Origin of the sequence: Flavobacterium sp. XGLA_31, from assembly GCF_051547105.1 — a bacterium.
Lineage (GTDB): Bacteria > Bacteroidota > Bacteroidia > Flavobacteriales > Flavobacteriaceae > Flavobacterium.
The window spans coordinates 57,672-115,342 of the sequence record NZ_JBPTTM010000009.1 but is presented as its reverse complement, the minus strand read 5'-3'; the positions used below and the strand labels follow the sequence as shown (position 1 = coordinate 115,342).

The window sequence follows — 57,671 nt, the reverse complement described above, 5'->3', positions numbered from 1 at the left end:
TGTACCGAACCCAACAACTTAACTGCCGGTGGAATTACACAAACTTCTGCCAACTTAGGATGGGGAAATCCGGGAGGAGCCGCTTCATTTGAGATAGAAATCGTAAATAACGGAGCTACTCCCTCCGGAATTGGAACTCCTGTCACAGGAACCTCTTATCCGGCAACAGCAACTACTCTCGGGGTAAATTTTACACCTACTACTACCTACCAATTCTATGTAAGAGCTGTGTGTAGTCAGGGAAACAGTATTTGGGTAGGTCCCCAAACTTTTACTACTACGAGTCCCGGTATTGGTTGTAACGCACCAATCACTATTGTTAGCTTGCCTTATACAACTACGGATAACACTTCTAACTATTCAGACAATCCTGCTATTGAAGGAACTCCCGGGGCAACCGGTTGTGGATCAACTAATGCATATCTGAACGGTAATGATGTGGTTTATGCCTACACAGCAACAACATCAGGAACAATTAATGTAAATATGGTTCCAACTGCGACTTACTCTGGAATTTTTGCTTACAGTAACTGTTCTGATATTGGCGTTAGTTGTTTGAACGGTGTCGCTAATGCAGGTACTGCTCCGAGAACTTTTGATTTACCGGTGGTTGCCGGAAACACCTATTACTTTGTTATTTCAACTTGGGCTACGCCACAAACTACTGGCTATACCTTAACTATTCAAGCGGTTAACTGTCCGCCTCCATCTACATTAAGCGCCAGCAATATAGGGCAAACTACTGCAGAGTTATCATGGGTAAATCCCGGAGCTACCTCTTGGCAGGTAGCCGTCCAGCCTGCCGGATCTCCAATTCCTACCGGTGCCGGTGTAACAGCAAATACCAATACTAATTTTGTTGTTAGTGGTTTAACCGCAGCTACTGCATATCAGTACTACGTAAGGTCTGACTGTGGAGACGGAACATTCAGTGTATGGTCAGGACCTTATTTATTCAATACTACCATTTGCGACGTTTCTCAACAATGTAATTACACTTTTAGACTTGTAGATTCTTTTGGAGACGGCTGGAATGGCGGAACCATGCAGGTAAGACAAAATGGGATTGTAGTTGCCACACTCACCGGTCCTACTGCAGCTCAAGGTACAACTCCTGTAAATGTAACCGTAACCATGTGTGACAATGTCCCTTTTGATTTATTTTGGAATACTGCCGGAACATTCCCAGGAGAAATGGGAGTTACGATAATCAATTCTTTTAATCAAACTTTATTTGTAAAAGCCCCGGGAACAGGAACAGCCGGCACAGTACTTTATAATAATACGGTACATTGTTTAGTTCCGGAGTGCTTGCCGCCAACCGCTTTAACAGCCACTTTTATTTCTGAAACAGAAGCTACATTGGGATGGACTACAACCGGGCCTGAAACTGCTTGGCAAGTCATCGTATTACCTGCAGGTTCACCTGTACCAAATGCCTCTACAACCGGTTGGGTAGATGCTCCCACAAACCCATTTGTGTATACGGGATTAACGGCTGCCACGGCTTATTCTTTTTATGTAAGACCGGTATGTTCAGACACTAATATTGGAGGATGGAGCAGTGTTAAAAACTTCAATACCACTATTTGTCCACTGTCTCAACAATGTAATTATTCATTCACTATGATCGATTCATTTGGTGATGGCTGGAACGGTGGTACAATGCAAGTCAGACAAAACGGAATTGTAGTAGCCACACTCACCGGACCAACGGATGCTGATAACCAAAATCCGATAACAGTAACCGTACCGATGTGTGATGGTATCCCTTATGACCTCTTTTGGAATGCCGCAGGAGCTTTCCCAGGAGAAATGGGTGTATCAGTAATTAATTCATTTGGTCAAACTTTATTTGTAAAAAATCCAGGATCCGGAACGTCAGGAACAGTTCTGTATACAAATACTGTTAATTGTTCCGTACCGGAATGTTTGGCCCCTACTGCTTTAACAGCAACTTTTATTTCAAATACGGATGCAACATTAGGATGGAGCTCTTCCGGCCCGGAGACTTCGTGGCAAGTACTAGTCTTACCGGCAGGCTCTCCGGCACCAAATGCTTCAACCACAGGTTGGACAGATGCCCCAACAAATCCTTTTGTATATACCGGTTTGACTGCGGGAACATCGTATGATTTTTATGTAAGACCTGTCTGTTCAGTGACCAATATTGGTTCATGGAGCGCTGTTAAAAATTTCACCACATCGCTTTGTCCTTTAGCCGACCAATGTAATTATACATTCAATATGAGTGATTCCTTTGGAGATGGTTGGAATGGCGGAACCATGCAGGTGAGACAAAACGGAATTGTGATAGCTACTCTTACCGGGCCTACAGCAGCGCAAGGAACCTCAACAGTATCGGTAACGGTTCCTTTATGTCACGGAATACCTTTTGAATTATTTTGGAGTACCGCCGGTACCTTCCAAAATGAAATAGGAATTACCATTCAGGAAGCTTTAGCTCCTCAGGAAGTTATCTTTACAAAACCTTTCGGAACCGGAACTCCGGGAACTGTATTGTTTTCGGGAACAGCAGAATGTATTCCGCCAACCTGTCCAAAACCAAATTCTTTAGTTATTGCCCCTATTACACAAACGGGAGCTACAGTAACTTGGACAGAAGCAGGAACAGCCAGTCAATGGGAAGTTTTGATCTTACCAAGTGGTTCACCGGCACCAAATGCATCAACCAGCGGAGGTATATTAGTGACCACAAACTCTTACACTTTTGCCAATTTAATTCCGGCAACGGGATATGATGTTTATGTCAGAGCAATTTGTTCAGCCACCGATATCAGCTTTTGGTCTAACGTCAAATCTTTTACTACTTTAATTGCCAATGACGAGTGTGATTTTGCAACTGTTGTACCGGTCAACCCTACTATTGAATGTATTCAAACTGCTCCGGGCAGTCTATTAGGAGCTACTGCTTCACTTCAATCTAATACTTGCGGAGGAACCGATGATGACGATGTTTGGTTCCAGTTTACAGCGACCAGTGCACAACATGCTATTTCTTTACTTAACGTAAATGGCAGTACTACCGATTTATTTCATGCAGTATATACCGGAACAAATTGCGGTAGTTTAACACAATTATATTGTAGTGATCCTAATTCAAGTATCGCTACTAATTTAACGGTAGGTCAAACCTATTATATAAGAGTATATTCTTGGACAGCAACTCCGGGGCAAACAACTACATTTGATGTTTGTGTTGCAACGATACCGCCTCCAATAATTACAAACAATACCTTATATACCACACAACAATTAGTAGAAGATGTATTCTTAAATTCATCTTGTGCATCCGTTTCGAATGTTACCTCATCTACAGGAACCAATTTTGGTTCAACTAACGGTATCGCTTATTTCAACCAAAATGGCTCTGGATTTCCTTTCTCGGACGGTATTGTGTTAACCAGTGGAAATGCGCTCAACGCTCCGGGACCGAACAGTACTACTTTAAGTGATGGGGCTAACACATGGCCAGGCGACGCCCAATTAGAAGCTATTATATTAGCGGCAACCGGAAACCCGATGAACTCAGAAAACGCTACAAAACTGGAATTTGATTTTATTCCGTTAGTAGACACCATCAATTTCAATTTTGTTTTTGCTTCGGAAGAATACGGTACGTTCCAATGTGATTATTCCGATGCTTTTGCTTTTTTACTTACAGACATCGCTACTGGTACCACCACAAACTTAGCAGTTGTTCCGAATACCACCACTCCGGTTTCCGTGGTTACCATCAGAGATAATCAATTTAATAACGGCTGTGGTTCTGTAAATCCGGAATATTTTGGTGATTTCTATGGTGCCGGCGGATTAGACCCGTTAGGTTCTCCTACCAATTTCAATGGTTCTACCGTTCCTTTAACGGCTACTTCTACTGTAATCCCAGGAAACCAATACCACATTAAATTGGTAATCGCTGACCGATTGGATAATTTATATGACTCAGCTGTATTCCTGGAAGGCGGAAGTTTAAACATTGGGAACATCGACCTTGGAACCGATTTCCTTCAGGCCACTAATAACGCTTTATGTTTTGGCGAAAGTTATACCATACAAAGCGGATTAAATCCGGCTTTGTATAACTTTACTTGGACCTTCAATGGTAATCCTATCCCTAATGAAACCGGTCCAAACTTAACGATTACTGAACCCGGTGATTACGGTATTTCTGCCCAATACATCAACACAACTTGTGCTGCTTCCGATACTATTACTATCGAATATTATAGTCAATTAGTAACCGGAACCCCTAACGATTTGATAGCTTGTAGCAATACTGGTACGGCTGAATTTGATTTAAGCCAAAATAACGCATCGGCTTTGGGAACTTTGGACCCGGCCAGTTATAATGTGAGCTATTATATGTCACAGGCTGATGCAATGTCTGAAACTAACGTTTTACCAACCCTATATACCAACACCAGTAACCCACAAACTATCTATGTGAGAGTTGAAAATAACTTATCCGGATGTTATGAAGTCCGTTCATTCCAATTGATCGTTAATTCGTTGACAACAACATTATTCACAATCGACACCACTATTTGTGAAAATGAAACAGCTCCTGTATTACCAACAACATCCGATAACGGAGTTGCGGGAACTTGGTCGCCAAGCGTGGTGAGTAATACACTAACCGCTGATTATGTCTTTACTCCGAATTCAGGTACTTGTGGTACAGCAGTAACCATCACAGTTACCGTTACACCACTTATCCCATCTACATTTGCAACACCAGCCACAATTTGCAGCGGTGCTTCTGTTCCTGCCTTACCAGCCAATTCGATAGAAGGAACTGCAGGAACCTGGAATCCGTCTACTGTTGATAACACTCAAACCGCTACGTATACCTTTACACCAAATGCCGGTCAGTGTGCCACTACAGGCAGCTTAACAATAAATGTTAATCAGCCAATAACACCTACATTCGATTCGGTAGCGGCTATTTGTAACGGAGCGGCTCTTACTGCTTTGCCGACAACTTCATTAAACGGTTATACCGGAACTTGGTCACCGGCATTGGATAACACTGTCACTACAACATATACTTTTACACCGAATGCAAATCAATGTGCTTCAAATACCACATTGACCATAACTGTAAATCCAAAGAACCCGGCAACATTTGATGCCATTGCGCCACTGTGTATCGGTGAAAATGCGCCTATGCTTCCGAATACTTCCCTTGAAGGCTACACAGGAACCTGGTCGCCGGCAACGGTCAACACTAATACTACGGGAACTTACCTGTTTACACCTGATGTCGGACAATGTGCTGCAAACGGCAGTTTAACCATAACGGTATTAGACGGATTTGACTTTGCGCTTGATGGGGCATGTATTGCTAATCAATTTACTGTAACTGTATCGGCTGTTAATAATTCTTTTGATTTAAACACTGCTAATTATGCCTGGTTCAACAGTAACCTGCAAAGTATCGGCACTAATGCTAATACCTTTGACGTTACTGCTTATCTTGCCTCTACCCCGGAACAAGAAACGCTACCAGTTACATTTACCGCAACAGTAACTACTGCTGACGGTTGTGCCTTGTCACATGATATTATTATAAAAAGGGTTTTCTGTGAAATTCAAAAAGGGATTTCGGCTAATAATGATGGTGACAACGACTTCTTTGACTTGACTGGGTATAACGTAAAAGAATTAACCATTTACAACCGTTTCGGTATGAAAGTATACTCTAGGGCTAATTATTCAAATCAATGGATTGGTCAGTCCGATGCCGGAGATGAATTGCCTGACGGAACCTATTATTATGTGATTGATCTCAATGATAATCAATCCGCAAAAACAGGTTGGATTTATATCAATAGAAAACAATAAAAAAGAAAGCCCCGAATAAATCGGGGCTTTTTAGTTTTAATTTTGTGGTCCCTGAAGAAATGAGACCAAAATTAATTCAGTTAAGATTTTAACTTGATCTCTTTTATTTGTCTTACTTCTTTACCGAACATTTATCAGTATAACGATATAATTTAGTATTGAGCCAAAAAAGAAATCCCAAAACTAAAACCGCTGATAAACCGTAGCCTAAATTATATTCCAACCCTTTAGCATTCTGCAATACCTCTTTAATCACACCATAAGCAGCAGTTATTAAAAGTATGTAAAAGAACATACTCAATAATTGTAAAAAGTAAAAGAAAATCTTTTTCATATTAATCAATTCCATATTGATCAAATAAATATACTAAGGAAGCCATGGTCGCAGCTCCCAGTTCTAATTCTCTTTTATTTACGGCATCAAACTTATCATTAGCGGCATGATGATAATCAAAATAGCGTTGGGAATCCGGAAGCAAACCCGCTTTAACTATTTTTTTCGAAGTCAGATGTGCAATATCTGATCCGGTGTGGTCTTTAACAAAATTGTGAATCAGATACGGTTCAAATAAATTTTTCCAGCTCAAAACTTTAGTAAAGTTAAGCTCATCACATTCAAATGAAAAACCTCTGGGTGAAAAACCACCGGCATCACTCTCCAAAGCAAAAATGTGATTTTCGTTATTCAGTTTAGACAATTCCTCATATTTCTTTCCTCCTTTACCTCCAAATTCTTCATTCATAAAAAGGACAGCTCTGATAGTATTTCTAGGTTTGTAATTTAATTTTTTGAACAGTTCCAAAACTTCCATGCTTTGCACCACACCTGCTCCGTCATCCTGAGATCCGTCAGCTAAATCCCAAGAATCCAAATGCCCTCCTACAACCATAATTTTTTCCGGATGTACTGAACCCGTAATTTCTCCAATTACATTATAGGAAAGCACATCTTCATATTGCTGACAAGACATTTTCATAAAAAACTGCAGTTTGGGATTTGATTTTAGCTTCTGACTCAATAATTCAGCTCCATTAGTACTGATTGCAGCTGTCGGAATCCATTGCTCTTTTGGCAAATCACCATAGCTTTGAGCGCCTGTATGCGGGAAATCATCCAATCTGAAATTCATAGAACGTACAATAGTTCCCGAAGCTCCTAATGCCGCAGCCTCTTTGGCACCATAATAACGCTGGTCAACACAGTTCCCATAAGACTTAAAGGCATCAACATTTTCAGGTTCAAACGGACGATTGTAAAATACAATTTTGCCTTTTACTTTTGCGGCTCCCAATGCTTTGAGTTCATCAATCCCGTGTACTTCTATCACTTCGGCAGTCAATCCGTTTTTGGCCGTGGCCACAGAACCACCAAGAGCACAAATAGGAACGTTGATTTTTGTTTTATTGTCTAAAATATATGCCATTTCTTTTTCACCTCTTACCCATTTTGGTACCATAACTTCCTGAAGATATACACGGTCCAGTCCTAATGTTTCCAGCTTAGCTTTGGCATAAGCAATTCCTTTTTCCGCTCCTGCTGAACCAGACATACGCTGTCCTACTTTATTGGACAAATCATCCAGCCACGAATAACATTGAGATTGCGTCAACGAAAATTTATACATATCTTTTAGCATTTGCTCATCCTTATTTTGAGCATGGGATAATGAAGCGAGTAATAATAAGAAACCGAAAACATTTTTTTTCATGGAGAAATTTTTTCTCAAAAATAATTCAAAAAACATTTGGTCAAAGGAAAATATTTCATTTACTTTGTTTTTCAAAGTACTTTAATATGGAAGCAAAAGATTATCTTAAAGACATTTCAGAAATCAAAACCCTTATGGATCGTTCTTCGCGATTCATTTCACTAAGTGGACTTTCAGGAGTTTTGGCAGGAATATATGCATTAATGGGTGCTTGGCTGGCATACAAAACAATCTACTTTGACAATGATAGCATTTCCAATTACAACGATTTAACGATTTCTAGCGACGCTGTAGTGCAATTGTTTATGATTGCATTTACGGTTGTCGTTTTATCCATAGTAACCGGAATAATTTTGAGCATCAAAAAAGCTAAAAAGGGCAATGAAAAAATCTGGAATTCGTCTTCCAAACGCTTGGTGATTAACTTTGCTATTCCTTTGATAACCGGCGGTATTTTTATTCTTTTTTTAATTGAAAAAGAAATCTTAAATCTGGTTGCCCCTTTGACCCTACTCTTTTACGGGCTGGCCTGCGTAAATGCCAGCAAATATACCCTTGGGGATGTTCGCTATTTGGGTATTACCATGATTATTTTAGGATTACTATGTACATGGTTTCTCAGTTACGGGCTTTTATTTTGGGCTTTGGGTTTTGGAGGCTGTCATATCGTTTATGGAGCCATGATGTACTTTAAATACGACAGAAATTAATTTTGAAAAACATCATCCAAAATATCAATAAAGCTTTTGACCACCGAATCCGTCTTGGAATCATGTCGGTATTGATGGTCAATGAGAGTGCAGACTTTAATCTGCTGAAAGAACTGTTAGGGGTTACTGACGGGAACCTGGCTAGTCACACTAAAGCCTTGGAAGCCGAGAATTACATCACCATTGAAAAGCAGTTTATCGGAAAGAAACCCAATACCAGATACATCGCAACAGCCTCTGGGAAAAAAGCATTTCAGGAACACATTGATGCTTTGGAAAAATTAATACAGAAAAGTTAGTCCTTTTTTTTATTTATAAACTTTGAAATTCAAAGTACTTTTAATTTAATATTTATGCGAGATTTAATTCTGGAAAAAATGTATGATTGGAGTAAAAAACCATATCAACGGTATTTTAAAAAAAATAAGGCTTGGGAGATTACCAGTAAGGAACTCATCCGATATCCTCAACAAACATTAGGCTTTGAAATAGGTTGCTTCTTATTGACCTATAACTTCGAATTGGAACCCAAACTGGAAGACCATGATGTCATACATGTTTTAACCCAAACAGGAGTCACCGTACCGGAAGAAATAGGCATGCAATTTTATTTATTGGGAAATGGCAAAAGAAGCGTGTATCAGTTTTTTGTGATTACAATCGGCAGTATTCTTTATGTCAATAAACTTAACTACTTCTTCAATCAATTTAAGAGAGGAAAGACAGCGTACTGCTTTTATCATCTTAACTTCTCAAAAATGCTCAACATCCCGACTCAAACTATTCGTGAAACTTTTAAAATTAATTAACTATGGAAACCGACTTTTATAACGCTAATCCTCAAACCGGAACCTCAACATACATTGCCATGGGTTCCTTTTGTATCGGAACGATGCTCTTGTTCTTAAGACTGACAATGCCCAACGAAGAAAGTCTTTTGTTTATAGGGTTCTTTTATGTGCTCTTCGCTATTCTAATCAACTCTTTGGTTCTGCTGAATCTGTGCTATCAATTCATCATAACACCCAATGAAAGGAAAACCATTGCCATCAGAATCCTGATTCTATTGGCTAACATTCCGATTGCGCTGCTGTATTTCTATATCGTAGTCAACGAAAACTGATACTAACTTAAAATCAAAAAAAATGGAAAATCAAGAAACCACAAACACCGAAAAAAACAACTTTTTTCAATCAACTACAGCCAAAATGATCATGGTAGGCTTTTTAACTTTAGTACTGCTCATCCCGTTGTTTTTTGTTCAGGATTTAATTCAGGAAAGGTCACAACGCAAAAACGAAGTGGTAGATGAAGTCACTAATTTATGGGGAAAAGACATCCTGTTCTATGGTCCCACACTACGAATCCCATACAATACCTATGAAAATTACAATATTACTGATGCCAAAACAGGAGCGGTGTCTATTCAGCGAAGAGCCATCACTAATTTCGCTTATTTTTTTCCGGATGAATTGTCCAACAAGTCGAATGTCAAAAAAAACGAATCGCTGAAACGCGGCATTTTCAATCATGTGGTATTTACAGCTGATATGACTTTTAAAGGAAGTTTCGGGAATCCCGATTTTTCAAAACTGGGTATTCCTGTCGAAAACATTCAATGGGATAAAGCCGCCATTGTGGTTAAGACCACAAACCTAAAAAGCATCAAAAGTGAATTGAAAATAGAACTGAATAAGCATCACTTTACTTTCGAACCTCAAAACAGCGATAAAAGTGAGTACAGCATCTTAGCAACCAATCAATTTGATTACAGACAATTGGTTTCCGGAACTAAAATCAATTTTAATTTTGCAATTACTTACAATGGCAGCAACAGCATCAAGTTTATTCCCATCGGGAAAATAACTACCGTCAGTGTGAATTCCGACTGGGAATCGCCCAGCTTTGAAGGTACTTTTGCCGCCAGCGACACTACCAAAACGGTTAACAACCAAGGGTTTCATGCCGATTGGAAAATATTGGACATCAACCGCACTTTTGCCCAACAATACGTTAGTACACTTCCCAATTTGGACGATTACCTCTTTGGTGTAAAATTAATCCAAACCGTTGATGAATACCAACAAAACGAACGCGCGTCCAAATATGGTTTTCTGGTAATTGGTTTGACCTTTCTTATCTTTTTCCTGATTCAATCCATCAGCAAAATCAACATTCACATTTTTCAGTATTCTATGATTGGCTTGGCCCTGATTATGTTTTATACATTATTGATTTCAATTACAGAACACAGTACTTTCAGCCTTGCGTACACTATAGCCGGAACATCGGTAGTGGCAATGATAACGCTCTACTCCATTTCTGTATTGAAAAATAAAAAATTTCCTTTGTTTATAGGAAGTGCATTGTCGGCATTATATACCTTCATTTACATCATCATCCAAATGGAAGATTATGCACTACTGGTGGGCAGCATCGGATTGTTTGTTATCTTGGGTGTTGTCATGTATTTTTCCCGAAAAATTGATTGGAGCAAATAGTCTTGAAACAAAAAAGTCTGCCGAAAAGAGCAGACTTTTTTATTTGAAATGGTTTGGATCAACCTTCCATTCTTTGTCTTTGTCATACCAAAGTTTTCCATGAGCAACCGTTAAAGGACAATCAAAATTATTGGTATACAAACTTCCGGTTCCTAAACCTTGAGGCATACTATTGTTGAGCAAAAAAGTAAATTGAGCAATCGCATTCAAACCGATGTTGCTTTCCAAAGCCGATGTAATCCACCAACCGATATTTAACTTTTCAGCTATAGAAATCCATTCCAAAGTTCCTCGAATGCCACCGATAAAACTAGGCTTCAAAACGATGTATTGCGGTTGGATTTTTTGCAGTAATTGTCGTTTGTCATCAAAAGAGAACACCCCAATCAACTCCTCGTCCAAAGCTATAGGAATTGTTGTGTTTTTACACAAAACTGACATCATGTCAGTATTGTTTTTTTGAATGGGTTGCTCTATACTATGAACTTCAAAACCAGCTATTTGATTTATTTTATATAAAGCCGAATCATAACTAAAAACACCGTTAGCATCAACTCGAATTTCCATTGTTTCTTTATCAAAGTTTTGACGAATAAAGCGTAATAAATCCAATTCTTTGTCAAATTCTATGGCTCCGATTTTTAATTTTATACAGTTAAATCCCTGCTCAATTTTATCTTCGATTTGACGTTTCATGAACGCCTCATCCCCCATCCAAACCAATCCGTTGATAGGAATACTGTGTTGGTTTTCGGTAAAATCAGAGGGAAATAAAACGAAAGGATTTTCACTTTCCAAAGACAAAAAAGCCATTTCAATTCCAAATTGAATTGACGGAAACTCGATTAATTCGTTCCAAAGTTGGTCTTTTCCTAAGCCTATATGCTCACATGCCCATTGTAATTTTTCTTCATAATCAGAACGGTCATCGGCACTCAAACCACGTAAAATCCCACACTCTCCTACCCCTGTTTTGCCGTCTTTTTCAAGAACAATAAACCATGTCTCTTTGGTTTTCAAAACGCCTCTGGAAGTTCCTGATGGTTGCTTAAAATTGAGGATGTATTGGTGATAGGTTGCTTTCACGGTTTTAGTCTAAAATATTCAACACCCGTTTGAATTTTGGATTGCTCATATTATTCTTTTCAAAAGTTTGAAAATCCGCTTTCACTTGTTGTGTCCAGCTAACATCCGCTGAGATATTCTGACTCTTGTATTGTTTATAAATCTCTTTGGCCTTTGTAAAGTCATCCATAAAGAGGTAAGCGTGAGCCAAATTCAATTGGATTGTCAAATCATTCGGGTCTTTTTGCTCCGCCGATTTCAGAATTTCAAGGGCTTTTCCAAACTGTTTTGTAAGCAAATAGTACTTCCCTAAAAGCACATAATCCGCAGTAGTTACCGAAACATTTTTGCTCAAGGTACTCTGAAGCAAATCAATCGCTTCCTGCTTTTTGCCTTTGTCAAACAACTGCATCGCCTCGGCTCTGGCAGAAACTGTAATCACCTTGTTTTCACCTATTTTCATCAAGGCTTTTTCCGAAAAACTACTGATTGCTTTCGCTTTCTCTTCGGGAAGCAGATTTTTAAAATCCTTATAACTGTAGGTTTGGGTAACCATATCCAGAAAAAAACCACAAAACTGATCTTTTTTAACCACTGAAGACATCACCGAAAGATTTTTGCAAAGCGCAATCACTTCCTTTTTAGCATCATTATTCCAACCGGAACTGAGTTTGTTGTCAACCCACGGCACTACCTCCAGAACAATTTTTTCATTCATTACCCAATTGGTGCTTTCAAAGACAAACCATAAATTTTTAGTTTTTCCGGTTAAACAGCTCGAGCGGTCTGACAAAAGCTTTGCCTCTTTATTGATTGGATTATCCTGAACAATACAGGCATTTTTCAACTCACCCGACTTCTCATACTCCTTTGCATCCTTTTTATTGGTAAAAACTGCGTATTTGCATTTGTCAGTACCTGAAATAGTGGAAAGTAAAAATACGGCTCCGGCAGAACCTTGACTGATTCCGGTAGGATCAGGAATCGCTTTTAACACTGAAACAAGACTAGACGACAATTTTTGATTATCATCCAAAAGCGAAATCCGGTAGACTACTTCTGTAGTGCCCTCAGGAAAATCAGCCGTTTTAATGCATTTTCTGTCGCCTGACCCCACACCCGCAGTTTCATTAGTAGTTCGTACATTATCCCAATATCCTTGCTTGCTTTGTCCCGAAACCACCGAGACAAACAACAGAAAAACAGTTAATTTAATTAATTTCATAATGATTTTCAGCTCCTTTTCACATGAAAGAGCCTTTTTAATGAATAAAAAAATAGTTTGATTACAACACAATGCTCTCTCCGATTTCCAGCAACATTAAATCTTTTCCGGCATCAAAGAATTTTTTCTTCGCTTCATCATGATTGACAACAATAAAACCGAAAGTATCATAATGACAGCCTAAAACTTTATCGCACTGTACAAAATCAGCCGCCACGATAGCGTCTTCCACATCCATAGTAAAATTGTCTCCTATAGGAAAAATGGCTAAATCCAGTTTGGTTCGCATCGGAATAAGCTTCATATCCATTGTTAAAGCGGTATCGCCCGAAATGTAAATATTCTTATGTTCCCCCTCTATAACAAAACCTCCCGGGTTTCCTCCATAGGTTCCATCCGGAAAAGAACTGGAATGGGATGCCGCAACATATTTCACTTTACCAAAATCAAAACTCCAGCTTCCTCCATGGTTCATCGGATGCGACTGCAGCCCTTTATTGCCATAATAAGTAGCTATTTCCCAATTGGAAACAATAACCGCATTGGTGTTTTTAGCGATGCTCTCTGCATCTAATGAATGATCCTGGTGCGCATGGGTCAGCAATATATAATCCGCCTTTAAATCGCTTAAATTAATGTGTGCTGCCTTCGGATTGCCCGTAATAAACGGATCTACTAAAATATGTTTCCCATTGACCTCAATCCCAATACAGGAGTGTCCGTAAAATGTAATTTTCATTTGCTCAATTTTTTAAATTAAAACGCTGTTCAAGCCGTTACTATCTTCCTCCTAAAAAAAGATTCACTATAATATCCGAAAAAAAATAAAACATACTCAAGGCCAATAAGATGGCTAACAAAAAAGTACTCAAAGCCAGCTTTTTCAACTCAGGATCCAACAATTTCGGATTGGTGTTTGCCGCCACTCTTTTCAAGTGAAGAATCAGCGGAATATAAGCTATCAGAAACAAGTACAAATCAAAATTAAATCTTTCGGGATTTGCGGGATCGATGGTGAAATCAAAAATCACAGCAAACAACAGCACTAAAACCATGGCCGAAACCACTAAAAAGAAATGGTATTTTTTGGCCCAGACACCGCCTTTTTTTACTACCAGTGTATTCTTTCCCGATTTTCGATCGCTCTCTTCATCGCGCATGTTGTTCAGATTCAACACCCCGACACTCAAAAAACCAATGGCAGTCGCCGGCAAAAGCAACAACCAGTCTATTTCTTTGGAAAACATAAAAAACACCCCAAAAGTACTCACCCATCCGAAAAAGAGAAACACAAACAAATCACCGTAACCACGATAACCGTAAGCACCTTTGCCCACTGTATAACGAATGGCTGAAGCAATAGCCAGAATTCCCAAAACAAAGAATACAAAAGAATAGAGCAGATAGCTTTCTTTAAAAGCAAAATAAATCAGTAACCCTGCAAAACCAAGGGTAATCAATGACATGACCATCATAGCCCGTTTCATCGCTTGGGGCGTAATTACCCCGCTCTGTATGGCGCGTTTTGGTCCAATCCGATCTTCGTTATCAGTCCCTTTGACTCCATCGCCATAATCGTTGGCAAAATTGGAGAGAATCTGCAGGCCTAAAGTAGTCAACAAGGCAAAAACGACAATTTTCCAGTTAAACATGCCTTGCGACATGGCATAAAAACTCCCAACAATAATCCCCGATACCGAAAGCGGTAAGGTTCTAACGCGCGCAGCTTCAATCCAGTGTTTCATTTTTATTATTTTAAATTTTATAATTAACTGATTTACATCCAATTGCTATCAGAGGTTTCGATCAAGTAGAGCCAGAGGTTGACATAATCGTTTATCGTAGCGTAATTGCCCAAATAAAAACTAAGGTCGCCGGCAGCCGTATGCAAAGTTAGTGAACCAATATTTAAATTTTTATGCCAAAACAATTGTGAGGTGGTAATGGCCTGTATCTTATGAATCTCAATGATTTGGTTTTCAATATCCCAAGCCCCGCTTTGCTTGATGATGTATTTCTCGTTGAGAAAAAGTCGGTAATTTCTAAAGCCAAAGTAAAGCAATGCCATCACCAAAACACTGTAAAAAACAGCGATACCATAGAAATCAAAAACACTGCTGTCACTATATCTTCCCACCAGACAGTAGCCGAGTATCGGCAAAAAAACAAGCAAAAACAAAGAGAAAACCAGCTTTCTGAAATTGGGCGTAATCATCAGGCCTTTGGTGGGCAATTCGTTAAAAAGCAATTTCAGGATTTGATTTTTTTCGGTTTCATCACAACCCGGAATTTCTAAAGCAGTCTTTCGCTGGTCTTTTTCCCCATTCATTGCCTGACGAATGATTACCTGAAAAATATTCAATTTTTTCTGAAAATAATTCCTGGAAACGCTGATTATCTGAACCCGTTCGGGTCTTACGATTGAATTTTTGATATTGATCAACCCGAAATTCAGCACCAAAGTTCCTTTTTGCTTGGTAATTTTAAATCCGAAATAGCGGATAATGGTTCGGCCCAAATTGAACAACAAGATGCCAAACATAAGAAAACCAATAAAAATCATCACCGCATTGAAGGTAACTCCATTTTTGATATACGTCCCTACACGGCCATTTTCCAATTCATCATCACCAAAAATGTGGCTGATATTTTCGTAAACCGTAAAAAAGAAAGCCACAATTAACCCCAAACTTCTAACATAATTAGAGGTAATCCCGATTTTAAATAAACTCCAAAAACTGATTTTGATAAAAGGCTCATTACCATCAACCGTTTCAGAAGACTCCTGCTCTTCGTGATCCGCTTTAGCCGTAACCTTCCCGTGAATTAATTTCTCCTTTAAGGCCAAAGCCAACTCATGGGACACCGCTTTGATTTCGACTTCTTTACTTTCGCTTCCGGCGGTTTCAATATCGAGCGAAAACACTTTGATTAACTGCTGTACAAAATCCTGATTGATGTTGACCTGCTGTATTTTATTGAGTTGTATTACCGTTTTGGTCTTGTTAATCACACCCGAATTGATGATAAATTCGTCCTTTTCCTCATCAATGTAAAACGTAAAATTGATATATTTCAAATACGAAATCAAGCCGGTTATTCCAATCAACATTAAAAAACCTACGACAAAATAAAACGCATTCATGTTGTCTGATTTTAAAATCACCACGATAAACAATATCCAAAACGCTTTAACAATGCCTTTCAAAGTAGAAAGAAACATCACTAAAATCCCTATGGGAGCTTGTCTTTGCGGTGACGTAAAATCGGTTTTCATTACAACTGTTTTTGAATTTTACCCATCAATAACTGCTTGATGTCTTCGGCTTTTTCTTTCTCTATACCAGGGATTTGAATATCACTTCCCTTACCTCCTGCTGTAAAAACCTCCACTTTGGCCAGTTTAAAAAAACGAGCTACAAAACCCTCGTGTAACGCCACATGCTGCACTCTGTTATAAGGAATAATTACCGTATTAGTCGCTATAATACCGGTGCGGTATATCACGTCGTGGTTTCTAAAAACATAGCCTCGCTTTGTAAACGACAACCGGGCAAAGAACACTACCAAAACCAGCAAGGCAACCAAGGCTGTTCCCAAAACAGTTGCAATAGCACGGAGTTCGGAATCGTAAACAATCCCCAACACCATTGCTGTAGTCAACAATCCAAAAAACACAGCAATATTGATGAGCATCACCTTCCAATACGAAGAATGAAGACCGGTAAAAGATAAGGTCTCGTGTTTGGGTAATTGCGAAAGATCAATAGTTTCGTTCGTAAAGTGCTCCATCGTTTGTACTTATGAGAATTATGGCAACCATTTTTTATCAAAATTAGGCTTACGCTTTTCCAGAAAAGCATCTCTTCCTTCTTTGGCTTCGTCTGTCATATAAGCCAAGCGCGTAGCTTCTCCGGCAAATACCTGCTGCCCCACCATGCCGTCGTCCGTCAAGTTCATGGCAAACTTTAGCATCTTGATAGAGGTTGGTGACTTTGCCAATATCTCTTGCGCCCACTCATAGGCAGTATCTTCCAACTCGGCATGCGGAATCACTGCATTAACCATACCCATTTCAAAAGCTTCCTGCGCACTGTAATTGCGACCCAAAAAGAAGATTTCGCGCGCTTTTTTCTGCCCAACCATTTTAGCTAAATAGGCTGAACCATAGCCCCCATCAAAACTCGTCACATCTGCATCGGTTTGTTTAAAAATAGCGTGTTCTTTACTGGCCAATGTTAAATCACAAACCACATGCAAACTATGTCCGCCGCCAACAGCCCAACCCGGAACTACCGCAATCACAGCTTTCGGCATAAAACGAATCAAACGCTGCACATCGAGTATATTCAATCGATGATACCCATCATCGCCCACATATCCCTGATGACCCCGGGCTTTTTGGTCACCTCCGCTACAGAAAGAATATACACCATCCTTGGGCGAAGGCCCTTCAGCTGAAAGCAACACCACTCCAATAGAAGTATCCTCCTGAGCATCGTGAAAAGCCTGCAATAACTCAGCTGTAGTTTTTGGTCGGAAGGCGTTTCGTACCTCCGGACGATTAAATGCAATACGAGCTACTCCATTGCATTTTTTATATGTGATATCTTCAAATTCTTTGACAGTTTGCCATTGTATTGTACTCATAAACAAAAGGGTTAAATTCGCAGTTCTTATTTTTTAGTTAAAAAAATAACTGCTTCTGTAAATTCTATTATTTTAGCGTAAAAATAAATCATTTTTTGACTTTAACCTCATCACTACTCATATTCTTATGAAGAAAACTTTATTTTATTTTATAGCTTTATCATTCAGTTTAAATGGGATTTCTCAAACGTATGAATTTCAAACTATTAAAAAAATTGATGCTACTCCTGTAATTTCTCAGGACCAAACCGGAACCTGCTGGAGTTTTTCCACCACTTCTTTTCTGGAAGCTGAAATCATCCGAACCACGGGCAAAAAAATTGACCTTTCCGAAATGTACAATGTCCGCAATACCTACCCTAAAAAAGCCTGGGTTTATGTAATGCGTCAGGGCAAAGCTCAGTTTGGCGAAGGTGGTCTGGCACACGACGTCATCAACTCGGCCCGCGACTTCGGTTTGGTACCCCAAAGTGTTTACAGTGGCAAAATGCCGACTGATGCCATCTATAACCACACCGAAATGGTTTCTGTATTAGAAAGCATGCTGAAAACGTATGTGGCCAACCCGGGCAAAAAATTATCTCCTCAATGGAAAGAATCGGTTAGTGCGGTGCTGGATCAATACATGGGTCCAAATCCAACCGAATTTACATACGAAGGAAAGAAATACACTCCAAAGACTTTCATGGAATACACCAAGCTCAATCCGAAAGATTATATTACCATTTCCTCTTTCACACATGAGCCCTTTTACAAACCTTTCTTACTGGATATTCCCGATAACTTTTCCAATGGTGTTTTTTACAACCTGCCTTTAGATGAGTTTATTCAAAATATTGATAATGCATTAGATAAAGGATACACCTTAAGCTTAGATTGCGATGTGAGCGAGGCTACTTTTTCAGGCAAAAAAGGAATCGCAGTCATCCCCGACAACGAGGCCGATGAAAAAGCGATTCTCAACGAAATCAAACCCGAAAAAAACATTACTCCTCAATACCGACAATCGGAATTTGAAAATTACGATACTGTGGACGACCACCTGATGCACATCGTTGGAAAAGTAAAAGACCAAAAAGGAAACCTGTATTATATTGTTAAAAACTCCTGGGGGGCGGAAAACGGCAAAGAAGGGTACGTATACATGAGTGTAGCCTACCTCAGGTTAAAAGCCATCTCGGTATTGCTTCACAAAGACGGCTTAACCCCAAAAACAAAATCTGATTTAAAAATATAATCAACAAACGAATAATCAGCTTGAGCAACCTGCAGGAAGTATTTCTTGCAGGTTTTTTGTTTTAATCCTTATATTTATCGAGCTAAAATCCTAACCATGCATCATTTTACAACCCAAGAAAAAGCCAAAATCCTGTTCAGTTTTCCCGTAATCATTGCCGCCTTAGGCTATTTTGTCGACATTTACGACTTACTGCTTTTTGGGATTGTACGTATTCCCAGCCTGAAAGATATGGGACTCGATGCCGATAAAGTCGGTACCATGATTATCAATTATCAAATGATTGGTTTGGTCCTCGGCGGCATTATCTGGGGAGTATACGGAGACAAAAAAGGAAGACTCTCCGTATTGTTTGGTTCCATTTTAGTATACTCACTGGCCAACATTGCCTGTGGTTTTTTACCGGAAATGTCTTTTGGCGATAAGGGAATGTTATATGCCTGGTTGCGTTTTATTGCAGGTGTAGGATTGGCCGGGGAACTGGGAGCCGGCATCACTTTGGTTTCCGAAACCTTGCCCAAAGAACTCCGGGCAATTGGCACTTCTATAGTCGCAGGCTTTGGCGTTTTGGGTGCCGTAGTCGCGCAGTTTACTGTAGAACTAGCCGGAAGCTGGACTACCGCCTACCTCATCGGCGGAACGTTAGGACTGTTGCTTTTAGTGCTTCGCATCAGTGTGGCCGAAAGCGGCATATTCAAATCAGTTAAAGAAAACACGGCTATTCAACGCGGGGATTTCTTTTCTTTTTTTACCCGTAAAGCGCTTTTTCTGAAATACATTCGTTGCATTCTCATTGGTATTCCCATTTGGTATTGTATCGGAATCCTGGTGTTTATGGCCAATCAGTTTGCCCCCGAAATGGGGATCAACTCCATCAATCCGGGCAAAGCTATCATGTGGACATACATAGCCACCTCTGTGAGTGATTTTTCCAGCGGCTGGTTTTCTCATCTTTTACAATCCAGAAAAAAAGCCATTTTGTATATGCTACTGTTTACGTTTTTGGGCGTGGCCCTGCTCCTTTTCAGCGGAAGTAAAAGTGAAAACATGTATTATTTTTATTGTGCCTGGATTGGATTTGGTTCCGGTTTTTGGGCCATGTTTGTCACCGTGGCGGCTGAACAATTCGGCACCAACCTGAGAAGCACCGCTACGACCAGCGTTCCGAATATGGTACGGGGAGCCGTACCCGTTATGCTCATTGGCTTTGATTACTTAAAGCAAACTCACAGTGTGATTACTTCAGCTGCGTATATTGGTGCTGTAGCATTTGGTTTGGGAATTTACGCCACCCTCACCATCAAAGAAACGCACAACCGGGAAATGGATTTTACAGAATAGCGTAGGTCATTCCATTCATTCTTTTTTAGTACTGAACTGCGCAAATTAAATGTACTTTTGCGCATCTTTTAAATCATTATTGTATGTCTTCCGAATTGCTTCCCTGGATTGGCTATTTGGCCTCTGTAATTATTGTAGTCTCTATGATGATGCCTTCCATCATCAAGTTCCGATGGATTAACTTGGTGGGAGCGTTACTGTTTTCAATTTACGGATTTCTGATTGATGCCATTCCGGTTGGAGTGCTCAACGGCATCATCGTTTTGGTAGATATCTATTACCTGTGGCTTATTTATTCCAAAAAAGAAACCTTTGAAATCTTAGAAGTCAATGCCGACAGCGAATACCTGAAGCGTTTTTTACACTATCACGATGCCCGTATTCAAAGTTATTGCCCCGGCTTTCAGTATACCCCGGATGAGAATACAATTTGTTTTTTTATCCTGAGAAACATGGCCGTAGCCGGCTTTTTTTTAGCACACCGAAGTCAGCCGACTACGCTTTGCGTGGATTTGGATTACGTTTTACCCGAATACAAAGACTTTAAAAACGGGAAGTTTATTTACTTTCAACTCAAAGACCGATTTGTGGCGGCAGGCTTTACCCGTGTCATTGCCGAAGGTAACAACCAGCGGTATTTCAACTACCTCAAAAAACTAGGCTTCAACGAAACGGCAGCCGGGGTTTACGAAAAAAATTTGACGGTTTAGACAAATTTCGATTTTTCCCTCAGCTTTTTTTTCTTTCCAATTTTTGTCATTATTTTTTCTAAAAAAAATTTTGACAAACTTTTTACGCATTATTTTTTTTGAAAAAAATTTTGACAAACTTTTGGCTCAATTCTTTTTTTTGAAAAAAATTGCGCCAACTATTTCTCAGCAGAGCGTTAATTGCTTTCGGGTCAAAAACCTTTGAAAAAGCCTGAAAATTCCAAACGCTCTTAACTTCATCCTAACATTTACCTTTGTATCTTTGTACCGCAAAATAATAAAGTATGGAATCTGTTATTGACAACAATCTACCTATCGGCAAACCCAAATGGCTCAAAGTAAAACTTCCGATAGGCCAAAAATATACGGAACTTCGCGGTTTGGTCGACAAATACCAACTCAACACCATCTGTACTTCAGGCAGTTGCCCGAATATGGGAGAATGTTGGGGTGAAGGCACCGCTACCTTTATGATTTTAGGAAATATTTGTACCCGCTCCTGCGGATTCTGCGGGGTAAAAACCGGCAGACCTGAAACTGTGGACTGGGACGAACCCGAGAAAGTAGCCCGTTCCATCAAAATAATGAAAATCAAGCACGCCGTAATCACTAGCGTTGACCGAGATGATTTGAAAGACATGGGCTCCATCATTTGGTTGGAAACCGTACAAGCCATCCGCCGTATGAATCCGGAAACTACTTTAGAAACCCTTATTCCTGATTTTCAGGGAGTAGAAAGAATTATAGACCGCATCGTGGAAGCCAATCCCGAAGTGGTATCGCACAATGTGGAAACCGTACGTCGTTTGACCCGTGAGGTTCGCATTCAGGCCAAATACGACCGTAGTTTGGCGGTATTGAAATATTTAAAAGCACAAGGCATCCGCAGAACCAAATCGGGTATCATGTTGGGACTTGGCGAAACCGAAGAAGAAGTGATTCAAACCATGCGGGACCTGCGCGATAACGATGTGGATATTGTAACCATTGGTCAATATTTACAACCGAGCAAAAAACACCTGCCGGTAAAAGAGTTCATTACGCCCGAACAATTTGAAAAATACGAAAAAATAGGCAAAGAAATGGGTTTCCGTCATGTTGAAAGCGGTGCTTTGGTTCGTTCCTCGTACCACGCCGAAAAACACATTCTGTAAGTCAAGATGGAAATCACGCACGAACAATCCGCCATAAAGGCTACCTATTTCAGTTTAATCGGAAATGCCTGCCTGGCTTTAGTAAAAGGATTGGCCGGTATTTTCGGGAATTCTTATGCGCTGATTGCCGATGCGATTGAATCGACTACCGATATCTTTTCGTCATTTTTGGTCTTATTCGGACTCAAATATTCCAACAAACCCGCCGACGACAACCATCCGTATGGTCACGGTCGTGCAGAACCTTTAATCACCTTTATCGTTGTCGGCTTTTTGATTACCTCGGCTACGATTATTGCTTACGAAAGCATCCAAAATATCAACACCCCTCACAATCTACCCAAATCCTGGACCCTCATCATTTTAGGAATCATTATTCTTTGGAAAGAATACTCCTTCCGGAAAGTAATGCAACGCGGTATTGAAACCAACAGTTCTTCCTTAAAAGCGGATGCCTGGCACCACCGCAGCGATGCCATTACCTCGGTTGCTGCGTTCATTGGTATTTCGATTGCATTACTATTGGGCAAAGGTTACGAAGCAGCTGATGATTGGGCCGCTTTGTTTGCTTCGGGATTCATTTTATACAACAGTTATCTGATTTTCCGTCCGGCCTTGGGAGAAATTATGGACGAGCATTTATATGACGATTTAATTTTAGACATTCGTCAGGTTTCCCACAAAGTGGAAGGCGTGATTGATACCGAAAAATGTTTTATTCGGAAAGCCGGGATGAAGTACCACGTTGATTTGCACGCCACAGTCGATGCCAATATATCCGTAAAGGAAGGTCACGATATTGCTCATTTACTCAAAGACACACTTAGACACGAGATTCCGCAACTGGGTCACGTTTTGATACATATTGAACCCAATGAATAAAAAAACACGCATCGCCATTAACGGCTTTGGCCGTATCGGAAGAAACCTGTTCCGTTTGTTGTTGAACCATCCGGCTATTGAAGTCGTGGCCATTAATGACATTGCCGACAACCGTACTATGGCGCATTTAATCAAGTACGATAGTATTCACGGTGTTTTACCGCATGTGGTTTCGTTTGATGATGACCATATTATCATTGACGGTAAAGCCTATTTGTTTTTTCATAAAAAAAACATTGCAGACCTCCATTGGAAAGACCACGACATTGATTTCGTCATAGAAAGTACCGGGAAGTTCAAAACCTATGATGAAATCCATCAGCATATTTCAGCCGGAGCCAAAAGAGTCATCCTTTCTGCACCTTCTGAGGTTCCCGAAATCAAGACAGTAGTTTTAGGCGTTAACGAAGCCATTTTAGACGGCACCGAAACCATCATTTCTAACGCCAGTTGTACCACCAACAATGCCGCACCGATGATTAAGGTCATCAACGAATTGTGTGGTATTGAACAAGCTTACATTACCACGGTTCACTCCTACACTACAGACCAAAGCTTACACGACCAGCCGCATAAAGATCTGCGCCGCGCACGCGGAGCGAGCCAATCCATAGTACCTACGACCACGGGAGCGGCCAAAGCACTCAACACTATTTTTCCGGAAATGCAGGGCAAAATCGGAGGCAGCGGTATTCGGGTTCCCGTACCCGACGGTTCGTTGACCGATATTACCTGTTACGTTAAAAAACAAGTGTCGATTGAAGAAATCAATGCTGCTTTCAATAAAGCGGCACAAACAAATCTGAAAGGAATCCTTACGTACACGGAAGACCCTATAGTTTCAGTAGACATCCTTGGCAATCAAAGCTCCTGCCTGTTTGATGCACAACTAACCTCTGTGATTGATAAAATGGTAAAAGTCGTGGGTTGGTATGATAATGAAATAGGCTACTCTTCCCGAATTATTGATTTGATTCTTTTGTTAAAAAAATAATTTACGTTATATTTAGCCTCCTAATTCTATATAAATCTACCTTTTATGAAGTGGATGTGGCTACTCCTGCTCTTCCAAAGCTTGTGTTTTGGACAAAAAAAAACGGTCTCTAAGGTAGACAGTACGTCTTATTATATTGAATTAGCCAACTTCAATAAAAAAACCAATAATTATAAATTTTCGCTGGCCTTTTCACAAAAGGCCTATAACTATGCCTCGGCGCATCAAAGCACTATTGGCAAAGCCAAAGCATTATTTTCTTTAGGGTCTACCTATACCGAATTGAAAAAAACAAACGATGCTCTGGACGCTTTCAGTAAAAGTGTTGAATTCTATAGCCAACTTCCCCCATCAACCGATTACGCCCTTTGTTATTACAATTTGGGGCTATGCTACATGAATTTGGAAGATTTTACCAAAGCCGAGGCCAATTTTGACAAAGCCCAATCCATCTACAACATCCTCAAAATTGACGCCTCTGAATTTTTAAACCTGCAAAAGGGAATATTGTATAAAAACAGAGGGAAGCTGGATTTGGCCTCCAAATTGTTCAACGAAATCATCTCTAAAAGCGAAACCAAAGACCCCTTCAAAACGCGGGCGGAAGCCTTATACCAATTGGGCACGATAGAAGAAAAATTGAACCACAACAATTTGGCGGCAAACTATCTCAACAGAGCTCTGCAAAAAGCCCAAACAGATAAAAATTTAGACCAAAAAGTCAAAATACTCTTGGCGCTGAGCGACACTTACGATAAATTACTCGATGTAAAGAAAGCACATGAGTATTTAAAAGCACACCTCCAATTAAAAGACAGCCTGCTGCACATGACCAGTGAAAAACTGGATGCCAATGACTACGAAGCTTTTAAAGAGAGTGAGCGCATGAAGGCTATCGAACAAATGACCAAAGAGAATGAAGCCCAGCAAAAAACGAACAAGTTCGCCAAACTCATCAGTATCTTAGCCATTGCTTTGATTTCGATTTTATCCCTGCTCAGTTTGTCGTTGTATAAAAACAATATCATTCGGAATCAATCGAACATCTTGTTAAAGGAGAAAAATTTTGAGTTGCAAATCGCCAAAGACAAAGCCGAAAAAGCGTCCAAAGCCCGTGCCGAATTCCTGTCGACCGTAAGTCACGAATTGCGCACCCCGCTCAACGCCATTAACGGAATTACCCATTTACTGATTGAAGACAACCCGAAACCAACCCAACTGCATTATTTGAATTCGCTGAAGTTTTCTGGAAATTATTTATTGACCTTCATCAATGAAATTCTGGAAATAAACCGAATCGAATCGAGCAATATTGAAATTGAATACATTGATTTCAATCTCAAACAATTATTGCTGGACATTCAGAATTCCTTGCACGAGATTGCGTCAAAGAACCACAACAAATTCACCTTACACATTGACGAAAACATTCCTGAAGTGCTGCTGGGCGATCCGACCAAATTGTCGCAGATTTTCATCAATTTAATCAATAATGCGCTCAAGTTTACGCATCATGGTGAAGTCAGCGTCATTGCCAAATTGGTAGAAACCGGGAATGATTTTTCCCGTATCAACTTTGCTGTAACCGACACCGGTATTGGAATTCCGGAAGAAAAACAGGAAACCATTTTTGACAGTTTTTCACAAGGCTCCATTGAAATCAACCGTAAATATGGTGGCACCGGACTGGGACTGACCATTGTAAAAAAACTGGTGGATTTATTGGGAGGCGAAATCAATCTGAAAAGTGAAGTCAATGTGGGGACCACTTTTTCTCTGGAATTGAACTTACTTCACGGAAATGCGGATATTCAAATTGAAAAACCGGTATACTACTCTGAAGAAGTGCTTTTAGGAAAATACATTTTGGTGGTTGAAGACAATAAAATCAACCAAATGGTAACCAAAAAAATGCTTGAAAACAAAGGCATGACCTGTAAAATCATTGACAATGGTGAAGAAGCCATAGAACTGCTCAAAACAGCAAACGATTTTGATTTGGTATTAATGGATGTTCACCTGCCGGGGATTAACGGCACCATTGCCACCCAACACATTCGGGAGTTTGACAAGGCAAAACCCATCATTGCACTGACTGCCATTTCACTGAATGAAAACAGAGAAATGCTGCTCTCGTTTGGCATGACCGATGTCATTACCAAGCCTTTTGAACCTGAAAATTTCTATAAAGTGATTGCGCAGAACTTAGGTTAGTACTGTAAAATCAATTCCCTGATCAGTTGTCGTACTTTAGGTTCGGCCTGCTGGGCTGCTTTGAGTACTTCTTCGTGTGTAATGGATTCCAAATGTTCCTCACTTCCAATATCCGTAATCACTGAAATTCCGAAAGTCTCTAATTCCATGTGACGTGCTACGATAACTTCGGGAACGGTAGACATGCCCACACAATCAGCGCCAATGGTTTTTACCATTTTGTATTCGTGCAGGGTTTCAAAAGTTGGTCCCTGCAACCCCATATATACTCCGTCAAAGACTTCAATATCAGCTGCGGCAGCGATTTCTTTGATTTTGGCAATCATTTTCAAACTGTAAGGCTCACTCATATTTACGAATCGGGGGCCGAAACGCGGATCATTTTTGCCTCGTAACGGATGCTCGGGCATCATGTTGATGTGGTCTTTGATAATGGCAATAGAACCCACTTTGTAATTGGGGTTCACGCCTCCCGATGCATTGGATACAATCAGTTTGGTTACTCCTATGTATTTCATCACCCGCACCGGAAAGGTAACTTCCTGCATGGAATACCCTTCATAATAATGAAAACGTCCCTGCATAGCCACCACTTTTTTATCGCCAATGGTTCCAAATACCAAAGCACCTTTGTGTCCTTCTACAGTAGAAACCGGAAAATTAGGAATTTCATGATAAGGCAGTGTAAATTCAACAGTGATATCATCGGTGAAGCTACCCAATCCTGAACCCAGTATTACACCATATTCCGGAATAAAATTGGTTTTATTTTTAATATAATTAACCGTTTCTTGTACAAGTTCCCACATAGTTTAAAATAATTTGATCAAAAGCATCCTGATTGGCTACAAACTTGCTTTTAATTGGTAAATAATATAATTGCGCTGCAAAAATTTCAGCCTCCAAACGTACAAAATCCTTTTCGGTTGTGACAATAATTTTAGCTTCTGCTTTACTTTTTATGTCTAAAATTTCACTTTCACTGAAATGATGATGATCCGGAAAGGCCATAACCACATCATTTTCAACACGTAAATAATCAAAGAACGGCTTAGGCTTAGCAATGCCGGCTATTAAAATTTTGGCTTTGGGTTTCATTGCTTCCACTTTCAGGCTCTCTTTGCCGTTGTAAACGTGTTCATCATATGCTACAAAACTGAAGAATACCGGCACGTTTAGGCCTATTTGTTTTTTGATATTTTCCTGTGCAAGTTGGGAAATGTCGGGCGGACATTTGGTGACAATTATCAGGTTTGCTCTTTGAGCGCCTTTGCGGCTTTCGCGCAAATTTCCGGCAGGCAATATAAAATCATTGCAAAACAAGTCGTCGTATGCTGTCAGCAGTATGTAAAATCCGGCTTTGACTTTGCGATGTTGGTAAGCGTCATCCAGCAAAATGATGTCGGGTTTTTGCTTTTGGCTTAACAGTTGCTCAATTCCGTTTCGGCGGTCTGCGTCAACAGCCACCTGAATACCGGGGAATTTTTTATAATACTGAAACGGTTCATCGCCTAATGTCTCCGCATTGGCATTGGCATCAGCTAACACAAAGCCTTTCGATTTTCTTTTATAGCCCCTACTCAGCGTTGCCACTTTATAGTTTGAGGAAAGTAAACGAATCAAGTATTCAATTTGTGGTGTCTTACCGGTGCCACCCACGCTGAGATTGCCAACGGCTATAACCGGAATATCAAAAGCATACGACTTCAACAGTCCTTTATCGTAAAGATAATTTCTGACTGCGGTAATCAGACCATAGAGTATCGCGAAGGGGAAAAGTAATTTTCTCAAAAAATTCATCTAACAAATATAAAAATATAAGCCACGAATACACGAATGTTTTTATAATTTTGAGCTAAAACATGTATCTTTGGTAAAGTTTCTTTTTAAAAAATATTTGTGCATTTGTAGCTTTATTGATGAAAACATTTTACCTTTTACTGTTTACTTTCTTAAGCTGTACTCCTGAAGCTTTTTCACAAGAAAAGGACAATGTGGACCTCCTTAAAATAATTTTTACCAAATATTACAAAAACGAAAAAGTGATTGCCAAAGGTAGGCTGCAATTGCTTAGTTTTTATTGCAAAAAAGCACCAAACAATGAGGAGGTTTTAGAAGTCATTGCCAAAAATGATTTCCTGCAAAAAAATGCAACCGAAATCAAAAAACAAATCGACAATACAATTGACGAAAACTGGTCCAAAGAGTACGATATATTGTTTGACAATCAGAACCAATACCTGAAAAGCAAAGTCAACAGTTGCTTATCATTTGAAGAATATAAAGTGATTTCTGATCGCTTTGGAGAAAACAACCAACGACTGATGATTGTAAGCAAACCAATCTATTTTAACAAAGGTACAGCTGCTTTGGTAAAAGTAGCTTTCTATCGAACTATTGAACACAACAGCGGCAGTTACTTATTGTTGGAAAAAATAAACGGCATGTGGACCATTAAAGAATATTTAAACGAATGGGCAACCTAATAGGCAATTGAAGATTCACGAATTCGATAAAAGAAAATATAAGCATGAGTAAAATAAAAGATATCCTTACTATACTTGAAGAAATGGCGCCTTTGGCTTATGCTGAAGATTTTGATAATGTCGGTTTGCTGGTGGGCGACGCCAATGCCGAGGTCTCCGGCATATTGGTTTGCCATGATGCTTTAGAAAGCGTTATTGAAGAGGCCATAACCAAAAAATGCAATTTGGTAGTCTGCTTCCACCCCATTCTTTTCTCAGGCTTAAAAAAAATTACCGGAAGCACCTATGTGGAACGGGCGGTGATGAAAGCCATCCAAAACAATATTGCTATTTATGCGGTGCATACCGCTTTAGACAATCACAAACACGGGGTCAACAAAATTTTCTGTGATGCCTTGGGGTTAGTCAATACCAAAATATTGGTACCCAAGCCCAACTTCATTCAGAAGTTGGTCACCTATACCATTCCCGAAAATGCGGAAACCCTGCGCAACGCTTTGTTTGACGCCGGAGCCGGAAGAATCGGCAATTACGAAGACTGCAGTTTCAACTCCAAAGGCATTGGAACCTATATGGGCAACGAGGACAGCAATCCGGAAATAGGCAACCGATTTGAGTTTGTGGAAAATGAGGAAATCAAAATCGAAATTACCTTTGAAAAACATTTGCAGGCCAAAATTCTGAAAGCGCTTTTCAAACATCACGTGTATGAAGAAGTGGCTTATGAAATTTACGATTTACAAAATGCACATCAAAACATAGGATTGGGCATGATTGGTGAATTAGAAAAACCAATGGAAGCCACTGCCTTCCTTTCTTTTGTGAAAGACAAAATGCAATGTGGCGGCATTCGACACAGTGCTTTGTTGGAAAAACCTATAAAGAAAGTGGCCGTACTTGGCGGCTCCGGAAGTTTTGCCATCAGGAACGCCAAACAAGCCGGAGCGGATATTTTTTTAACCGCCGATTTAAAGTATCACAACTTTTATGAAGCTGAAAATCAAATCGTTTTAGCAGACATCGGACACTTTGAAAGTGAAAGATTTACAAAAAATTATATTGTTGATTTTCTTAAGAAAAAAATCCTTAATTTTGCCATCATTTTTTCGGAAGAAAATACAAATCCCGTTAAGTACTTATAAAATATGGCGACTACAAAAGAACTAAGTGTTGAAGACAAATTGAGAGCTATCTACGACTTGCAAATCATAGATACAAGAATTGATGAAATCAGAAACGTTAGAGGAGAATTACCTTTAGAAGTGGAAGATTTAGAAGATGAAGTTACCGGTTTGAGCACTCGTTTAGATAAATTAAAAAGTGATTTGGTTACCATTGAAGAACAAATCAAAAGCAAAAAAAGCGCTATCGAAGAACATCAGGCAGCGATAAAAAAATACACCGCACAGCAAAAAGAAGTGCGTAACAACAGAGAATTCAACTCTTTGACCAAAGAAGTAGAATTTCAGGAATTGGAAATTCAATTGGCTGAAAAACAAATCAAAGAATTGAAAGCTTCTATCGAACACAAAAAAGAAGTTATTGCTTCTTCTAAAGAGCGTTTGGATCAAAAAACAGCGCACTTAAAACACAAAAAAGCCGAGTTAAACGACATCATGGCGGAAACCCAAAAAGAAGAAAGTTTCTTAATGGAAAAATCAGCCGAATTTGAAGCACAAATTGAAGAGCGTTTATTAGCTGCATACAAAAGAATCCGTTCCAGTGTGCGTAATGGTTTGGCCGTTGTATCTATAGAGCGTGGTGCTTCTGCCGGATCGTTCTTTACGATTCCGCCGCAAACGCAAGTGGAAATTGCCGCTCGTAAAAAAATCATCACCGATGAGCATTCCGGAAGAATCTTAGTAGATGCTGCCTTGGCAGAAGAAGAAAGAGAAAAAATGCAAAAATTATTTGCTCACCTATAATAATCTAATCCCGATACTATCGGGATTTTTTTATGAAAAAAATTCAGTTTTTCCTGCTCACTAAAACCCTTGGGTTGTACCTCAACTGCCTTAGCTTTGTCAATGCTGAAAAAGCGAAGAGTAAAGCCTATAAACTGTTCAGTACCCCTCGAAAAGGACGACTGAAAAAGGAACGCATGCCTAAAACACTACTTTTCACGACTCGGGAGACTTTTGAATATGAAGGTGAAAAAATCCAAACCTACCTTTGGCAGGGCGATGAAAAAATCATACTGCTCGTTCACGGTTGGGAAAGCAACGCCTCGCGCTGGAAAAAATTGTTAACGCATCTCAAACCCCTTGGCCACACCATTATTGCCATTGACGGGCCGGCACACGGATTGAGTGATGGAACCGAATTCAACACCCCCAAATACGCTGAATTCATCCACATCCTAACCCAAAAATACCAGCCTCATATTGTGATCGGGCATTCTGTAGGTGGTGTTACACTTGCCTATTACCTCAACAAATTCAAAAATCCGCACATCCAAAAAGCCGTTTTGCTTGGCGCACCTTCCGATTTTCAAATTATCAGCAATAACTTTGTGGCCCTGCTAAGCCTCAACGACCGACTTAAAAACCTGCTCGAAACCCACTGTAAGGAAAGATTCAACATCAGCGTACAGGAATTTTCCGGACACAAATTTGCCGAAAACTTCCACCAAAAAGCATTCATTGCCCACGACATCAATGACCCTGTAGTGAAAATTGACGAAGGCCGCAAGTACGCCAAAGCCTGGAAAAATGCCACCTATATCGAAACCCAAGGATTGGGCCACAGCATGCACGACACCGTCTTGTATCAAAAAATTACCGATTTTATATCCCAAGCGTAACCGTTTGCGCTTTTTCAGTGTCCGTTTTCCCGCTGTCCGCACTACACGCCCTGTCTGCCGGCAGGCAGAGTAGTTGCTCCCATCGGGGCTAAACACGAAATGCAGTTGGTGTCTTTTATTTTCTAAACAACTGAAAATCAGAAACGACACATCCCAATTACATTCACGGTCCATCTTTTTATTCTTTCTTCAAAAAAAAGTAGTATAGGGAAATAAAATTTTCCTATTTTTAACAAAATCATTAGCATTTAGTATTATTAACCATCCCTAACTATGAAGATTCTAAAAATACAAGCATTACGCGGACCCAATATTTGGAGTGTACAACGCAAAAAATTAATCCAGATGCGATTGGATTTGGAAGAAATGGAGCAATTCCCCACCAACAAAATTGACGGTTTCCGCGAACGTATCGAAGCCATGTTCCCTACCATGATTGAACATCGCTGCTCTGAAGGAGTGCGTGGCGGTTTCTTCTCTCGCATTGAGCGCGGCACCTGGATGGGACACGTTATTGAACACATTGCCTTGGAAATACAAACCCTTGCCGGAATGGAAACCGGTTTCGGAAGAACCCGGGAAACCAAAACTCCCGGTGTATACAATGTTGTATTTAGCTATACGGAAGAAAACGTAGGGATGTTTGCAGCCGAAAGTGCTGTGGCCATCGCCGAAGCTTTAATCGCAGGGACTCCCTATGATGTGGAAGCTGATATTCAAAAAATGCGCGAAATCAGAGAACGTGTTCGCTTGGGTCCTTCTACCGGAAGTATCGTTGAGGAAGCGGTAGCTCGTGACATTCCGTGGATTCGTTTGGGAACCAATTCCCTGGTACAATTGGGATATGGCGTAAATCAAATGCGTTTTCAAGCTACCATAACTTGTAAAACAAGTAACATAGCCGTTGACATTGCCTGTAATAAAGAAGAAACCAAACGCATGTTGGATTTGGCATCGATTCCCGTGGCCAGTGGCAACATTTGTGTAGATGAAGAAGATTTGGAAAATACCATCAAAAAAATAGGATATCCAATCGTGTTAAAACCTTTAGACGGTAATCACGGAAAAGGAGCATCCATTAATGTCGTGACTTGGGAAGATGCTGTGGCCGGTTTGGCTTACGCCCAAAAATACAGCCGTCGGGTTATCGTAGAAAAATTCATCACCGGTTTTGATTTCAGAGTCTTGGTCATTGACAACAAGTTGGTAGCTGCTGCAAAACGCGAACCGGCTCACATCAAAGGAGACGGAAAGCAAACCATTCAACAATTAATTGACGAAACCAATAAGGACCCAAGACGCGGGTACGGCCATGAGAATGTACTCACCCAAATTGATATTGACCGAGACACTACTGATTTATTGGAAAAACTCAATTATACTTTGGACAGTGTACCGGCCAAAGACGAAATCGTGTATTTAAAATCGACTGCCAATTTAAGCACCGGAGGAACTTCCGTAGATGTCACCGACATGATGCATCCTGAGAATATTTTTCTTTGCGAGCGCATTTCAAGAGTAATTGGTCTTGACATTTGTGGAGTAGATATTATGGCGCCAAATCTGACAGAACCTTTAAAAGAAAACGGAGGTTGTATCTTAGAAGTTAATGCAGCTCCCGGCTTCCGCATGCACTTAGCGCCTTCGGAAGGTTTACCGAGAAACGTGGCCGCTCCGGTAATCGATATGCTTTACCCTCCCGGAAAACCAAGTCGTATCCCAATCATTGCAGTTACCGGAACCAATGGCAAAACCACCACTACCCGATTGATTGCGCACATCGTCAAAAACAACGGGTATCGTGTGGGATTCACTACCTCTGATGGTATTTATGTGCAAAACCACATGATGGAAAAAGGAGATACCACCGGACCTATTTCGGCCGAATACATCTTAAAAGACCCTACTGTGGAGTTTGCAGTGCTGGAAACGGCACGCGGCGGTATCTTACGTTCCGGTTTAGGATTCAGTCGCTGTGATATAGGAATCATTACCAACATACAGGAAGACCATCTGGGCCTTAGTGACATACATACGCTGGATGATTTAGCCCGTGTAAAAGCAACTGTGGTGCGCAGCATCAAAAAAGACGGTTGGGCCATCCTGAATGCCGAAGACGAACAATGTTTGAAAATTGCCAACGAGTTGAGCTGTAACATCGCCTATTTCAGCATGGATGAAAACAACCCGAAAGTACAGCAATTTGCCAAAGAAGGAAAAATTGTGGCCGTATATGAAAACGGATATATTACCATCAAAAAAGGAGAATGGAAAATCAGAGTAGAAAGAGCTACCCATGTGCCTTTGACCTTGGGAGGTAAAGCCAAGTTTATGATTGCCAATGTACTGGCCGCCACTTTGGCGAGTTATTTATATGGATTCAAAACGGAGGATATTAGCTTATCGTTACAAACCTTTATTCCGAGTGCCGCACAAACGCCCGGACGTATGAATATCTTTGAATTCAAAAAATTCAAAGTCCTGATTGACTTTGCCCACAATCCGGCAGGGTATAAAGGAGTCGAAGAATATTTGAGTACGGTGGATGCAACCAAGAAAATTGGGATTATTGCCGGTGTTGGTGACCGTCGGGATGAAGACATCAAAGAATGCGCTACCATTGCTGCCCGTATGTTTGATCATATTATCATCCGACAGGAAAAGCATCTGAGAGGCCGCACCGAAGAAGAAATTATCGGGCTGATTATGCAAGGCATCGAGGCTTCGGGACGAACGGTAACCCATGAGATTATTAAGAAAGAAGTGGAAGCCATTAAACATGCGATTGACAATGCGGAAGAAGGAAGCTTCATTACTGCCTTGAGTGATGTCGTAACCAATGCTATAGAAATTGTTCAGGAATACCTCGACAAAGAAAACGAGAGTGAAACCCTTTAACAAATCGTTCACTACTTACACACCCGGCAGTTCATACCTGCCGGGTGTTTTCGTTTCAGACCTCACTCTGAAAAATGTAACACCAAATTTTATTTTACAACGATTATGAAATGAAGCATTTTTTTCATATTTTTATGACAGACTAGTGTAAAACGTTACCTTCTTGAATTTATTTTGTCAAACACTATTTTTATTGAATACGCGCCATGAATGAACAATCCCGCTTAAAAGAATTATTCGAATATCATATCCTGGATACCAAACCCGAAAAAGAATTGGATGAGTTGGTTGAGATAGCTTCACTTATTTGCAATACTCCTATTTCGTTGATTACTTTGGTAGACAATTACCGTACTTGGCACAAATCAAAAAAAGGGATGGAATTATCCGAAGTCAAAAGAGAAGATTCATTTTGCCAACATGTAGTGAACAATTCAAAGGAAATTTTTATCGTAGAAGACGCCTCTATAGATAGTATATTTCAAGACAATCCATACACCAAAGGAGAAAAAGGAGTTCGTTTTTATGCCGGAGCTCCCTTAATAACACCCAAAGGGAATATCTTGGGAAGTTTGTGCGTCGTAGATACTGTTCCGAAAAAATTGACCGAAGAACAGAAAAAAGCATTGCAGGTACTTTCTAAGAAAGCTATGGATTACCTGAACGCGCGCAAATTGATTATAATGCAAAAAGACAACTTAGAACTCAGTGCATTAAAATTAAAAAAACTGACTGATGAGGCACCTTGTGTTATATTTCAACTGCACAAAACGAAAGACGGTCAGCTGCGATTTGATTTTTTAAATAAAGGAGTCAAAAAACTACATCCTGATTTAAAAGCCAAGTCTTTAAAAAAAAATCCGGAGCGCTTGTTTGACATAATTCATACCGATGATTTGCCTTATGTAAAGGAAAGTTTAGCACACTCTTACAATGAATTAACAGAATGGAATATTGCTTACAGAGTAAAATCTGTAAATGAAATTCCTCATTGGCACATGTTAAAAGCCGTACCTGAACGAGACAAACAAGGAGGTGTTATTTGGTATGGCACCATACAAAACATTACGAACATCATAGACTACGAAAAAACACTGGAACAAATCCTCTTTGACATTTCCCACGTGTTGCGCAAACCTATAGCGACTTTACTGGGATTAGCCAACCTGATAGCGGATGAAAAAAAGATAGACGGGCAATTACTCAAGGAATACAGTGGATACATCAAGACTGTATCGGCAGAATTGGACACGTTTACACAAAAACTGAGTATAGCCTACTCTGTTAAGAATAAAATAATTGCCGGACAAAACCAAGACTTACCCAAAGCCGGTAAATCCAAAAAATAGCTTTGCGTTTACTGTAAAACAGACTCTCCGGCTTTTTTATGTTACGCATCAAATGGTAATGGTTTTTTTCTATATTTGAAAAAACATCCTTTTTTATGAAAGTATTAAAAAATACTTATAAAAGCCTCATGAACCGGCTTCCTTATGTAAAAACATTATACAAGCAGTCCCAACAATGTACACATCCTAACGGACATTTCTACTCTCCTGTATTTTCGATAGCCGATGTGATGCAAAGACAGGAAGTCATCTGGAAAAATGTGAGTGTGGACGGCATTCCCTATATCGACTTGCGTACGGCTGAACAAAAACAACTATTACAGGAATTTGAAGCCTATTATAAAGACATTCCTTTTAAAGCAGAAAAACAGCCAAATCTGAGATACCAATTCCACAACGGATATTTCTCATATACGGATGGCATCATGCTTTACTCCTTTTTGAGGCATTTCAAACCAAAAAGAATTATCGAAATCGGTTCCGGCAATAGCTCTGCCTTAATGATTGACACTAATGAACTGTTTTTAGACAACAAAACCCTATTGACCTTTATAGAGCCTTATCCCGGGGAACGTTTGAATATGCTCACATCTGATCAGGATAAAAAATCCACCACCCTGATTGCAGAAGACGTTCAAACCTTATCCCTCGATGTGTTTAAGCAACTACAGGCGGGTGATATCCTTTTTGTTGACAGCACACACGTTTCTAAAACCGGAAGCGATGTGAATTACATATTGTTTGAAATTTTACCGGCCTTGGCCAGCGGAGTAATCATCCATTTCCACGATATTTTTTACCCGTTTGAGTATCCAAAAGATTGGATTATAAGAGGCTATAACTGGAACGAAGACTATATTTTGAGGGCCTTTTTAATGTATAATACGCAATTTGAAATACTGTTGTTTCCTGATTATCTGCACCGCCATCATAAGGAGGTTTTCGGTCAAATGCCATTGTGCTACCAAAGTACTGGTGGAAGTTTTTGGATGCGGAAAAAATAAGCCTGAACGTTTAACGCACTTTAAATTTCTCGCGGTATTCGAGAGGTTTCATCCCAACCACTTTCTGAAATACTTTCCGGAAAGATTTAGGATCCGTATACCCCGATTTATCGATGATTTCAGAAACCGAAAGTTGGTTTTGCTCCAAATGTCTTTTGGCCGTTTCTATGCGAATATTTTGCAGGTATTCTATAGGCGGAATTCCTGTGGCAAGCTTAAAACGGCGCACTATATTTCTTCGGCTTGACGGAATGGTATTGAGAACCTCTTCTAAATTTTCTATCTGATGAAAATGCTTTTCAATATTTTGCTGAACTTGGGCTACCATTTCATCATTGTGGGCATAATTGGGGCGAAAAGTACCAAAGTAACTTTGTTGGTATCGATCCATATCAATGGCAAATAACTTCGCCACCTGTATGGCCGTTTCGTGTCCGCAGTATTTTTGTACTAACAAAATAATCAAATGAAACAAGGAAGTCGAACCGCCACTGGTAAAAGTTCTGTCATCCACCGTTACGGTTTCGTTAGGCTTTAGCTTTACATCAGGAAACAAACGGGCAAAAGCGGGACAGGCATCAATATGGGTTGTAGCACTTTTACCATTAAGCAAGCCGGAAGCACCAAACAAAAACGCTCCCGAACAAAAACTGGCAATTTCAGCGCCACCCTGATATTGGTGCTGCAACCATGGAATATAAGCTCTGTTTTTACCAATGGTAGACTTCATATCCGAAGTCGTAAATGCAGGAATCAGTATCATATCCAACACCATTTCATTGGTAGCCGTAGAGTGTATAAGATAATCGTGAAACCTTCCGTCTCCTTGTACGAATTGATCAGGCAATTGATATAGTCTTATGATAAACGGAGCCTCGTTTCCCTTTTGATGCCAAAGTCGGTTGGCCGTTTCCAACACATCCAACAATGCCGCTACACTCAGGAGTTTGTAATCATACGGGAGTAAAAGACCAATGCGTTTCATGCTCAACTGTTTTTCCAAAATTACACAATTTGTCTCAAATGACCCCAATTATTACTTTTATGCTTATTCTTTAATAGCTTTATCAGGGTAAATTTGTACTACTAATCATTAAACTTACACTTATGAAAAAAGACAAAATCATTTTTTGGGTAGCCACCGTCATTATCTTTTTGTTCGAAGGCGTAATGCCGGCTTTCACATCACAAACAGAAGCCGCAAAAGAAGGCATCCGTCATTTAGGATACCCGGAATACTTTGGCAATGCATTGGTAGTTTTTAAAGTATTGGGAACCCTGATACTCATTATCCCCAAAATACCGGGTAATGTAAAAGAATGGGCCTATGCCGGTTTCGGATTCGACTTTCTTTTTGCTTCCATCAGCTATGCTTGTGTAGATGGCTTCAATTTCTTCACAATATTTCCGCTCATTTTTTTGGGAGTATTAGCGTTGTCTTACGTGTATTACCATAAAACAAAAACCATCTCGGCCTGATGTTATGGTAACTGTGTTCAAAACCAACCTGCAACAAAAGAGACAAACCCGGGAAATAATCCGTATTTTAACTTCCCGTTACCAATGGCTAAAAATCAATTTTGACTTGGAGGATTGCGATAAAATATTACGAATTGAAGGTATTATCAACCCGGTTGATATTGTAGATGTGGTTCAATCTAACGGATACCTATGTGAAATATTGGTTTAAATGAAAACAACTTTTAACAACATCGACCATTATATTGCCTCACAACCTGAGACAGTACAACCCTTACTGGAAAGCATCAGGAAAACCATAAAGGAAACAGCACCACAGGCTGAGGAAACCATCAGTTATCAAATGCCAGCTTTTAGATTTCACGGTGCTCTGGTGTATTTTGCCGCTTATAAAAATCATATCGGATTTTATCCCACTGCATCCGGAATTAAAGCCTTTCAAAACGAAATTGCTCTGTATAAAAACTCTAAGGGTGCCGTACAATTTGCTCTGGACAAGCCCATTCCCCATGATTTAATCGCTAAAATGGTTCGTTTCAAAATAGCTGAAAACAACACTAAAAAAAATAAAAAATGATTACTGTAAAAACTATCGTAAAAGCTCCCCTATCCAAAGTGTGGGCGTATTGGACTCAACCGGAGCACATTGTTAATTGGAATCAAGCTTCTGATGACTGGCATACGCCAAAAGCCAGTAATGACCTAACTGTAGAAGGTAAATTCAATTACACTATGGCTGCCAAAGACGGGAGCATGAGCTTTGACTTTGAAGGAACCTATACGACCCTGCAAACACATGAACGCATCGAATATGAAATCATAGATGGGCGAAAAGTGAACATTACCTTTGAAACGACTCCCGAGGGAGTCCTGATAACGGAAAGTTTTGACCCTGAGACTCTGAATCCGAATGAAATGCAACGTCAGGGATGGCAGAATATTTTAGACAGTTTTAAGAAGTACACCGAACAAAACTAACCACCAATGACAAAAGAACTTTGGCTTAATCTTCCTGTGAAGGATGTCTTGTTGTCAAGAGCCTTTTTTACCCAATTGGGATTACCTTTTAATCCCCGACATACCGAAACCGATGCCACGGCCCAATGCCTGATGATTGGCAAGACCGTTGTGATGTTATTCCCCGAAGCCACCTTTCGGCAATTTGCACAACACCCAGTAAGCGACACCCAAACAGCTTCACAGGTACTCATTTCCATCGATGCCGAAAGCCGGGAAGAAGTAGATGCCTTAGCTCAGAAAGCCAAGGCAGCAGGTGGCACCGTTTTTGCCGAACCGGGAGAAACTATGGGGTGGTTGTACGGTTGTGGCTTTTGTGATTTAGACGGCCATCGTTGGAACGTACTGTACATGGACTTCAACAAAATGCCTAAAGAATAAGAAAAAAATAAACTTTAAAAACAATAAAAAAATGGCACAGGTAAATCCTTATTTAATTTTTAACGGGAACTGCGAGGAAGCGTTCTTGTTTTATCAATCGGTATTTGGCGGTTCGTTCCCTTATATGGGGAAATACAGCGAAATGCCCAAAATGGATGGCTGTCCGGAGGTGAGTCCGGCCGATGCTAACCGCATTATGCACGTTTCATTACCTATCGGAAATACTATTCTGATGGGAGGCGACAGTAACGCAGCCAGTGGCGATGTGACTTTTGGCAATAATTTCCATGTATCCATCAATACGGACAGCAAAGAGGAAGCCGATCGTATTTTTAACGGATTATCGGCGGGCGGAGAACCTTTTATGCCGATGAACAAAACCTTTTGGGGTGCCTACTTCGGAATGTTCAAAGATAAATTTGGCATCCATTGGATGGTCAACTTTGATGAAACCGAAAAAGCATAATAAAAAAACCTTTCCCAACGGAAAGGTTTTTTTATTGTCATTTCTAATTATTTATTGCTTAACCATCCTGATTATTTTTCTTTCAGTTCCCTGAACCACTACTACATTAAATACTCCTGTCGGGTAGTTTCTTCCCAACTCACTAACAGTGAGTGACGCTGTTTTTATGGTTCTGCTGTCCAATCTTTTACCAATCATATCGTATACTTCCAACAGTATATCTTCATTGGTTGTCGGATTAATGTCTACAGCAAAGGTATCAGCAAACGGATTTGGGTAACCTTTCACCCTGAAACCCACTGTAGGTTCAGAAAATTCTTTGGCCGGAGCGCAATCTCCAATAGTTAGTGTGAATATCGGCGTAAATACCGGTGTACAATCAGGATATTTTACTGAAGCTCTTAAATAGACCGTTCCGGGAACGGTATACATTACCTGATACAAAGAAGTGTCTACACCTCCTATCAATGTGAAATCGGATAAATTGGTTGTAGTGGAAGCATACCATTCAAAATTAGTTCCTGACGCATTTTGAATCGCCAAACGCAAAGGATTGTTACTACATTGAGCCCCATCCGCCAGATAAATAGTACCGGCAACTGCTTTTTTCACCAATACCTCAAACGGATTGGTATAAGATGAGCAGCCATTGAAGGTTACCTTGGCTCTGTAATAAGCGTTAGCACTCAAAACAGGGGATATATAATCAGCTGTTGCAAATCCGCTTCCTGTCGACAAATTGGTAAAGGCTCCGGTAAGCGTTGTAGCTTTTTGCCACTGAATAGCTGCTTCAGATTGGTACCCCGACAAGTGTAATGTGGCGGCAGAGCCATAACAAAGTGATGCGGTTCCGGATACGGTTCCCGCTATAACCGGGGTACTAACTTCCATAATGACCGGTTCAGTAACTGCTGAAATACAACCCGTACCATTCGTAACCAAGGCTCTGTAATAAGTGGTAGAACTAATATTTTTAACAGTATAAGTAGCCGTTGTTCCGGCTACTATAGTCGGAGTTGTAAAATTGAAGTCGGGAGAAGACTGCCATTGAATTTTTCCCTGGTAATCTGTCAATGTTAATACAGTACTATTTAGTCCCGGACAAACTGTTGTCGCACCTGTTATTTTACCGGCGACAGATTGTGGAGTAACGGTTACTTTTATCGGAAGGGTGGTTACCGAAGAACACAAACCGCTAGTTACGATGGCTCTGTACCAGGTTGTTTGTGTCAGGTTACCCGTGTCTAAAGCATCGGCTGTTTCCCCGAGAATATCAGTATAAGGGCCTTCCAATGCTGAAGCCAACTGCCATTGTACAGTTCCTCTATGCGTTGCACTCAATACTAATGTTTTGGATGTGTTATAACAAATAGTTCCGGCTCCTGCTATCGTTCCGGCTACAGAAGTAGGGTTTACATTTATAACAACCGGCTCTGTAACAGCCACACAAGCACCGCTTTTTACCTCAACTTTAAAATAAGTTGTAGCGATCAGATTTGAAGCGGTATAGGACGTCCCGGTTGCTCCGGTTATCGTTGTATAGGAACCGTTTAATGACGTTGCTTTTTTCCAAACTAAGGTACTTCCACTGTAATCTGCCAATGTCAAAACCGTACTATTGGTTACAGCTGGAGCAGCTGTCAGTTGGGCTTTACAAACAGTACCTCCTCCCCCATTAATAATCCCTGCTACGGCAATCGGACTAACGGTTACCGTAATGGCCGGACTGATAGCTGAAGTACAATTACTATTGGTAACCACTACTCTGAAATAAGTAGTCGTTGTTAAAGACTCTGTGTTATATGATGTGTTGCTAGCTCCTACAATATCTGTAAAACCGGTAGTAGTGTTCGCTGTTGATGACTGCCATTGTACACTTCCTACATGATTTGCACTCACAAGCAGTGTTTTAGTACTACCCGAGCAAATGGTTCCCGCTCCCGAGATAGTACCCGCCACCGATTTAGGGATGATTGTAACCGCTACTGCAGTACGCTCACTCGTAACACCGCTAATCGTTTGAGAAACATAATAGGTACGGGTTGTCAATAAAGTAGTGGCCGCTAAAGCAGTTCCTCCGGTGGCATCAAGGTACCATTTGAGGGTCACTCCGGTAGCAACCAAATTTGAAACACGGGCTCCGTAACAAAATGTTTGCGGATAAGCTTCCGGCGCACAAACTATCGAGTAGGAAGCTGTTCCATCTTTGGTCCAAGTGCTGTTTTGAGCTGCCAACGTTGGATTGCTTACCTGTATACACGATAAATTAGGGTTCCCCACACAATCCATACCTCTTACCAAGGACAAACCGGTCAAATCCAAATGAGATAAATTGTTATTGGCACACAACAACAAGGTCATGAACTGTGAACCATGCACATTTAGAGAAGTCAATTGATTGTTAAAGCAAAACAATTCCCCTAATATAGGCAATGAAGTAACATCGAGGGTGCTTAGTTGATTAGAACTACATCCAATACTTTGCAAGGCATTACACCCGTTAAAGGTAAGCGAGATAAGGTTGTTAGAACTGCAGGTCAAAGTGTGTAACTCATTCAAGCCACTGACATCCAGTGCAGTCAACTGATTGACGTCACTGTATAATTGTCGTAATGATGATACTCCGTTCAGATTCAGGCTTGTTAATTGATTGAATTGACAAAACAAATCATGCAACTGAGAATGATTCGTCACATTAATATTGGTAAGCTGATTGTTGTAACAATTAACCGAAGTAAGGCTCGGTGCCCCAATCAAATCTAACGTGCTCAACTGGTTGTATTGACAGTACAATTCGCTCAACAGTGGTAAATTCTGCAAAGAAAGATTCTGCAGCATGTTATAATCACAATGCAAGGTCAACAATGACGGCAATCCATTGAGGGATAGCGTTTGTAAGTTGTTATAATTACAGTATAGATATTGCAATGCCGGTAAATTCGTCAAATTTAGAGAGGTCAGCTGATTCACTCGGGTATGGATATAATAAAGATGTTCCAAACCGTCTATTTGCAATTGCATCAACTGATTATCAGCGCAATCCAACGTTTCCAGCGCTGTAAAATCCTGTATACCTGTCAAATCAGATATACCAAGTCCAACTACCGAAAGGTCTGTAACTGTATTAATATGGGATGTGAATACTTTGCCATCCAATACCTGATCATACCCTAACGAAATAAGTGCCTGTTCAAAATTTTGATCCGGTATAGCAGTGGTTCGCTCTATGCCGATTGTGATGGTTGTAGCGCTGATTCCACTGTTATTGTAAGCCGTTATCTTATAAGTGGTTGGAGCTTGCAGCATGGACGGAGTACCACTGATAGTTCCGGTAGTACTGTCAAATGTTAACCCGCTAGGTAATGCCGGACGAATATCATAGCCCGTTACTGTAATTTTACGAAGGCAGGCATTGTACATATCACTCACATACAGATTTCCGAGATTATCTACTGCCAAGTGAGAAGCAGTATTAAAACTGGTAGCCAATCCAACCCCGTCAACATGAGCAAAATCTCCGTTACCTGCCAGCGTGGTTACCACCCTATCAGGAGTAATTTTACGAACTTTATGACCACATTCATCGGCTACATATAAATTTCCCCACGCATCAAAAGATAAACCGGTAGGACAGCCAAAACTGGCATCCGTTCCTATACCGTCTATAGAGTCAATCACGCCATTACCACAATAAGTACTAACCGTACCGTCGGGTGTAATTTTACGTATCAAACTATTAACATATTCTCCCACATACACATTCCCGCTGTTATCTACTGCAATTGCAGTGGCTGTATTAAATGTGGCAACATTAGCCGGACCGTTTTGTGCCCCTTGTGCACCACTGCCCGCCAATGTAGATACCAGCCCCTGAGGGGTTATTTTTCTGATTCTGTTGTTTTGCAAATCACATACGTAAAAGTTACCGGCGGTATCTATGGCAATTCCTGTCGGGAAATTAAACGAAGCCGCTGCTCCTTGTCCGTCAGCGAAACCTGCCTCACCGCTTCCGGCAAAATCACTAACCTCGCCGGACTGTGTTATTTTATATACTTTGTTAGCCCCTCTGTCACAAACAAAAACATTCCCGGAAGCATCTAAAGTAATGCCGTGTACCTGATTGAAACCCGAAGCCAAGGTAGCCACCACACCTTGCGGTGTCACTTTACAGATCCTGTGGTTGTGAAAATCACATATATAAATATTGCCCGAAGGGTCAGTGGCCACGCCGTGAGGATAATTAAATCCCGAAGCAACAGTAGTTACCTGAGCATAGACTGTCGCGGGCACTGCTCCTCCCGAATTGGTTGGTGTTACAGGAGCAATCGCAACACCCTGCTCAAAAGTATGGGTTGCAGGGGCATAACTAATCACCGGAGCCGACATACCGGTAGCAATACTAAGCGTAGTCGTAGCACTACCATACACATTGTAGGCAGTTACCGTATACTCTTGGACTGTCGTTGTTGCTGTTGGAGTTCCGCTGATGATACCGGTAGCACTGTCAAATGATAAACCCGAAGGCAATGCCGGACTAATGGTATACCCGGTAAGTGAAATTTTTCTAACTTTATGATTTCCCTTATCACCTACATACAAATGACCGAAAGCGTCTATAGCCAGTCCTGAAGGATTATAAAAGGTAGCATTCGTTCCCACAGCATCTACGGCACCATAAGCACCGCTTCCTGCGAATGTAATAACTTGACCTGTTGCCGTAATTTTACGGATTTTATTGTTTTGAAAATCAGTTACATATATATTTCCATAGGTATCTGCTGCTATACCAAAAGGTTGATTAAAAGCGGCTGTAGTGGTAGTGCCTTCAGAATCACCGGGAGAGCCGATACCGGCCAAGGTTGTTACCACAGCATCGGGAGTGATTTTACGTATTTTGTGATTGTAAAAATCAGCTACATATAAAATGCCCGAAGTGTCAAATGCCAATCCGTTCGGACTGTAAAAAGAAGCCAAGGTTCCTATGTTGTCTGCTGCTCCGATACTGCCGCTGCCAGCAAAAGTAGTTACCTGTCCGTCAGGCGTAATTTTACGAATCTTATGATTGCCTCTGTCAGCCACAAACACATTGCCTGCCGCATCCAAAGCAATACCTACCGGTTCATAAAAGGTTGCTACTGCTCCTGCACCATCTGATGCTCCTTGTCCTCCGCTTCCTGCCAACGTAGTTACGTCACCTGCAGGGGTGATTTTACGAATCTTGTTGCCGAAAAAATCAGCTACATACAAATTCCCTGAAGAATCCAAAGCAATTCCCTGCGGACGGTTAAAAGAAGCTGAAGTTCCGAAGCCGTCAGAAGATACCTGACTACCACTACCTGCCAATACAGTTACTGTACCGCTTGGCGCTATTTTATAAATTTTATTCGTCCAATAATCAGACGCATATACATAACCATCTCCGTCTGTCGCTACATTATAGGGGCTATCAAAACCACCGGCCAAGGTGGTTACGGTTCCATACACCGTTGTAGGCACAACACCACCGGTATTGATTGGAGTTAACGCCACAGGAGTCCCCAACGCTAAAGATTGTATACTACTCCCATAGTGGATGATAGGAGCCTGTGCCCAAAGCAGGCAGGGTAACCAAAATAAAAGTAAAAACTGTTTCATAAATAATTACAACTGTTTAGTAAGCCTACTCTTTTCGAGATTTTCGGCAACCTCTTAGTAACTTATTAGGGAATTTTTGAATCCAATATCTCAACCCCTCTAGTCAAAGGTACCATCAACAAACAGCCTTTCCTATGATAAATATCATCCGCTAAAACAACCCTTGATACCTCATCGGTTTCCGAGTTGGAACCCTACGTCTTCTTCGGGTTTTTTTATTTTTTTTTACACACTACCATACTATAAGAGTGTCTTTTTTCGTTATATCCTAAAACCCAACAACGTGAAAAAAAAGATTCTCTTGATACTCTTAGCCGTGGTGGGTGTCGGGTATGCCTATCACACCATTGACTATACGATCAAACACAGCCATATTCCCAAAACCGATACGATTCGCACGACGGCCAAAGCCAAAGAGGCACTTACCTATTGTAAAGCAAAGGGTCTCAACACCGATTTCTGTATACTCATTGACATGAGCGTTCACTCGGGACGCAACCGCTTGTTTCTCTATGATTTTAAGAAAAACACCATCAGCCGCAAGATGTTGGTGGGGCACGGCTGTGGCAATTATCCGTGGAGTTTTGATTTTTCCAAAGACAACCCCTCCTTTAGCAACGTAGACGGCAGCCATTGCTCCGCGTTGGGCAAATATAAAATAGGCGAAAGAGGCTATAGCAACTGGGGGATTAACGTCAAGTACCTTTTACACGGTTTGGAGGCTACTAACAGCAATGCCTTGGCGCGCTATATCGTTTTTCACTCCTGGGAAAAAGTAGCCGACGAGGAAGTATACCCTAATGGTACGGCCGAAGGCTGGGGTTGCCCGACAATTTCCAATGCCAACATGCGCATCATCGATCCGATGCTGCAAGTGGCCAAAAAACCCGTGTTGTTATGGATTTATAACTAAGATTCAATTACTTTTAAAGACAATGACAGCCGTTTTATACTTTATATTATTTTTTTACTGTATCCATAATTTTCAGTTTATAGCTCACAAAATATTTCATGTCAAAACAGTAACAACATCCATACACCATAACAAATACAAAACCCTTTCAATTACTGAAAGGGTTTTGTATTATTATTAATTTAAAGCGGCTGAAACTAAATTCCGGCTACCGCTTTTATCTCCTCAATAATTCGTAACGCCAAAGCATCGGCTGCTTGTTGTGTTGGTGCTTCGGTATAAATACGAATTATGGGTTCGGTATTCGACTTGCGCAAGTGTACCCATTCGGTAGCAAAATCTATTTTTACTCCGTCAATGGTGGAGATATTTTCGCTTTTGTACTTTTCTGTCATACCTACCAAAATAGCATCCACATCGATTTGCGGTGTCAGTTCTATTTTGTTTTTGCTCATATAGTACTGCGGATACGACGCTCTTAGCTCAGCCACAGTCATATCAAGATTGGCCAAATGCGTTAAGAACAAAGCTACGCCTACCAAACTGTCACGTCCGTAATGTAGCTCCGGATAAATAATACCTCCGTTACCTTCTCCTCCAATTATCGCATTGGTGGCTTTCATCAGTTCCACTACATTCACCTCACCTACGGCACTGGCTTGATAGCTTCCTTGATACTTATTGGTAATGTCACGTAAAGCTCTCGAGGACGACATGTTAGAAACGGTATTGCCCGGGGTTTTACTTAACACATAATCGGCACAAGCCACCAAAGTATATTCTTCGCCAAACATTTCACCGTCGTTGGAAATAAAAGCCAAGCGGTCTACATCAGGGTCAACTACGATACCAAAATCTGCTTTTTCTTCTACAACCAATTTACAAATATCGCCCAAGTGTTCTTTTAGCGGCTCCGGATTATGCGGAAAATGACCATTCGGTTCGCAGTATAATTTGACACACTCCACTCCCATTTGCTCCAATAACTTCGGAATAATAATCCCTCCCGAAGAATTCACCCCATCCACAACTACTTTGAATTTTCTTTTAGCTACAGCTTCGGCTTCTACTAATGGCAACTCCAAAACCTCGTCAATATGAATATCCATATAAGCATCATTCAGGGTAACTTCTCCTAAACTGTCTACATCAGAAAAATCAAAAGCTTCCGCTTCGGCAATTTCCAAAATCTTAGCTCCATCGGCACCGCTCAAAAATTCTCCTTTGGCATTCAACAACTTTAACGCATTCCATTGTTTCGGATTGTGAGAAGCGGTTAAAATAATCCCCCCATCAGCTTGCTCCAGAGGGACCGCCACTTCTACCGTTGGTGTGGTTGACAATCCTAAATCGATAACATCAATTCCTAATCCGATCAGCGTATTCACCACAAGATTGTGAATCATAGGACCTGAGATACGGGCATCACGCCCAATGACTACTTTCAGTCTGCTTTTTTGTATATTGTTTTTCAGAAACGTTCCATAGGCCGATGCAAATTTCACCGCATCTACCGGCGTCAGATTGTCTCCCACTTTACCACCGATAGTCCCTCGAATTCCTGATATTGATTTGATTAGTGTCATTGTAATTATTTTGTATTTTGTATTTAAGTTATATAAGGTTTACAAATATAAAGAATGGCATTTTTGAATTCTAATTTAAATTTTAAAATTTCTGATTTAAATTCCCTAAATTAGGCTCATGAACTTCTTAGCGCACATTTATCTATCCGGCAATAACGATTTGCTCAAAATCGGAAACTTTATGGCGGACAGCATTCGCGGGCACAGTTATGACAATTATCCCACAGAAATCCGAAAGGGAATTTTGCTACATCGCGCTATTGACAGTTTTACCGATATGCATCCGATATACCGTCAAAGCAAGCATCGCTTACATGACAAATACGGGCATTACTCCGGCGTAATTATGGATATTTTATACGATCATTTTTTGGCCAAAAACTGGAAAACCTATTCCGACGAAAAACTCGAAGTATACGCAGAGCGCTTTTATAAACTATTGACAGACAACATTGAATTGTTGACCGATAAGGCCAAAGGCATGCTGCCGTATATGATTGGCAGAAATTGGTTGGTCAGCTATGCCAGTATGGAAGGGTTGGAAATGATTATGTTTCAAATGGATCATCGTACCAAAAACAGGGTGGCGATGCACGAATCTATCGTAGAACTGAAACAGTATTATATCGAATTCGAGCAGGAGTTCACTTTGTTTTTTGAAGAATTAAGGCAACATTGCCGTGAAAAATTAGCCGAATTATAAAGTATATTTGCGAAATACCCTTTTAAAGAAGTATTTTAGCCTTTTAAAAGTTTGGAATACATGCCCGAGAATAAAGCTTCTTTTTTTAAAATCATCATCCGAAGTATTTTCAGAAGAGCCGAGCATTTGATTTTTTTGCTGAAAGACAAATTAAGTGAGCGCAACTTTATTTATTTAGCCAGTGTATTGGTTGCGGTAACATGTACGTTTGCCGTAATTATACTGAAAAGTTTCGCCCACAATATTTTCCTTTGGGCCAATGACATCAATGGCTTTCTCAAGCTGCCATACATCAATAGTTTACTGCCGATAGCCGGGATACTGCTGACCGTTTTTGTGATTCGAAATTTCCTGGACAATAATCTGGAAAAAGGGAGCTCCAAGGTACTCTACGCTGTAGCCAAAAAAGGCGGTATTCTTCCCAAAAAACAAATGTACGCCCAAATCATAACAAGCTCTTTAACCGTAGGATTAGGAGGCTCTGCCGGATTGGAAAGTCCAATTGTAATCACCGGAGCGGCATTTGGTTCCAACTTCGCTCAGAAATATCATTTGTCGCAAAAAGACCGTATTCTTCTTTTAGCTTGTGGTGTGGCTGCGGGAATTGGTGCCGCATTTAATGCTCCTATTGCCGGCGTATTGTTTGCCATTGAAGTAGTGTTGACCGATGTTTCCATTGCAGCTTTTATTCCGATTATCATATCGGCCGCAACCGGAGCTTTGATATCGACTGTAATATTGAGTCACGATGTTATTTTGAATTTTGAGCAAACGCTGAAATTTGATTATCACAATGTCCCCTTCTATGTTTTACTGGGAGTTTTAGCCGGGCTGGCTTCTATTTATCATGCGCGGAATTTTCAAAAAGTTGAAAGATTCTTCGGCTCCTTTAAAAACAAAGGCTATCGCAGAGCACTATTTGGATCGCTTATTTTAGCCGTTTTGATTTTCTTTTTCCCTACTTTGTTCGGAGAGGGATATGAAAGTATTAAAACATTGGCTTCCAAAAATCCCAACATTTTAATGGACAACACCATGTTGGAACCGCTCGAAAACAATCCTTGGATTTTATTAGCTTTCGTGGGAGTTACGATGCTGTTGAAAGCTTTTGCCACCGGATTAACGCTGGGAAGTGGTGGTAACGGTGGTAACTTTGCTCCCTCTCTTTTTGTGGGTTCCTATCTTGGATTTTTCGTGGCCAAAACGGTCAACCTGCTGAACTTCACCCATCATTTACCCATTGCCAATTTTACCATCGTGGGCATGGCCGGAATCCTAAGCGGATTGTTTCATGCACCACTAACCGCTATATTCCTTATCGGAGAAATTACGGGCGGTTATGACCTGATGGTGCCTCTAATGATTGTGTCATCGGTGAGTTTTGCGGTTTCCAAACAGTTTGAAAAACATTCAATGGATGTAAAATCCCTGGCTGATAAAGGCGATGTATTTACCAGTGACAAAGACAAAAATATCCTGCAAAGCATTGATTTCTACAATTTGGTGCAACAAAACTACAAGACTCTGGCATTAGATAGCCCGATTGAAAACATTGTGGAAATATTCTCCACTTCTGAACAAAAAATCATCCCCATCGTTGATGAACACAAATCCCTGATTGGGATAGTCGATTTTGAAGAAGTGAAAGCCATTATTTTCAATCCGTATCGCGTGAAATTCATGAGTATCACCGAGCTCATAAGCCAGCCTAAAGAGCTCATTCTTTTTGAAGACAAACCCGAAAAAATAATGAGGTTGTTTGAATCCTCTAAAGCGGCTATCCTACCGGTAATTCACAAAGGAAAATACTTTGGTTTTCTGTCCAAAATTGACGTGCTCGAAAGCTACCGCCAGCGGCTGAAAGAGATGATTATTGAGTAATCTTTTTTACGAACAACTTCACCCCGGTCTGTTTAAAATTTCACAGCAAAACACTACCTTTGCGTTTTGCCAAAAATGCTATGCTAAATACAGACAATACGATTGAAGTACTCGGTGCCCGGGTGCACAATCTGAAAAATATTGACATCACGATACCGCGTGAAAAACTGGTGGTGATTACGGGGCTTTCAGGTTCGGGTAAATCGTCTTTGGCCTTTGATACCATTTATGCAGAAGGACAACGTCGTTACATCGAAACATTCTCGGCTTATGCCCGTCAATTCCTGGGCGGACTGGAACGTCCCGATGTAGATAAAATTGACGGTCTTTCTCCTGTAATCGCTATCGAGCAAAAAACCACCAGCAAAAGTCCCCGCTCTACAGTGGGAACCATTACCGAGATCTATGACTTTTTGCGCTTGTTGTATGCCCGTGGCGGAGAAGCGTACAGTTATGTGACAGGAGAAAAAATGGTTTCCTATTCTGATGAGCAAATCAAAGAGTTGATTATTCAGAATTTTTCCGGGAAGCGCATCAACATTTTAGCACCGATTATTCGTGCCCGGAAAGGACACTATGCCGAATTGTTCCAACAAATCACCAAACAGGGCTTTCTCAAAGTACGTGTGAACGGTGAAGTGCAAGACCTATTGCCGGGTATGAAACTCGACCGTTACAAAACACACGACATCGAAATTGTTGTAGACCGGATGGTCATTGAGCCTAATGAAGATAATGAAAAACGCTTGGCCGAAAGCATCAAAACCGCCATGTATCACGGCGAAAACGTGTTGATGATTTTGGACCAAGACACCAATGAAGTACGCTATTTCAGTCGCAATTTAATGTGTCCTACCTCCGGTATCTCCTATCAAAATCCGGAGCCGAATTTATTTTCATTCAACTCTCCAAAAGGAGCATGCGAAGAATGTAAAGGTTTGGGAACAGTACACGAAATCAATCTGAAAAAAATCATACCCAATCCGAAGTTGTCTATCAAAAATGGAGGATTTGCTCCTCTGGGTGAATATAAATCTTCTTGGATTTTCAAGCAATTGGAAATCATAGGCGAAAAATTTGGCTTTGCATTGACCGATGCCATCGAAAAAATTTCCGAAGAAGCGATGCAAATTATTCTTCATGGTGGTAAGGAAAAATTTTCAGTAGAATCTAAAACATTAGGCATTACCAAAGAATATAAAATAGAGTTTGAAGGTATTTCGCATTTCATCAAAAACCAATTTGACGAAAGCGGTTCCACCTCTATCAAACGCTGGGCAAAAGAATTCATGGACGAAATAGCATGTCCGGAATGTCACGGTTCGCGCCTGAAAAAAGAGGCCTTGTATTTCCGTATTTACGAAAAAAACATCTTCGATTTATCCACTATGGATATTTCCGATTTATCGGCTTGGTTTGAGGATTTGGACAAACACCTTTCTGAAAAACAAACTATTATTGCCTCCGAAATCGTTAAAGAAATCAAAGACCGTTTGCGGTTCTTGGTGAACGTGGGATTGAATTATTTGTCAATTAACCGCAGTTCCAAATCACTTTCGGGCGGAGAAGCACAACGCATTCGATTGGCCACACAAATCGGTTCCCAACTAGTAGGTGTATTGTATATTCTGGACGAACCCAGTATCGGCTTACACCAAAGAGATAATGAAAAACTGATTCATTCTTTGGAACAATTGCGTGATATTGGAAACTCGGTTTTAGTCGTAGAACACGATAAAGACATGATTGAACGCGCCGATTACGTGATTGATATTGGGCCGAAAGCTGGGAAGTTTGGCGGAGAAATCATCAGCAAAGGCACTCCGGCCGAATTGCACAAAGAACACACCATGACCGCCATGTACCTCAATGGTGAAATGCAGATTGAAGTTCCGAAGCAACGCAGAAAAGGTAATGGCAAATTCCTGAAACTGACCGGAGCCACCGGAAACAATCTGAAAAATGTTTCCATCGAACTGCCTTTGGGCAAACTGATTTGCGTTACCGGAGTATCGGGCAGCGGGAAATCAACGTTGATTAATGAAACCTTGTATCCGATATTGAATGAATACTATTTCAACGGAGTCAAGAAACCGCAACCTTATAAAAAAATTGAAGGTTTAGAACACATCGACAAAGTCATCGATATTGATCAAAGTCCGATTGGCAGAACTCCACGTTCCAATCCTGCCACCTACACCGATGTGTTTTCAGAAATCAGAAGTCTCTTCACACAAATGCCGGAAGCCATGATTCGTGGCTATAAAGCCGGACGATTCAGTTTTAATGTTTCGGGCGGACGATGCGAAACCTGCGAAGGTTCAGGAGTACGTACCATCGAAATGAGTTTTCTCCCGGATGTCTATGTCGAATGTGAAACCTGTCAAGGCAAGCGTTTCAACAGGGAAACACTGGAGATTCGATACAAAGGCAAATCCATTTCGGATGTATTGAACATGACCGTAGACGAAGCGGTTCCGTTCTTTGAAAATATCCCAAAAATCTACCGAAAAATCAAAACGATACAAGACGTCGGTTTGGGTTATATTACTTTGGGACAACAAAGTACCACGCTATCGGGCGGAGAAGCACAGCGTATCAAACTGGCTACCGAATTGTCTAAAAAGGACACCGGAAACACCTTCTACATCATGGATGAACCGACAACGGGATTGCATTTTGAAGACATACGCGTGCTGATGGATGTCATTAATAAACTGGTAGACAAAGGCAATACCATTTTGATTATTGAGCACAATATGGACGTGATTAAGCTCGCCGATTATATCATTGACATTGGCCCAGAAGGCGGCAAAGGCGGCGGCCAGGTGGTTGCTGAAGGTACACCGGAAGAAATTGTGAAGAATAAAAAAAGTTACACCGCTCAGTTTTTGAAAAAAGAATTACTTTAGCGCGTTTGCTTTTACATTAAAAAAAACAGAATAAAACAGATAAAATGAGAGAAGAATTTCTAAATGAAGATGATAAAATCCAGGAAAAATTAAAACAAAAAACCTGGAACGAAATACGAACTAATGATTCTTGGGCTATTTTTAAAATCATGTCCGAGTTTGTGAATGGTTACGAGAGCATGGCGCGTATTGGACCGTGTGTTTCCATTTTCGGTTCGGCACGAACCAAACCGGATAACAAGTATTATATTTTAGCCGAAAAAATTGCCTATAAAATCAGTAAAGCCGGTTATGGTGTCATTACCGGAGGTGGCCCGGGAATTATGGAAGCCGGGAACAAAGGAGCCCATCAAGGAGAAGGAACTTCAGTAGGATTGAACATCGAATTGCCTTTTGAACAGCATTACAACCCGTATATCGACAAAGATAAAAACCTGAATTTCGACTATTTCTTTGTGCGTAAAGTAATGTTTGTCAAATATTCGCAAGGTTTTGTGGTGATGCCGGGCGGTTTCGGAACCTTGGACGAATTGTTTGAAGCGGTAACGCTGATTCAAACCAAAAAAATTGGCAAGTTTCCTATCATACTGGTAGGTTCTGAATTTTGGTCCGGACTGATTGACTGGATTAAAACCGTACTCATCGAAAAGGAACACAATGCGAATCCTGACGATATGAACTTGATAAAAATTGTGGACACCGAGGATGAAGTGGTAGAAGTGTTGGATAACTTCTATAAAAAATACAACCTCAGCCCTAACTTTTAATGTCAAAAGCCTGAACTTAGGTTCGGGCTTTTTAAATATTTCGCCGACTGATTTATGTTTTTCAACTCGTTTCATTTTGCCATTTTCCTGCCTATAGTTTTTATACTGTATTGGTTTGTGGGGCACAAATCGAAAATCAATCAAAATTATATCCTGATTTTAGCGAGTTACTATTTCTACTCCTGTTGGGATTGGCGCTTCTTATTTCTATTGGTATTCTCTACGCTGCTCGACTATGTTTCGGCTATGAAAATAGAGCAAAGTAAAACCCCTGCCGAACGAAAAATGTGGCTTTGGCTGTGTGTTTCCATCAATATTGGCTTTTTGGGCGTCTTCAAATACTATAACTTTTTTGCGACTTCCTTTGCCGAATTGCTAAATGGTTTCGGATGGCATACAAGTCCGTTACTCTTGCAGGTAATCCTTCCGGTAGGGATTTCTTTCTATACGTTTCACGGCTTGTCTTATATCATTGATATTTATTACGGACGAATCAAATCAGAGAAGAACTTCGTTGATTATTCCTTATTCGTAAGTTACTTTCCGTTATTGGTCGCCGGACCTATTGAACGGGCAACCCACTTGTTACCGCAGGTCAAACGAAGACGTAAATTCAATTTTAACAAAGCCAAAGAAGGGGTGTATCAAATCGTATGGGGATTGGTCAAAAAAGTGGTAATCGCGGATTCCTGTGCCAATTACGCCAATGCCATCTTTGACCATTACCAATCCATGAATTCCTTGTCGTTGTTGCTGGGTGCCGTATACTTTGCCTTCCAGATTTACGGTGACTTTTCGGGTTATTCCGATATAGCGTTAGGTACTTCCAAACTTTTTGGTATCGATTTGCTGAAAAACTTTAATTACCCCTATTTTTCGAGAGATATAGCCGAGTTTTGGCGCAAATGGCATATTTCACTAACCACTTGGTTTAGGGATTATCTCTACATTCCGTTGGGTGGCAGCAAAGGTTCAAAGTGGATGAAAATCCGCAATACGTTTATCATCTTTTTGGTCAGTGGTTTTTGGCACGGTGCCAGCTGGACCTTTATTGCCTGGGGCTTGATTAATGCGTTGTATTTCTTGCCGTTATTGCTGTTGAATCGAAACCGAAAAAATCTGGATGCCTTTGCTTTAGGCTTCAATTGGGAATCCATCCGAACAATTTTTAATATACTGGTTACCTTTGCTCTTACTTGTTTGGCCTGGGTGTTTTTCAGGGCGCGCACCATTACTGATGCTTTCGGGTACCTCAAACGTCTCTTTCAAAACCGCGTATTTGCGGAACAGTATTTCCCTATTGAACGCTACAATTACGAACTGATTGCTCTGGTTGTTATTTTTGTTATCGTGGAATGGAATCACCGCAGCAAAGTTGAACCCATATCGGGAAGATTCAGCTGGCTGAAACTGAGTTTATGTTTGGCCGCTATTGTAGCATTGGGAGTGTTCTCTGATTATAAGGAATTCATTTATTTTCAATTCTGATGAAACAGTTTAGTATTTTCATCCTTAAAATTGCAGCAGTACTCATTCTGACGATGGGGTTACTCGATGTGCTCTATACTACGGTGTATTTACAATCGAATTCCCGCAATAAAATTGCTTACTTATACAATTCCAAAGACCTAAACTACGATGTTGTTTTTCTTGGTTCTTCAAGGGTGAATAATCATTTTGTACCGAAAATATTCAATGATCGGGGCTACAAAAGTTACAACTTCGGCATTACCCGTTCGCGGCTGGAAGAATCGGCTTTGATGCTCAAACTGATGGTGGAACGCCACTACAAAATCAAAAACCTGATCCTGCAGGTGGATTTAAACATCAACACCAATGATCATTCCGAAGCGATTCGCTCTTTGTTTATGCCTTATCTGCATCGCTCGCAAATCATTCGCGACCATTATAAAAATATTCCCGAATACAACCAACTGATGTACATCCCGTTTTATCGTTACATGCACTACGATGCACGGGTAGGTTTTAGGGAAATGTACTATTCACTTGTTCATAAGAGAACAAATGTATTAGACAACGACGGTTTTCATGCCTTGACATCAAATCCTGGAAAGATGGTTCCGGCTGACTTGTCGAAATACTATCCGAAACGCAATGTAGCTTATGAAGAAATAAAAGCCATTTGTAAAAAGAACCATATCAATCTGATTGCCGTAACTACACCCATGTGTATGAGTACCATTAACCGAGACTATTTCAATCATATTCAGGAAATTTATCCCGAGATTCACCGTTTTGAAAATGCGGTAACCGATGACAAGTACTTTGCCACTTGCGGACACATGAACAAAGCCGGTGCAGAAGCTTTTACACAAATTATATTTAACGCCTTTTTCAAACCCCGATAATTCCCTTGAAAAAACTATTCCATATATTGCTTTTGATAGGCTTTATGACCACCGCGCAACACCATTCCAAGTTTGTGGTGGAAGTAGATGGCGATACCAAAACGCTTACGGTAATCCAGGAGCTTACCTATTTCAACCAAACAAAAGATACGTTAACCAACATTGTTCTCAACGATTGGATTAATGGATATACGTCTAAATACACCCCTATGGCTGCCCGCTTTTCGGATGAATTTGAGCGTAGTTTTCATTTGGCCAAAGAAAAAGAAAGGGGCCGAACCAGCAACCTCACCATTATCAACGAAAACAAATCGTTCCTCACTTGGGAACGCGATGCCAATCACCCGGATGTAATTCAAATACGGCTGCGCGACAAACTGTTGCCCAATCAGAAAACCACAATGACGCTTACCTACTTTGTCAAAGTGCCAAGCGATGATTTCACTCACTTCGGCTATGGTAAAGAGGGAAAAATGAATTTGAAAAACTGTTTTCTTATCCCGGCTCGTTATGAAAACCGGGAGTTTGTTAAGTACGACAACCTCAATTTGGATGATGCGGCAAACAGCCTTTCAGATTATGAAATGGACATCAGGATTCCTCCTCATTTGGTGTTAAATTCCGATTTGGATGAAATCAGCAAAACAGACAACCATTATGTGTTAAGCGGTAAAAATCGACTGGACTTCAATTTGTTTATTGACAAACCCAATGTTTTTTCAGTATACAAAAACAGTGACTTGGCCGTGGTTTCCGACCTGAG

47 protein-coding genes (2 of these 47 cut by a window edge) are annotated in these 57,671 nt (G+C 40.5%); 33 read left to right on the top strand and 14 right to left on the bottom strand.

The genetic code is table 11. From position 1 onward, the window contains the following. A protein-coding gene (locus ACSVH6_RS13245; protein ID WP_438079284.1) for a choice-of-anchor L domain-containing protein crosses the window boundary here: on the top strand, positions 1-5,868 show its 3' portion. The gene continues 621 nt to the left of window position 1, outside the view; 5,868 of the gene's 6,489 nt are visible here — the last part of the coding sequence; its start codon lies off the left edge, out of view; its stop codon occupies positions 5,866-5,868. Between the two features lie 112 nt (positions 5,869-5,980). Here ACSVH6_RS13245 and ACSVH6_RS13240 read toward each other — a convergent pair whose 3' ends face one another. Continuing rightward, positions 5,981-6,202: a hypothetical protein gene (locus ACSVH6_RS13240; RefSeq protein WP_438079283.1), complete on the bottom strand. Its 222-nt coding sequence runs from the start codon at positions 6,200-6,202 to the stop codon at positions 5,981-5,983. A gap of 1 nt (position 6,203) precedes the next feature. Continuing rightward, positions 6,204-7,577, bottom strand: a complete 1,374-nt coding sequence (locus tag ACSVH6_RS13235; RefSeq protein ID WP_438079281.1) for a M28 family peptidase — start codon at positions 7,575-7,577, stop codon at positions 6,204-6,206. A gap of 86 nt (positions 7,578-7,663) precedes the next feature. Between ACSVH6_RS13235 and ACSVH6_RS13230 the strand changes: the two genes are divergently transcribed. From ACSVH6_RS13230 to creD, 5 genes are read left to right on the top strand one after another with little or no spacing between them, the layout of a single operon-like run. Then, the gene (locus ACSVH6_RS13230; RefSeq protein ID WP_438079279.1) at positions 7,664-8,287 is read left to right on the top strand and encodes a hypothetical protein; all 624 of its coding nucleotides are present in this window, start codon (positions 7,664-7,666) and stop codon (positions 8,285-8,287) included. A gap of 2 nt (positions 8,288-8,289) precedes the next feature. Beyond that, positions 8,290-8,586: a winged helix-turn-helix domain-containing protein gene (locus ACSVH6_RS13225; RefSeq protein ID WP_438079277.1), complete on the top strand. Its 297-nt coding sequence runs from the start codon at positions 8,290-8,292 to the stop codon at positions 8,584-8,586. 54 nt (positions 8,587-8,640) lie between these two features. After that, positions 8,641-9,096 (top strand): hypothetical protein, encoded by a 456-nt coding sequence (locus ACSVH6_RS13220; protein WP_438079275.1) that lies wholly within the window; start codon positions 8,641-8,643, stop codon positions 9,094-9,096. A gap of 2 nt (positions 9,097-9,098) precedes the next feature. Next, positions 9,099-9,410 (top strand): hypothetical protein, encoded by a 312-nt coding sequence (locus tag ACSVH6_RS13215; RefSeq protein ID WP_438079273.1) that lies wholly within the window; start codon positions 9,099-9,101, stop codon positions 9,408-9,410. A 22-nt stretch (positions 9,411-9,432) separates the two neighbouring features. Beyond that, complete coding sequence (gene creD / locus ACSVH6_RS13210) at positions 9,433-10,788, top strand: cell envelope integrity protein CreD (RefSeq protein WP_438079271.1); 1,356 nt, start codon at positions 9,433-9,435, stop codon at positions 10,786-10,788. Positions 10,789-10,827: 39 nt separating this feature from the next. Here creD and menC read toward each other — a convergent pair whose 3' ends face one another. From menC to ACSVH6_RS13175, 7 genes are all read right to left on the bottom strand, one after another. Continuing rightward, positions 10,828-11,874: an o-succinylbenzoate synthase gene (gene menC, locus ACSVH6_RS13205; RefSeq protein ID WP_438079269.1), complete on the bottom strand. Its 1,047-nt coding sequence runs from the start codon at positions 11,872-11,874 to the stop codon at positions 10,828-10,830. A 4-nt stretch (positions 11,875-11,878) separates the two neighbouring features. Further along, positions 11,879-13,078, bottom strand: a complete 1,200-nt coding sequence (locus tag ACSVH6_RS13200; protein ID WP_438079267.1) for a tetratricopeptide repeat protein — start codon at positions 13,076-13,078, stop codon at positions 11,879-11,881. 61 nt (positions 13,079-13,139) lie between these two features. Next, positions 13,140-13,817, bottom strand: coding sequence for a metal-dependent hydrolase (locus ACSVH6_RS13195; protein ID WP_438079265.1), 678 nt, complete (start codon positions 13,815-13,817; stop codon positions 13,140-13,142). Between the two features lie 40 nt (positions 13,818-13,857). Further along, complete coding sequence (menA, locus tag ACSVH6_RS13190; RefSeq protein ID WP_438079263.1) at positions 13,858-14,823, bottom strand: 1,4-dihydroxy-2-naphthoate octaprenyltransferase; 966 nt, start codon at positions 14,821-14,823, stop codon at positions 13,858-13,860. Positions 14,824-14,855: 32 nt separating this feature from the next. Further along, entirely contained in the window at positions 14,856-16,355 is a 1,500-nt protein-coding gene (locus ACSVH6_RS13185) for a PH domain-containing protein (RefSeq protein ID WP_438079261.1), read from the bottom strand. Next, entirely contained in the window at positions 16,355-16,870 is a 516-nt protein-coding gene (locus tag ACSVH6_RS13180; protein WP_438079259.1) for a PH domain-containing protein, read from the bottom strand. Before ACSVH6_RS13180 ends, ACSVH6_RS13185 begins: the two co-directional genes overlap by 1 nt. Before the next feature lie 18 nt (positions 16,871-16,888). Next, complete coding sequence (locus tag ACSVH6_RS13175) at positions 16,889-17,728, bottom strand: 1,4-dihydroxy-2-naphthoyl-CoA synthase (RefSeq protein WP_438079257.1); 840 nt, start codon at positions 17,726-17,728, stop codon at positions 16,889-16,891. 127 nt (positions 17,729-17,855) lie between these two features. On the opposite strand from ACSVH6_RS13175, the gene ACSVH6_RS13170 reads away from it, so the two are divergent. From ACSVH6_RS13170 to ACSVH6_RS13140, 7 genes are all read left to right on the top strand, one after another. Then, the gene (locus ACSVH6_RS13170; RefSeq protein ID WP_438079255.1) at positions 17,856-18,965 is read left to right on the top strand and encodes a C1 family peptidase; all 1,110 of its coding nucleotides are present in this window, start codon (positions 17,856-17,858) and stop codon (positions 18,963-18,965) included. Positions 18,966-19,061: 96 nt separating this feature from the next. After that, positions 19,062-20,306 carry an MFS transporter gene (locus ACSVH6_RS13165; protein ID WP_438079253.1) on the top strand — a complete coding sequence of 415 codons (1,245 nt, stop codon included), beginning with the start codon at positions 19,062-19,064 and terminating at the stop codon, positions 20,304-20,306. Between the two features lie 83 nt (positions 20,307-20,389). Beyond that, the gene (locus ACSVH6_RS13160; protein ID WP_438079251.1) at positions 20,390-21,016 is read left to right on the top strand and encodes a hypothetical protein; all 627 of its coding nucleotides are present in this window, start codon (positions 20,390-20,392) and stop codon (positions 21,014-21,016) included. A gap of 284 nt (positions 21,017-21,300) precedes the next feature. Further along, positions 21,301-22,170, top strand: coding sequence for a lipoyl synthase (gene lipA / locus ACSVH6_RS13155; protein ID WP_438079249.1), 870 nt, complete (start codon positions 21,301-21,303; stop codon positions 22,168-22,170). Between the two features lie 12 nt (positions 22,171-22,182). Then, positions 22,183-23,052: a cation diffusion facilitator family transporter gene (locus ACSVH6_RS13150; RefSeq protein ID WP_438079308.1), complete on the top strand. Its 870-nt coding sequence runs from the start codon at positions 22,183-22,185 to the stop codon at positions 23,050-23,052. Beyond that, positions 23,045-24,046 (top strand): type I glyceraldehyde-3-phosphate dehydrogenase, encoded by a 1,002-nt coding sequence (gap, locus tag ACSVH6_RS13145; protein ID WP_438079247.1) that lies wholly within the window; start codon positions 23,045-23,047, stop codon positions 24,044-24,046. Before ACSVH6_RS13150 ends, gap begins: the two co-directional genes overlap by 8 nt. A gap of 45 nt (positions 24,047-24,091) precedes the next feature. After that, on the top strand, positions 24,092-26,260 hold the full coding sequence (locus ACSVH6_RS13140) for an ATP-binding protein (protein WP_438079245.1): 2,169 nt from the start codon (positions 24,092-24,094) through the stop codon (positions 26,258-26,260). Here ACSVH6_RS13140 and ACSVH6_RS13135 read toward each other — a convergent pair. Then, positions 26,257-27,069: a purine-nucleoside phosphorylase gene (locus ACSVH6_RS13135; RefSeq protein WP_438079242.1), complete on the bottom strand. Its 813-nt coding sequence runs from the start codon at positions 27,067-27,069 to the stop codon at positions 26,257-26,259. The two genes, ACSVH6_RS13140 and ACSVH6_RS13135, sit on opposite strands and share 4 nt — an antisense overlap. Continuing rightward, a complete protein-coding gene (gene lpxK / locus ACSVH6_RS13130; RefSeq protein WP_438079240.1) occupies positions 27,041-28,060 on the bottom strand; it encodes a tetraacyldisaccharide 4'-kinase in 1,020 nt (339 codons plus the stop codon). Before lpxK ends, ACSVH6_RS13135 begins: the two co-directional genes overlap by 29 nt. A 119-nt stretch (positions 28,061-28,179) precedes the next feature. Between lpxK and ACSVH6_RS13125 the strand changes: the two genes are divergently transcribed. The 7 genes from ACSVH6_RS13125 to ACSVH6_RS13095 all read left to right on the top strand — a co-directional run bounded on the left by ACSVH6_RS13125 (position 28,180) and on the right by ACSVH6_RS13095 (position 36,800). Next, on the top strand, positions 28,180-28,746 hold the full coding sequence (locus ACSVH6_RS13125) for a hypothetical protein (protein ID WP_438079238.1): 567 nt from the start codon (positions 28,180-28,182) through the stop codon (positions 28,744-28,746). Between the two features lie 44 nt (positions 28,747-28,790). Further along, positions 28,791-29,888, top strand: coding sequence for a Nif3-like dinuclear metal center hexameric protein (locus ACSVH6_RS13120; RefSeq protein WP_438079236.1), 1,098 nt, complete (start codon positions 28,791-28,793; stop codon positions 29,886-29,888). Between the two features lie 3 nt (positions 29,889-29,891). Further along, positions 29,892-30,671, top strand: a complete 780-nt coding sequence (locus tag ACSVH6_RS13115; RefSeq protein WP_438079234.1) for a zinc ribbon domain-containing protein — start codon at positions 29,892-29,894, stop codon at positions 30,669-30,671. Between the two features lie 32 nt (positions 30,672-30,703). After that, complete coding sequence (locus tag ACSVH6_RS13110) at positions 30,704-31,549, top strand: alpha/beta hydrolase (protein ID WP_438079232.1); 846 nt, start codon at positions 30,704-30,706, stop codon at positions 31,547-31,549. A 273-nt stretch (positions 31,550-31,822) separates the two neighbouring features. Next, positions 31,823-34,447 carry a cyanophycin synthetase gene (gene cphA / locus ACSVH6_RS13105; protein WP_438079230.1) on the top strand — a complete coding sequence of 875 codons (2,625 nt, stop codon included), beginning with the start codon at positions 31,823-31,825 and terminating at the stop codon, positions 34,445-34,447. Between the two features lie 206 nt (positions 34,448-34,653). Continuing rightward, complete coding sequence (locus tag ACSVH6_RS13100) at positions 34,654-35,796, top strand: GAF domain-containing protein (RefSeq protein WP_438079228.1); 1,143 nt, start codon at positions 34,654-34,656, stop codon at positions 35,794-35,796. Positions 35,797-35,891: 95 nt separating this feature from the next. Continuing rightward, entirely contained in the window at positions 35,892-36,800 is a 909-nt protein-coding gene (locus ACSVH6_RS13095; protein WP_438079226.1) for a class I SAM-dependent methyltransferase, read from the top strand. Between the two features lie 10 nt (positions 36,801-36,810). Here ACSVH6_RS13095 and ACSVH6_RS13090 read toward each other — a convergent pair whose 3' ends face one another. Then, positions 36,811-37,785 (bottom strand): GlxA family transcriptional regulator, encoded by a 975-nt coding sequence (locus ACSVH6_RS13090; protein WP_438079224.1) that lies wholly within the window; start codon positions 37,783-37,785, stop codon positions 36,811-36,813. A gap of 122 nt (positions 37,786-37,907) precedes the next feature. Between ACSVH6_RS13090 and ACSVH6_RS13085 the strand changes: the two genes are divergently transcribed. From ACSVH6_RS13085 to ACSVH6_RS13065, 5 genes are all read left to right on the top strand, one after another. Continuing rightward, a complete protein-coding gene (locus ACSVH6_RS13085) occupies positions 37,908-38,279 on the top strand; it encodes a DoxX family protein (protein WP_438079222.1) in 372 nt (123 codons plus the stop codon). A gap of 211 nt (positions 38,280-38,490) precedes the next feature. Continuing rightward, on the top strand, positions 38,491-38,856 hold the full coding sequence (locus tag ACSVH6_RS13080; RefSeq protein ID WP_438079220.1) for an iron chaperone: 366 nt from the start codon (positions 38,491-38,493) through the stop codon (positions 38,854-38,856). Beyond that, positions 38,853-39,257 carry an SRPBCC family protein gene (locus tag ACSVH6_RS13075; protein WP_438079218.1) on the top strand — a complete coding sequence of 135 codons (405 nt, stop codon included), beginning with the start codon at positions 38,853-38,855 and terminating at the stop codon, positions 39,255-39,257. The genes ACSVH6_RS13080 and ACSVH6_RS13075 overlap by 4 nt, the downstream gene beginning before the upstream one ends. Before the next feature lie 6 nt (positions 39,258-39,263). Continuing rightward, positions 39,264-39,677, top strand: coding sequence for a VOC family protein (locus tag ACSVH6_RS13070; protein ID WP_438079216.1), 414 nt, complete (start codon positions 39,264-39,266; stop codon positions 39,675-39,677). A gap of 31 nt (positions 39,678-39,708) precedes the next feature. Beyond that, entirely contained in the window at positions 39,709-40,143 is a 435-nt protein-coding gene (locus ACSVH6_RS13065) for a VOC family protein (protein ID WP_438079214.1), read from the top strand. Positions 40,144-40,194: 51 nt separating this feature from the next. Here the strand turns inward: ACSVH6_RS13065 and ACSVH6_RS13060 are convergent, their stop codons facing one another. Further along, positions 40,195-45,777: a putative Ig domain-containing protein gene (locus tag ACSVH6_RS13060; RefSeq protein WP_438079212.1), complete on the bottom strand. Its 5,583-nt coding sequence runs from the start codon at positions 45,775-45,777 to the stop codon at positions 40,195-40,197. 283 nt (positions 45,778-46,060) lie between these two features. Here ACSVH6_RS13060 and ACSVH6_RS13055 point away from each other — a divergent pair, with 283 nt between their 5' ends. After that, positions 46,061-46,690, top strand: coding sequence for a murein L,D-transpeptidase catalytic domain-containing protein (locus ACSVH6_RS13055; protein ID WP_438079210.1), 630 nt, complete (start codon positions 46,061-46,063; stop codon positions 46,688-46,690). A 197-nt stretch (positions 46,691-46,887) separates the two neighbouring features. Here the strand turns inward: ACSVH6_RS13055 and glmM are convergent, their stop codons facing one another. Further along, on the bottom strand, positions 46,888-48,276 hold the full coding sequence (gene glmM / locus ACSVH6_RS13050; protein ID WP_438079208.1) for a phosphoglucosamine mutase: 1,389 nt from the start codon (positions 48,274-48,276) through the stop codon (positions 46,888-46,890). Between the two features lie 118 nt (positions 48,277-48,394). On the opposite strand from glmM, the gene ACSVH6_RS13045 reads away from it, so the two are divergent. From ACSVH6_RS13045 to ACSVH6_RS13015, 7 genes are all read left to right on the top strand, one after another. Further along, the gene (locus ACSVH6_RS13045) at positions 48,395-48,979 is read left to right on the top strand and encodes an ACP phosphodiesterase (protein ID WP_438079206.1); all 585 of its coding nucleotides are present in this window, start codon (positions 48,395-48,397) and stop codon (positions 48,977-48,979) included. A 60-nt stretch (positions 48,980-49,039) separates the two neighbouring features. Further along, on the top strand, positions 49,040-50,860 hold the full coding sequence (locus ACSVH6_RS13040) for a chloride channel protein (protein WP_438079204.1): 1,821 nt from the start codon (positions 49,040-49,042) through the stop codon (positions 50,858-50,860). A gap of 80 nt (positions 50,861-50,940) precedes the next feature. Continuing rightward, entirely contained in the window at positions 50,941-53,772 is a 2,832-nt protein-coding gene (gene uvrA, locus ACSVH6_RS13035) for an excinuclease ABC subunit UvrA (protein ID WP_438079202.1), read from the top strand. A 44-nt stretch (positions 53,773-53,816) separates the two neighbouring features. Next, positions 53,817-54,539, top strand: coding sequence for a TIGR00730 family Rossman fold protein (locus ACSVH6_RS13030; RefSeq protein WP_438079200.1), 723 nt, complete (start codon positions 53,817-53,819; stop codon positions 54,537-54,539). Positions 54,540-54,593: 54 nt separating this feature from the next. Beyond that, entirely contained in the window at positions 54,594-56,027 is a 1,434-nt protein-coding gene (locus ACSVH6_RS13025; protein WP_438079198.1) for an MBOAT family O-acyltransferase, read from the top strand. After that, the gene (locus tag ACSVH6_RS13020; protein WP_438079196.1) at positions 56,027-56,908 is read left to right on the top strand and encodes a hypothetical protein; all 882 of its coding nucleotides are present in this window, start codon (positions 56,027-56,029) and stop codon (positions 56,906-56,908) included. Before ACSVH6_RS13025 ends, ACSVH6_RS13020 begins: the two co-directional genes overlap by 1 nt. Before the next feature lie 5 nt (positions 56,909-56,913). After that, positions 56,914-57,671, top strand: the 5' end (the start) of a protein-coding gene (locus ACSVH6_RS13015) for an aminopeptidase (RefSeq protein ID WP_438079194.1). The gene runs 2,044 nt beyond the window's last position; the window shows 758 of its 2,802 coding nt (coding positions 1-758); the start codon lies at positions 56,914-56,916; its stop codon lies off the right edge, out of view.

Excerpts from the sequence above, each read along its gene's own strand:
- ACSVH6_RS13240 (WP_438079283.1), bottom strand. The coding sequence starts at position 6,202 with ATGAAAAAGATTTTCTTTTACTTTTTACAATTATTGAGTATGTTCTTT.
- ACSVH6_RS13235 (WP_438079281.1), bottom strand. The coding sequence starts at position 7,577 with ATGAAAAAAAATGTTTTCGGTTTCTTATTATTACTCGCTTCATTATCC.
- ACSVH6_RS13230 (WP_438079279.1), top strand. The coding sequence starts at position 7,664 with ATGGAAGCAAAAGATTATCTTAAAGACATTTCAGAAATCAAAACCCTT.
- ACSVH6_RS13220 (WP_438079275.1), top strand. The coding sequence starts at position 8,641 with ATGCGAGATTTAATTCTGGAAAAAATGTATGATTGGAGTAAAAAACCA.
- ACSVH6_RS13215 (WP_438079273.1), top strand. The coding sequence starts at position 9,099 with ATGGAAACCGACTTTTATAACGCTAATCCTCAAACCGGAACCTCAACA.
- creD (WP_438079271.1), top strand. The coding sequence starts at position 9,433 with ATGGAAAATCAAGAAACCACAAACACCGAAAAAAACAACTTTTTTCAA.
- ACSVH6_RS13200 (WP_438079267.1), bottom strand. The coding sequence starts at position 13,078 with ATGAAATTAATTAAATTAACTGTTTTTCTGTTGTTTGTCTCGGTGGTT.
- ACSVH6_RS13195 (WP_438079265.1), bottom strand. The coding sequence starts at position 13,817 with ATGAAAATTACATTTTACGGACACTCCTGTATTGGGATTGAGGTCAAT.
- menA (WP_438079263.1), bottom strand. The coding sequence starts at position 14,823 with ATGAAACACTGGATTGAAGCTGCGCGCGTTAGAACCTTACCGCTTTCG.
- ACSVH6_RS13185 (WP_438079261.1), bottom strand. The coding sequence starts at position 16,355 with ATGAAAACCGATTTTACGTCACCGCAAAGACAAGCTCCCATAGGGATT.
- ACSVH6_RS13180 (WP_438079259.1), bottom strand. The coding sequence starts at position 16,870 with ATGGAGCACTTTACGAACGAAACTATTGATCTTTCGCAATTACCCAAA.
- ACSVH6_RS13175 (WP_438079257.1), bottom strand. The coding sequence starts at position 17,728 with ATGAGTACAATACAATGGCAAACTGTCAAAGAATTTGAAGATATCACA.
- ACSVH6_RS13170 (WP_438079255.1), top strand. The coding sequence starts at position 17,856 with ATGAAGAAAACTTTATTTTATTTTATAGCTTTATCATTCAGTTTAAAT.
- ACSVH6_RS13165 (WP_438079253.1), top strand. The coding sequence starts at position 19,062 with ATGCATCATTTTACAACCCAAGAAAAAGCCAAAATCCTGTTCAGTTTT.
- ACSVH6_RS13160 (WP_438079251.1), top strand. The coding sequence starts at position 20,390 with ATGTCTTCCGAATTGCTTCCCTGGATTGGCTATTTGGCCTCTGTAATT.
- lipA (WP_438079249.1), top strand. The coding sequence starts at position 21,301 with ATGGAATCTGTTATTGACAACAATCTACCTATCGGCAAACCCAAATGG.
- gap (WP_438079247.1), top strand. The coding sequence starts at position 23,045 with ATGAATAAAAAAACACGCATCGCCATTAACGGCTTTGGCCGTATCGGA.
- ACSVH6_RS13140 (WP_438079245.1), top strand. The coding sequence starts at position 24,092 with ATGAAGTGGATGTGGCTACTCCTGCTCTTCCAAAGCTTGTGTTTTGGA.
- ACSVH6_RS13135 (WP_438079242.1), bottom strand. The coding sequence starts at position 27,069 with ATGTGGGAACTTGTACAAGAAACGGTTAATTATATTAAAAATAAAACC.
- lpxK (WP_438079240.1), bottom strand. The coding sequence starts at position 28,060 with ATGAATTTTTTGAGAAAATTACTTTTCCCCTTCGCGATACTCTATGGT.
- ACSVH6_RS13125 (WP_438079238.1), top strand. The coding sequence starts at position 28,180 with ATGAAAACATTTTACCTTTTACTGTTTACTTTCTTAAGCTGTACTCCT.
- ACSVH6_RS13120 (WP_438079236.1), top strand. The coding sequence starts at position 28,791 with ATGAGTAAAATAAAAGATATCCTTACTATACTTGAAGAAATGGCGCCT.
- ACSVH6_RS13115 (WP_438079234.1), top strand. The coding sequence starts at position 29,892 with ATGGCGACTACAAAAGAACTAAGTGTTGAAGACAAATTGAGAGCTATC.
- ACSVH6_RS13110 (WP_438079232.1), top strand. The coding sequence starts at position 30,704 with ATGAAAAAAATTCAGTTTTTCCTGCTCACTAAAACCCTTGGGTTGTAC.
- cphA (WP_438079230.1), top strand. The coding sequence starts at position 31,823 with ATGAAGATTCTAAAAATACAAGCATTACGCGGACCCAATATTTGGAGT.
- ACSVH6_RS13100 (WP_438079228.1), top strand. The coding sequence starts at position 34,654 with ATGAATGAACAATCCCGCTTAAAAGAATTATTCGAATATCATATCCTG.
- ACSVH6_RS13095 (WP_438079226.1), top strand. The coding sequence starts at position 35,892 with ATGAAAGTATTAAAAAATACTTATAAAAGCCTCATGAACCGGCTTCCT.
- ACSVH6_RS13090 (WP_438079224.1), bottom strand. The coding sequence starts at position 37,785 with ATGAAACGCATTGGTCTTTTACTCCCGTATGATTACAAACTCCTGAGT.
- ACSVH6_RS13085 (WP_438079222.1), top strand. The coding sequence starts at position 37,908 with ATGAAAAAAGACAAAATCATTTTTTGGGTAGCCACCGTCATTATCTTT.
- ACSVH6_RS13080 (WP_438079220.1), top strand. The coding sequence starts at position 38,491 with ATGAAAACAACTTTTAACAACATCGACCATTATATTGCCTCACAACCT.
- ACSVH6_RS13075 (WP_438079218.1), top strand. The coding sequence starts at position 38,853 with ATGATTACTGTAAAAACTATCGTAAAAGCTCCCCTATCCAAAGTGTGG.
- ACSVH6_RS13070 (WP_438079216.1), top strand. The coding sequence starts at position 39,264 with ATGACAAAAGAACTTTGGCTTAATCTTCCTGTGAAGGATGTCTTGTTG.
- ACSVH6_RS13065 (WP_438079214.1), top strand. The coding sequence starts at position 39,709 with ATGGCACAGGTAAATCCTTATTTAATTTTTAACGGGAACTGCGAGGAA.
- ACSVH6_RS13060 (WP_438079212.1), bottom strand. The coding sequence starts at position 45,777 with ATGAAACAGTTTTTACTTTTATTTTGGTTACCCTGCCTGCTTTGGGCA.
- glmM (WP_438079208.1), bottom strand. The coding sequence starts at position 48,276 with ATGACACTAATCAAATCAATATCAGGAATTCGAGGGACTATCGGTGGT.
- ACSVH6_RS13045 (WP_438079206.1), top strand. The coding sequence starts at position 48,395 with ATGAACTTCTTAGCGCACATTTATCTATCCGGCAATAACGATTTGCTC.
- ACSVH6_RS13040 (WP_438079204.1), top strand. The coding sequence starts at position 49,040 with ATGCCCGAGAATAAAGCTTCTTTTTTTAAAATCATCATCCGAAGTATT.
- uvrA (WP_438079202.1), top strand. The coding sequence starts at position 50,941 with ATGCTAAATACAGACAATACGATTGAAGTACTCGGTGCCCGGGTGCAC.
- ACSVH6_RS13030 (WP_438079200.1), top strand. The coding sequence starts at position 53,817 with ATGAGAGAAGAATTTCTAAATGAAGATGATAAAATCCAGGAAAAATTA.
- ACSVH6_RS13025 (WP_438079198.1), top strand. The coding sequence starts at position 54,594 with ATGTTTTTCAACTCGTTTCATTTTGCCATTTTCCTGCCTATAGTTTTT.
- ACSVH6_RS13020 (WP_438079196.1), top strand. The coding sequence starts at position 56,027 with ATGAAACAGTTTAGTATTTTCATCCTTAAAATTGCAGCAGTACTCATT.